The following is a 57,671-nucleotide window of genomic DNA, read 5'->3' as shown; positions in this document are numbered from 1 at the left end:
GAACATCGAAGAGCTCAACAAGAGCGATCTGGACCTTCCGGGAAGCTGAGCGCCTCATACGGGTCCGGCGTCGGCGGCCGGGGGTGCCCGGCCGCCGACGCGCGTCACCCTGGCGGGTGACGGAGTTGTCCACAGCCGGGCGGTTATCCACCAAGATCCAATAGATCTGAGCGGAGGCGTCACAGTCGGTGCCGGAGGTGGTACCGCATGAACGCCACACAGACCGGCCGGCAGGACGTCGAGGCAGCAGACACCGGCACGCACCGCCCGCACCCGAAGCGCACGCCGGGAGACGGTGGCCCGGCACCCAAGAAGGATCCGCGGAAGAAGTCGGGCCCTGATCGCCACGGCCCAGCCCGCAAGCGCGCAAGGCGGCGCGGCGATCGCCCGCCGGCGGCTCGAACGGCGCTCGCAGCCCGAACGGAACGCATGCCGGGAACGGCACGAGCACCGCAAGCGGGCTCAGCGACGTCGGCAACACCCTCTGCACCGGGGCCGAACGCCACGCGAGCGTCCGCACGGAACGCGACACGATCGTCCGCATCGGAAACCACGCAACCGCCCGCACCGACGACGCCGCGCAACGCCCTTGGCCGCTATGGCGAGGACCTTGCCACCCGGCGGCTCCTGGAAGCCGGGATGCGCATCCTCGACCGCAACTGGCGTTGCCGCGACGGAGAGATCGACATCGTCGCCGCCGACGGTGACGCCCTCGTCGTCTGCGAGGTCAAGACCCGCCGGGCAGGCTGGTACGAACACCCCATGGCGGCGGTACGGCCCGAGAAGACCGCCCGGCTGCGGCTGCTCGCCGAGCGCTGGATGGAACGGCACGGCGGCCCACCGCCCGGTGGTGTCCGCATCGACGTCATCGGCATCCTGCTCCCCGCCCGCGGCGCCCCCGTGGTCGAGCACGTACGGGGGGTGGCGTAAATGGGGTTCGCCCGCACCTGCTCCGTCGCACTGGTGGGTGTCGAAGGCGTCGTGGTCGAGGTCCAGGCCGATCTGGAGCCCGGCGTGGCCGCCTTCACCCTCGTCGGACTGCCCGACAAGAGCCTGGCCGAGTCCAGGGACCGGGTCCGCGCCGCCGTGGTCAACTCCGGTGCCGAATGGCCGCAGAAGAAGCTCACCGTCGGTCTCAGCCCGGCATCCGTCCCCAAGAGCGGCAGCGGCTTCGACCTCGCCGTGGCCTGCGCGGTCCTCGGCGCCGCCGAGCGGCTCGACCCCCGCGAGCTCACCGACCTCATGATGATCGGAGAGCTCGGCCTCGACGGCCGCGTCCGCCCCGTCCGCGGTGTGCTGCCCGCCGTCCTCGCCGCCGCCGAGGCCGGATACCGCCAGGTCGTCGTACCGGAGCAGACCGTCGCCGAAGCCTCACTCGTCCCCGGCGTCTCCGTCCTCGGCATCCGCAGCCTGCGGCAACTCATCGCCGTCCTCACCGACGAACCGGTCCCCGAAGAGGACGACCTCCTCGACACGGGCCGCCCCGACCCCCTCCTGGCCGGGCTCGTCATGCCGGGCAACGGCGTCACGGCCGGTCTGCCACCCGCCGACCACACCCCCGATCTCACCGATGTCGCGGGCCAGTACAACGCCCGCCGCGCCCTCGAAGTGGCCGCCGCCGGACGCCACCACATCTTCTTCAAGGGGCCACCGGGCGCCGGGAAAACCATGCTTGCCGAGCGCCTCCCGGGGCTGCTGCCACCCCTGGCCCCCAAGGAGTCCCTGGAGGTCACCGCCGTCCACTCGGTCGCCGGCACCCTCCCGCCGGGACAGCCGCTGGTCCACCGTCCGCCCTACTGCGCACCGCATCACTCCGCGACCATGGCCTCCCTCATCGGCGGTGGGACCGGACTGCCCCGCCCGGGGGCCGTGTCCCTGGCTCATCACGGCGTACTTTTTCTGGACGAGGCCGCAGAATGCAGCCCCCGTGTTCTGGACGCACTCCGTCAGCCACTCGAATCCGGCCACATCGTCGTGGCCCGTGCCGGCGGCATGATGCGGATGCCCGCGCGCTTCCTCCTGGCTCTCGCGGCCAACCCCTGCCCTTGCGGGCGGCACGGCACCACCGCCGGCACCTGCGAATGCCGGCCCTCCACGATCCGCCGCTACCGCGCCCGGCTCTCTGGGCCGCTCATGGACCGTGTCGACCTGCGAATCGCCGTGGAACCGATCGCCCGCTCCGAACTGGTCGCCCTCGGTCGCGGTGCCGAATCCACCGCCACCGTCGCCGACCGCGTCCGCGCCGCTCGGGAACGCGCTGCGGCCCGCTTCGCCGGCACGCCCTGGCAGACCAACAGCCAAGTACCGGGCCACGAACTGCGAACCCGCTGGCCCGTACACCCCGGTGCACTCGCGCACGCCGAACGCGACCTCGAATGCGGTCTCCTGACGGCCCGTGGTCTCGACCGCGTGCTGCGCGTCGCCTGGACCGCCGCCGACCTCGCGGGCCGCGACCGTCCGACGAAAGAGGACGTCAACTGGGCGCTGGAACTCCGCACTGGCGTACGGCGCGGGGCCGTCACGACGCGCGCGGACGCCGGCACAACGACCGGCAAGGGAGGCAGAGCGGGAGCCCCTGCCGCGGTGGGGCCGAGCATGCGCACCACTGCCGACGCACAGCCCCGGCCGGCAGCAGGAACAGCGCACAACCCGGAAGCCGAGGCGGAAGCGGAACCGGGGGCAAGGACGGAGACGACAGGGGCGGGGGAGAGCGGGATGAGGACGGGAGCGGAGAGGGCGGCGACAGCAGCGCCGAGGGCAGGGAGCCCAGCACCCAAAGCCCTGGTGGAGAGGCTCAGGAAGGCACAGGATTCCCGCCCGAGGGTCGCTCTCGTCCGCCCGGTGGACGATCGGGAGGAGCGGTGAACGCCCTCGACGAATGGGGCTTCGCCACGGACGAAGAGGGACGGGAGCCGAATCGGGCACCGAAGCCCGAGGCGGCGTCCGGGCCGGAGCCGGAATGCGGACCGGAGCCGGGAGTCGGGGCGCCACCCACCGAGCGGTGCCCCACTCATACCCTCCTGACGCAGCCCAACCGCGCCCCCGGCGCCCCCAGCAAGCCACCACGCGCAACGACCGTCGCGCCCCGAAAACACGCCGCCACCAGAGCGAAACCCACAGCCCAGGAGAGCTACGAACCGCTGCGAGCCGCCCGCGCCGCCCTCACCCGGATCCTCGAACCCGGTGACGAAACGGCCGGCCGCTGGCTGCGCGAGTCGGGCCCCGTGGCCCTCTGGCACGCACTCTCCCAAGACGACGCACCCCCGCCCCTCGGCGCCAGCCCGACCAAGTTCGCCGGCCTCCGCTTACGTGCCGCACGGGCCCGCCCCGCTCTCGACCTCGCCGCCGTCGCCGCACTCGGCGGCCGCTTCGTCTGCCCGGGCGACGAGGAATGGCCCAGCCAACTGGACGACCTCGGCGACGCCCGCCCCATCGGCCTCTGGGTACGCGGCGCAGCCAACCTGCGGATCTGGGCACTCCGCTCGGTCGCCGTCGTCGGGGCGCGAGCCTGCACCGACTACGGTGCCCACCTCGCCGCCACCCTCGGGGCAGGGCTCGCCGAACGCGGCTGGACCGTGGTCTCCGGAGCGGCCTACGGCATCGACGGCGCGGCCCATCGTGGCGCGCTCGCCGCGAACGGCCCGACCGTCGCCGTGCTCGCCTCCGGAATCGACCACCCCTATCCGCGCGGACACACCGAGTTGATCGACCGGATCGCCGAACAGGGGCTGGTCGTAGCCGAGTTGCCGCCGGGAGACCACCCCACCCGGAGCCGCTTCATCCAGCGCAACCGCGTCATCGCCGCACTCACCCGGGGGACGGTCGTCGTGGAGGCCGAACTCCGCAGCGGGTCACTGGTCACCGCCCGGCGAGCGCAGACCCTCGGACGCTTCACGATGGGCATGCCGGGCCCGATCACCAGCGGACTCTCCGCAGGAGTGCACCAACTCCTGCGCGGCGAGGCGGCGGTGGTCACCGACGCCGACGAGGTCGTCGAACTCGTCGGCAGCATCGGCGAGCTCGCCCCCGAGCGCCGCGGCCCGACCTTCGCCCGCGATCTGCTGGACCCGGTCGCCCTCCGCGTACTCGAAGCGCTTCCCGCGCGCGGTGGCGCGGATGTCGCCCATCTTGCCCGGGAGTCGGGCACGCCCCGCGATCTCGCTCAGGGCAAGCTCTTTGAGCTCCACTCCCTCGGATTCGTTCAAAGGTGCGGTGAGCGCTGGGAGTTGGTGCGAGGTGCCCACTCGACCGAAGGTTCCCGGCGAGGCGGTACTTGACCTGGCGCGAACGGGTGAAAGGGTGAGGGGAATGACCGCAGAATCCAGATTTGCTGTGCTTCGTGGTGTGTGGCCGGCCAGTTGGGCGCCCGCGGCGCGGCACGGCGCACGCACAGGTTCCCGGCCGTCGCGGCACCCCAACGTCCGCGCCGCCCTCCAGGGGCGCGTTCCCGGCGTATTCGGCTCCGGCGCACCTTCAGGGTGCCGCCGAGCCGCACGAAGTAACCCTGGGGTGCGGGCAGCGGAACGTATCTGCGCACACCCAACCGACCTTCCTCGCACACCGCAACGCCACGGTCACGCTACGCTCACAACAGTTCACGCCACATACACCCATCCATCCCCGTCTCGGCAGAACGGCTCAAGGCGACGAATGCCCCAGCACACCTCCGGGTCTGACCGCGCGGCAGCATCACCTGCCGCGCGCGGCAGCGTGCGCCCCGCCCCGCCCACCTCGCTCGACGAGCTGTGGCGCTCCTACAAGGCGTCAGGCGACGGACGCCTGCGGGAACAGCTGATCCTGCACTACTCGCCGCTGGTCAAATATGTCGCCGGCCGCGTCAGTGTCGGACTGCCACCCAACGTCGAGCAGGCCGACTTCGTCTCCTCAGGGGTCTTCGGACTGATCGACGCCATCGAGAAGTTCGAGCCCGAACGTTCCATCAAGTTCGAGACGTACGCCATCACCCGCATCCGCGGCGCGATGATCGACGAACTGCGCGCCCTGGACTGGATCCCACGATCCGTACGCCAGAAGGCCCGGGCCGTGGAACGCGCCTACGCCACCCTCGAAGCGCAGCTCCGCCGCACCCCGACCGAGGCGGAGGTCGCCGGCGAGATGGGCATCCCGCTGGAAGAGCTCCATGGCGTCTTCAGCCAGCTGTCCCTGGCCAACGTCGTGGCATTGGAAGAACTCCTCCACGTCGGCGGCGAAGGCGGCGAACGCCTCAGCCTGATGGACACCCTGGAGGACACCGCCGCCGAGAACCCTGTGGAGATCGCCGAGGACCGCGAACTGCGGCGACTGCTGGCCCGCGCCATCAACACCCTGCCCGACCGCGAGAAGACCGTGGTCACCCTCTACTACTACGAGGGCCTAACCCTCGCCGAGATCGGCAATGTCCTCGGCGTCACCGAGAGCAGGGTCAGCCAGATCCACACCAAGTCCGTGCTTCAGCTCCGCGCGAAGCTGGCGGACGTCGGGCGGTGAGAAGCGGTGCACGTCGGGGACGGCGGGTCGGACAGGCGGCAACCGGCCGTAGAGGCCGCATGGGTGCGCGGATTCGCAGGCTCGCGGAAGCTTCGGCTTGCTGGGGCGAGAGGTCGTGGGCCGGCTCAAGGGCGCGGCGTGACACGATGCTTCGGACTACGCAGTAAGGCCAGGCACACGCGGGTTGGTCGCCACGGCGCCGCCTTGGTGCCGTCTTCCTCTTTCTCGTCCGAGGTCGCCATCCCGGCCAGGCATGGCGGGCTGTCCCGGACGGATTCCTGCCGCCGTGATCCGCATCGCAGCGATCCGTGTCGTGATGCGGAGTGCCGCGACGGGGACGCCATCCGTAAAGTGGTGGCGTGCCCAGGATTCGAGCGGCCTCGGTGGCCGAGCACCGGACGATGCAACGTGGCGCCCTCTTGGACGCCGCCCGCACCTTGCTGTCCGAAGGCGGAACGGAGGCGCTGACCTTCCCCGCCCTCGCCGAGCGCACGGGACTCGCGCGCTCTTCCGTGTACGAGTACTTCCGCTCCCGGGCGGCCGTCGTCGAAGAACTGTGCGCCGTCGACTTCCCCGTGTGGGCCGCAGAGGTCGAGTCGGCGATGGAGCGTGCCGGGACCCCCGAGGCGAAGGTCGAGGCGTATGTGCGCCAGCAGCTGGCGCTGGTCGGTGACCGTCGCCACCGTGCTGTCGTCGCCATCTCCGCGGGGGAACTCGACGCCGGCGCCCGGGAGAAGATCCGGGCGGCGCACGGTGGCCTGATCACCATGATCGTCGAGGCGCTTGCTGCCCTTGGGCACACGCAGCCCCGCCTGGCCGCGATGCTGCTCCAGGGTGTTGTCGACGCCGCGGTCCGCCGCATCGAACTCGGCGCCGCGGAAAACCCGGAAGAGATCACAGAGGCAGCGGTGGCGATGGCCCTCAGCGGGGTGCGTGGCTGAATTCCGGTGTTGCGTGGGGGTGTTTTGGCGGGGCGGTGAGGTTTTCGCCGGGGGTGGGGCTCGGCTCCGGAGTGGCTCCTGAGCTCTGCTCCCTCTCTTCCCCCCCGGGGGCCCCGTCCCCACCCCGCCCACCCCCCCACCCCCGCCCACCTCCTCCGCCGCCACCGTCCTCAGCCAGGTCGTTCGCCCGCAGCCCGCAGCCCGCAGCCCGCAGCCCGCAGCCCGCAGCCCGCAGCCCGCAGCCCGCAGCCCGCAGCCCGCAGCCCGCAGCCGCGCATCGGGCTGGCGCTGCTGCGTCATCGCGAGGGCAGAGTCAACGGGCCCAACTGAGCCGTACCGATTGGCTGTACTGGTCAACGCACATCGTGTCGGCCTTGCCTCACGCCTCCTTCACGTGCGTTCCGTCACCTGCGTTTCGCTCTTCACGGCTTCGGCCGGTCAGCCCGCCGGCTCGCCGTAGCGGGCCCGACTTCTGCTCCTCGTTCCCAGTCCACACGCGCGGCGGCGCCTGCCGCTTGGGTCGTTCGTTCCTATCTCTCTGAGGCTCGGCGGAGGCGTCCCAGTGACCACAGTGCGGCGATGGCGAGAGCGAGTGCGCCGAGCAGAGCCGCGCCAGTAGAGCCCGCTGGTGCGCCTGCTCCTTCACGAGCTGCGGGTGCCGATCGTTCACGATGTGGATGGGGCTGTCCGGGTTCTGGTACGCCGTCGGGTTCGGGGATGCCGAAGACCGGCAGCAGACGTGACGGTCCGCCGTGGAGTAGGGCCGGGGGCAGCAACGAGAGCGGGTTCAGGTATGTCGTGCCGCGCAGCAGGCCCCAGTGGAGGCACGGGGCACGGCAGTGGTACGGGCCGTGGCCCAATTCGCCGACGGGCTGGCCGGCGGTGACCTGCTGGCCCTTGTGGGCAGTGGCGTGGACCGGTTCGTACGTGGTGCGTAAGGGCGGATGGCCGGATTCGGACAGCTCGATGGTGAGGACGCCGCGGCCGGCGACGGTGCCGGCGAACGTGATCTGTCCGGGCGCGGCGGCCTTGACGACGGCGCCGTCGGGTGCCGCCAGGTCAACTCCTCTGTGTCCAGCCGCCCAGGGTGTCAGGGGTGGTTCCCAGCCGCGCAGCACCATGGGCGGCGCACCGCTGGCGCCGTCGACCGGCCAGGAACGGTCCGTCGTCGGACCCGTCGGTCGAGCGGTCGGATCGGCCTCCGCCAGTGAGGCCACCGCACCAGTTATCGGGGGCGCCGCACCGGCCGCGCCTGGCGTGCCGGCCACCCCTGCCGTCGACGCAACGCACAGAGAGCACAGCAGGGGCAGAGCGCGCTGGGCGAGTGGTCGGCGCGAGCGCTGTCTACCGTCTCGGGGGGTTCGGGGTCTGGACCGTTCCTGCCCGCGCGCCGGCCGGCTCGGGACAGGTGGCTGGGATCGATCTTGAGTCGAGGTGGGCGCCGAATCTGAAGCCGCTCCGGGAGGCGGAGCGGACCTGGGCGTCAGAGCCCGCGCCGGAGCTGAAGCGCGATCCGGCGTCGGGGCGGAGGGGCGGGGCAGTGCCGCCCCGGTGCGGGGTGGAGGTTCCGCAGGCGCGGCCTCCTCGGGTGTGTCCGTTGCCGTCGGCGTCTCTGCTGCGGACGGTCCGTGGTGGCCCGAAGGGGGTGTGTGGTGGTCCGGGGGCTGTAGGTGGCCGGGGTCCTGGCGGTTGGGGCGGTGGCGAAGGGTGCCGTGTGCCGTGCGTTGCCTTCGTGCGAGGTGGCGCTTTCGTGTCGGGCCGGGGCGTTGTGCAGGCGTCACGGTGCGTTGTGGGGTCGGTGGGCGCGGGGTGTGGGGGCGCCGCTTGGCGGGGCCGGTGAGTCGTCGCATGCCTTGACGATGGCGGAGGCGCGGCCGGCGCGCGGATCTTGGTCAAAAGCTGTGGACGACGGGCCGCTTGTGGATAACGGCGTCACCCTGCACGGGTGCGAAATGGTGCGTGTCGCCCGGCGCATCGCCCGTCCCGTACACTTCTGATGGCGATCCGGGTCACCGGGTCGACTTCGCACGCCCCGCCGCCAGTGCAGCAGTCCCATTCGGGCAGCACGTCGGCCGCGCTCCTCGGTCCTCGGAAGGTTCCCTCCGGTTCCTCCCCAGGCAGGCGCGTCGGGGCGTCAGGCACTGCGATCAACCGGTCGTGGTGGAACCGAGAAAACAAGGAGTACGGCCATGGCCGTCGTCACGATGCGGGAGCTGCTGGAGAGCGGCGTCCACTTCGGTCACCAGACCCGCCGTTGGAACCCGAAGATGAAGCGTTTCATCTTCACCGAGCGCAACGGCATCTACATCATCGACCTGCTCCAGTCGCTGTCGTACATCGACCGCGCCTACGAGTTCGTCAAGGAGACCGTCGCGCACGGCGGCTCGGTCATGTTCGTCGGCACGAAGAAGCAGGCCCAGGAGGCCATTGCCGAGCAGGCGACCCGCGTGGGCATGCCCTACGTGAACCAGCGCTGGCTCGGCGGCATGCTGACCAACTTCTCCACCGTCTACAAGCGTCTGCAGCGCCTCAAGGAGCTCGAGCAGATCGACTTCGAGGACGTGGCCGCCTCCGGCCTCACCAAGAAGGAGCTCCTGGTCCTCTCCCGCGAGAAGGCCAAGCTGGAGAAGACCCTCGGTGGTATCCGCGAGATGCAGAAGGTGCCCAGCGCCGTCTGGATCGTGGACACCAAGAAGGAGCACATCGCCGTCGGCGAGGCGCGGAAGCTCAACATCCCGGTTGTCGCGATCCTCGACACCAACTGCGACCCGGACGAGGTCGACTACAAGATCCCGGGTAACGACGACGCGATCCGCTCCGTCACCCTGCTCACCCGTGTGATCGCCGACGCCGTCGCCGAGGGCCTCATCGCCCGCTCCGGCGCCGCGACCGGCGACCAGAAGCCGGGCGAGAAGGCCGGCGAGCCGCTGGCCGAGTGGGAGCGCGACCTGCTCGAAGGCGACAAGAAGGCTGACGAGGAGGCCCCCAAGGCCGAGGCGCCGGCCGCCGAGGCTCCGGCCGCCGAGGCTGAGAAGCCGGCCGAGCAGGGCTGACCTCAGAACCGGTCGGTGACGGCGGGGGAGGGCGCTGGCAGCGCCACCCCCGCCGTCCACCCGTAGATCTTTCGACTTTCGCGATTCCGAGAAGAGATTCACAGACCATGGCGAACTACACCGCCGCTGACGTCAAGAAGCTCCGCGAGCTCACCGGCGCCGGCATGATGGACTGCAAGAAGGCCCTGGAAGAGGCCGAGGGCAACGTCGACAAGGCCGTCGAGGTCCTGCGCGTCAAGGGTCAGAAGGGCGTCGCCAAGCGCGAGGGCCGCTCCGCCGAGAACGGCGCTGTGGTCTCCCTGATCGCCGACGACAACGCCTCCGGCCTGATCCTCGAGCTGAAGTGCGAGACGGACTTCGTCGCCAAGGGCGAGAAGTTCCAGGCCGTCGCCAACGCCCTCGCCGCGCACGTCGCCAAGACCAACCCGGCCGACATCGAGGCCCTGCTCGCCTCCGAGATCGAGGCCGGCAAGACCGTCCAGGCGTACGTCGACGAGGCCAACGCCAACCTCGGCGAGAAGATCGTCCTGGACCGCTTCGCGCAGTTCTCCGACGGCTACGTGACGGCGTACATGCACCGCACCATGCCTGACCTGCCGCCGCAGATCGGTGTCCTCGTCGAGCTCGACAAGGAGAACACCGAGGTCGCCAAGGGCATCGCGCAGCACATCGCCGCGTTCGCCCCGAAGTACCTCTCCAAGGAGGACGTCCCGGCCGAGGTCGTCGAGGCCGAGCGTCGCGTCGCCGAGGAGACCACCCGCGCCGAGGGCAAGCCCGAGGCTGCGCTGCCGAAGATCGTCGAGGGTCGCCTCAACGGCTTCTTCAAGGACGCGACGCTGCTCGGCCAGCCGTACGCGCTCGACAACAAGAAGTCCGTGGAGAAGGTCCTCCAGGAGGCCGGTGTCACCCTGAAGCGCTTCTCGCGCATCAAGGTCGGCATCTGAGCCTGCCGCGAAGGCAGCGAATGACCTACGGCCCCGCTAGGGTCGTACGCAGTCGGCCGCTCATCGGTCGGCCGCAGATGTGACGAGGAGGCCATTGCCGGACAGGGATCTGACCCAGACCCACGGCAATGGCCTTCTTCGTATGTGCACGAGGAGAGCTCAATGAATCACGGTGCCGACGGCGCAGACACACACAAAGCCGGCAAGGGCGGAAGGCGACGCTTCCTGCTGAAGCTGTCGGGTGAGGCGTTCGCCGGCGGCGGCGGACTCGGTGTCGACCCCGATGTCGTGCACGCCATTGCCCGCGAGATCGGCGCGGTGGTCCGTGACGGCTACGAGATCGCCATCGTGATCGGCGGCGGCAACTTCTTCCGCGGCGCCGAACTCCAGCAGCGCGGCATGGACCGGGCCCGCTCCGACTACATGGGCATGCTCGGCACCGTCATGAACTGCCTGGCCCTCCAGGACTTCCTGGAGAAGGAGGGCATCGACTCCCGCGTCCAGACCGCCATCACCATGGGCCAGGTCGCGGAGCCGTACATCCCGCTCCGCGCGGTGCGCCACCTGGAGAAGGGCCGGGTCGTCATCTTCGGCGCCGGTATGGGCATGCCGTACTTCTCCACCGACACCACCGCCGCCCAGCGTGCCCTGGAGATCGACGCCGAGGCCATGCTGATGGGCAAGAACGGCGTGGACGGGGTCTACGACTCCGACCCGAAGCAGAACCCGGACGCGGTCAAGTTCGACGCCCTCGAATACGGCGAGGTCATCACCCGGGATCTGAAGGTCGCCGACGCCACCGCCATCACGCTGTGCCGGGACAACAAGCTCCCGATCCTCGTGTTCGAACTGCTCGCCGAGGGGAACATCGCGCGTGCGGTGAAGGGTGAGAAGATCGGCACGCTCGTCAGCGATCAGAACACCCGGGCCTGACGGCCTCAACTGCCGTGATTCCGTACGGGCGTCGGCCCGTAGGGGCGGCAACCCCCGGTCGTGGGAAGACCTCGGTACGGGGATGGACAACCGCCTGCCGGTCGGACACCGTGCAGGAGAAGACGCGCGGCAGGGGCGAGGCTCTGCTTCTTACCGAAAAGACCAGGAGCAAGTGGTGATCGAAGAGATCCTCCTCGAGGCCGAGGAGAAGATGGAGAAGGCCGTCGTGGTCGCCAAGGAGGACTTCGCCGCGATCCGCACCGGGCGTGCGCACCCGGCGATGTTCAACAAGATCGTGGCGGACTACTACGGTGCCATGACGCCCATCAACCAGCTGGCGTCGTTCTCGGTGCCGGAACCGCGGATGGCCGTGGTGACCCCGTTCGACAAGAGCGCGCTGCGCAACATCGAGCAGGCGATCCGCGACTCGGACCTCGGCGTCAACCCGAGCAACGACGGCAACATCATCCGTGTGACGTTCCCGGAGCTCACCGAGGAGCGCCGTCGCGAGTTCATCAAGGTCGCCAAGAACAAGGCCGAGGACTCCAAGATCTCGATCCGCAGCGTGCGGCGCAAGGCCAAGGAGTCGCTCGACAAGCTCGTCAAGGACAAGGAGTCCGGCGAGGACGAGGTCCGCCGGGCCGAGAAGGAGCTCGACGACATCACCGCGAAGTACGTCGCGCAGGTGGACGAGCTCCTCAAGCACAAGGAATCCGAGCTCCTAGAGGTCTGATGAACGAGTCATCCTGGGGGACCCCGCCCGCCGCCGGCCGGTGGGGACCGCCCGATCACGGATCGGCCGCCTCGCTGCGCGGGGCGGCGCCCCCCGTCCCGGCGGGTCCCGTCCACGACACGGTCGGCGCGGCGCAGACTCGGCCGATGCCCATCGTGCCCGCGCCGGGCGGACACCAGGACGACCATCGGGACTTCCGGGATGACCAGGCAAACCTGGACGACCGGGGGGCTGCTCGCCTGAGCGGCCCCCTGTTCCGCGACGACAGGCCGCAGGAGCCCATGCCCACCTCGCTCCCCGGGTCCGACAGCGACCCAGTGAAACCGCAGAAGAAGAGCGCGGGGCGCAACCTGCGCGCCGCCATAGGGGTCGGCGTCGGACTCGGCGCGGTCATCCTCGCCTCGCTCTTCGTCTACAAGCCGGTGTTCATCGGCGTCATAGCGCTCGCCGTCGTCGTAGGCCTGTGGGAACTGACCTCGCGGCTGGCGGAGCGCAAGGACATCCGGGTGCCGCTGGTGCCGCTCGCGGTCGGCGGCACCGCCATGGTGATCGCCGGATACGTGCGCGGCGCCGAGGGGGCGTGGGTGGCGATGGCGCTCACCGCGCTCGCCGTCCTGGTCTGGCGGATGACGGAGGCGCCCCAGAACTACCTCCGGGACGTCACCGCCGGAGTCTTCGCGACGTTCTACGTCCCGTTCCTGGCGACGTTCGTGGCCCTGATGCTGGCGGCCGCGGACGACGGGCCGCAGCGGGTGCTGACATTCCTGCTGCTGACGGTCGTCAGCGACACCGGCGCCTACGCGGTCGGCTGGCGCTTCGGGAAGAAGAAGCTCGCGCCGCGGATCAGCCCGGGCAAGACCCGCGAGGGACTCGTCGGCGCGGTGCTCTTCGCGATGGTGGCGGGCGCGCTGTGCATGGAGTTCCTGATCAAGGGGGGCGCCTGGTGGGAGGGGTTGCTGCTCGGCCTGGCGGTCGCGGTCAGTGCCACCCTCGGCGACCTCGGCGAATCCATGATCAAGCGGGACCTCGGCATCAAGGACATGGGCACCCTGCTGCCCGGCCACGGCGGCATCATGGACCGGCTGGACTCCCTGCTGCCGACCGCCCCGGTGGTCTGGCTGCTGTTCGTGATCTTCGTGGGATCCGGCTGAGCGCCGCCGGTTACCCTTGAGGGCGCGCTGCTCGTTCGCGGCGCGCCCTTTCCGTCTCCGCGACCGCGGGGGCGATCCGTGAGGTCCCCTGGTTCCGGCCCCGTCCGGCCCCTGGCTCCGCGTCGGCGGAAGCCGCCCGGCCTCGTCGCACAGAGGAGTTTGCACCCATGGCACGCCCGGCCCCGGGAGAACTGACGTTTGTCGCCCCCCGCGGCGCCAAGAAGCCCCCTCGGCACCTCGCCGACCTCGACCCGGCCGAGCGCCGCGAGGCGGTGGCCGCGATCGGCGAGAAGCCGTTCCGCGCCAAGCAGCTGTCGCAGCACTACTTCGCCCGCTACGCGCACGACCCGGCGCAGTGGACCGACATCCCCGCGGCGGCGCGCGAGAAGCTGGCCGCCGAGCTGCTCCCTGACCTGATGTCGGTGGTGCGGCACATCTCGTGCGACGACGACACCACCCGCAAGACCCTGTGGCGGCTGCACGACGGCACCCTCGTCGAGTCGGTGCTGATGCGCTACCCGGACCGGGTCACCATGTGCATCTCCTCGCAGGCCGGCTGCGGGATGAACTGCCCGTTCTGCGCCACCGGCCAGGCCGGTCTGGACCGCAACCTCTCCACCGCCGAGATCGTGCACCAGATCGTCGACGGGATGCGGGCGCTGCGCGACGGCGAGGTGCCCGGGGGCCCGGCGCGACTGTCCAACATCGTCTTCATGGGCATGGGCGAGCCGCTCGCCAACTACAAGCGGGTGGTCGGCGCCATCCGGCGGCTGACCGATCCCGAGCCGGACGGGCTGGGCCTCTCCCAGCGCGGGATCACCGTCTCCACCGTCGGGCTGGTCCCGGCGATCCTGCGGTTCGCCGACGAGGGCTTCAAGTGCCGGCTCGCGGTGTCGCTGCACGCGCCGGACGACGAACTGCGAGACACCCTCGTACCGGTGAACACCCGCTGGAAGGTCCGCGAAGTGCTGGACGCGGCCTGGGAGTACGCCGAGAAGTCCGGCCGCCGGGTCTCGATCGAGTACGCCCTGATCCGCGACATCAACGACCAGGCGTGGCGCGGTGATCTGCTGGGACGCCTGCTCAAGGGCAAGCGGGTCCATGTCAACCTCATTCCGCTGAATCCGACGCCGGGTTCGAAGTGGACGGCCTCGCGGCCCGAGGACGAGCGGGCGTTCGTACGGGCCATCGAGGCACACGGTGTGCCCGTGACCGTCCGGGACACCCGCGGCCAGGAGATCGACGGCGCCTGCGGTCAGCTCGCGGCCTCCGAGCGCTGAGCGCCCGCTGGTACGGTGGCGTGGAATAAACGCACATTCATTCCGACAGGGGAGCGCCACAGCGCTGAGAGTGCGGTCACGTCGTAGCCCTACGGCGCCCGCAGACCCTTGAACCTCGCCCGGGTCATTCCGGGTAGGAAGTTCGGTCGTCACTCATGCTGTTGCGCCCCGCCCATCGCCCGTTGCCGAACGTCACCGACGCAGTGCGCAGCGGACATCGGGCGGGGCCGCGTCTCTTCCTGGCCAGCCAGGAGGAAATCAGTGAGCACCACCAGCAGGATCACCGCGGCAGCGCTCGCTGCCGCGGCCGGCATCACCGCACTCGCCGGGTGCGGCAGCTCGGGCAGCGGCGGCAGCGCGGACGCCAAGACCGTCACGCTCGTCAGCCATGACTCGTTCAACGCCTCCAAAACCGTTCTGGCCGCCTTCGAGAAGGAGACCGGCTACAAGGTCAAGGTGCTCAGGGGCGGGGACGCCGGCAAGGCCGTCAACCAGGCGATCCTGTCCAAGGACAACCCGCAGGGCGACGTCTTCTTCGGCATAGACAACACCCTGCTCTCGCGCGGCCTGAACGCCGGCATCTTCACCCCCTACAAGGCCCAGGGACTGGACGACGTCCCGGCCGACCTCCAACTCGACAAGGACGCCCACCGCGTCACACCCCTCGACTACGGCGACATCTGCGTCAACTACGACCGCGCCTACTTCACCGAGCACCAGCTCGCGCCGCCGCAGACCTTCGACGACCTGCTCAAGCCGCAGTACAAGAACCTGCTGGTCACCGAGAACTCCGCCACCTCCTCTCCGGGGCTCGCCTTCCAGCTCGGCACCATCGCCGCCCACGGCGAGGCCGGCTGGCCGGACTACTGGAAGAAGCTCAAGGCCAACGGCGTCGAGGTCGTGGACAGTTGGGAGCAGGCGTACAACGAGCGCTTCTCGGGCTCCGCGGCCGGCAAGGGCAAGGGGGACAAGCCGCTGGTGGTCTCCTACGCCTCCAGTCCGCCCGCCGAGGTGATGGGCAAGAAGCCCGCGCCCAAGGAGGCCCCGACCGGTGTCGCGACCGGCACCTGCTTCCGGCAGATCGAATTCGGCGGTCTGCTCAAGGGCGCCAAGAACGAGAAGGGCGGCAAGGCACTGCTCGACTTCCTCCTGTCGAAGAAGTTCCAGGAGGACATGCCGCTGCAGATGTTCGTCAACCCGGCGCGCAAGGACGCCAAGGTGCCGGAACTGTTCACCCACTACGGCACCGCGATCGACAAGCCGGCGACGCTCGCACCGGCGACGATCACGCAGAACCGCGAACAGTGGATCAAGCAGTGGTCCTCGCTCGTTCTGAAGTAGCCCGCACCCGCCTCAGGAGGCCCGCGCGCGCAACGGCGGTGCGGCTCGGCCTGATGGCCGTGCCGCTCGCCTTCTTCGCGGCGTTCTTCGCCTATCCGGTCGTCGCGATCGTCGGGCGCGGGCTGAAGGACGGCGGGCAGTGGCAACTCGGGCGGTTCGGTGCGGTCCTCAGTGATCCGGACGTCCTCCACGTGCTGTGGTTCACCGTGTGGCAGGCCGCCGCCTCGACCGTGCTGACACTGCTCGTCGCGCTGCCCGGCGCGTATGTCTTCGCCCGCTTCGACTTCCCCGGAAAGCAGGTGCTGCGGGCGGTGGTGGCGGTGCCGTTCGTCCTGCCCACCGTCGTCGTCGGCTCGGCCTTCCTGGCCCTCGTGGGCCGGGGCGGACTGCTGGACGACCTGTGGGGCGTGCGGCTTGACACCTCGGTGTGGGCGATCCTGCTGGCGCACGTCTTCTTCAACTACGCCGTCGTCGTCCGCACCGTCGGTGGGCTCTGGGCCCAACTCGACCCGCGGCAGGAAGAGGCGGCCCGGGTCCTGGGAGCGGGGCGGTTCGCGGCCTGGCGGAGGGTGACACTGCCCGCGCTGGGACCTGCCGTGGCCGCCGCGGCGCTGATGGTGTTCCTCTTCACCTTCACCTCCTTCGGAGTCGTGCAGATCCTGGGCGGGCCCACGTTCTCCACGCTGGAGGTGGAGATCTACCGGCAGACCGCCGACTTCCTCGATCTGCCCACCGCCGCCGTACTGACCGTGATCCAGTTCGCTGCCGTACTGGGCCTGTTGGGACTGCACGCCTGGACCGTGCGGCGCCGCGAATCGACCCTGCGGCTCGTCGACGCCTCCCGGACCGCACGCCGACCGCACGGCCGTGGCCAATGGGCGCTGCTGTGGGGCACGCTCGCCGTCATCGTAGTGCTGCTCGTCCTGCCCCTGGCCGTGCTCGTCGAGCGGTCCTTCGCCGGGCCGCACGGCTTCGGCCTGGTCTTCTACGAGACGCTGCACTCCGCCGCGGCAGCCGACACCACCTTCGCCGTCGCCCCCCTCGACGCCCTCTGGAACTCCCTCGCCTACGGCGCCGCGGCCACCGCGATCGCCCTGCTGATCGGCGGACTGGCGGCGGCCGCCCTCACCCGGGCGCGGCCGGTGCCCGGCCCGTCGGGGCGCACACCGCTGATCACCCGGCTCCTGCGCGGCTTCGACGCGCTGCTGATGCTGCCTCTCGGCGTCTCCGCCGTGACCGTCGGCTTCGGTTTCCTGATCACCCTCGACAAGCCGCCGCTGGACCTGCGGGAGTCGTGGTGGCTGGTGCCGCTCGCGCAGGCCCTGGTGGGCGCGCCGTTCGTGGTCCGTACGATGCTGCCCGTCCTGCGGGCGGTCGACGGCCGGCTGCGGGAGGCCGCGGCCGTCCTCGGCGCCTCGCCCTGGCGGGTCTGGCGCGAGGTGGACCTGCCGATGGTGCGGCGTGCCCTGCTCATCGCGGCGGGCTTCGCCTTCGCCGTCTCGCTCGGTGAATTCGGTGCGACCGTGTTCCTCGCACGGCCGGACCAGCCGACCCTGCCGGTGGCCGTGGCGCGGCTGCTGGGCCGCGCGGGGGAGTACAACTACGGCCAGGCGATGGCCCTGTCGACCATGCTGATGGTGGTGTGCGCGGGTGCCCTGCTGGTCCTGGAACGCATCCGTCCCCTGCCCCGAACCGGCTCGGCCGGCGGCACGCCCATCGACCACTCCGGGGAGTTCTAGATGACCGCCCAGACCGGGGCCACGACACCGAAGATGCTGCGGCTGGACGGTGTCACCGTCCGCTTCGGCACACCTGGCGCGCCCCCCGCCCTCGATGCGGTCGACCTCGACGTCGCGGCGCACGAAACCGTCTGCGTCCTGGGCCCCAGCGGCAGCGGCAAGTCCACCCTGCTGCGGGTGGTGGCCGGGCTGCAGCACACCGACGAGGGCGCCGTGCTGCTGGACGGACGCGACCAGGCGGGGGTGCCCACGCACCGGCGTGGCGTCGGGCTGATGTTCCAGGACCACCAGCTCTTTCCGCAGCGTGATGTCGCGGGGAACGTGGCCTTCGGGCTGCGGATGCGGGGCTCCTCCCGCACCGAGCAGGAGCGCACCGTCGCCGAACTGCTGGAACTCGTCGGCCTGCCCGGGGCGCAGCGCAGGGCCGTGGCCTCGCTGTCCGGCGGTGAGCAGCAGCGGGTCGCACTGGCCCGTGCGCTCGCCCCGCGCCCGCAGCTGTTGATGCTCGACGAGCCGCTCGGACAGCTCGACCGGGGGCTGCGCGAGCGGCTGATCGTCGAACTGCGGCGACTTTTCCGCGAGTTGGGGACGACGGTGCTCGCCGTCACCCACGACCAGGGCGAGGCGTTCGCGCTCGCCGACCGGGTCGTGGTGATGCGGGACGGCCGGATAGCCCAGAGCGGCACCCCCTTGGACGTCTGGCAGCGGCCCGCCAACGCCTTCGTCGCCCGCTTCCTCGGCTTCGACAACGTGGTCGAGGCGACCGTGCAGGGCGAGGTCGCCGCCACCCCCTGGGGCAAGGTGCCCGTCCCGGAGGGGACGTCGGACGGCCCCTGCCGCCTGCTCGTCCGCCCGGCCGGCGTCCGGCTGACCTCTCCGGCGGACGGGCTGCCCTGTACGGTCGCGGCTCGTACCTTCCGCGGCACGCATGTGGCGCTGCTGCTCCAGCCGGCGGGCGCACCGCAGATAGAGGCGGCCTGCCCACTGAGCGAGGCGCCGGAGACGGGAGACCGGGTGGGGATCTCCTTCGCCGCCGAGGACGTGGTGGTGCTGGACTCCGCGGACGAATAGCCGTGCCACGTAACGCTGTTGTGCCATGGATCGCTCCTGTCGGACCGGGTGCCACTGGGCCCTGTCGTCACACTCCCGTCTGCCGGGCGGTGTCCGGCACGCACTCCGCCCGGCCTGCCCTTCGGGCAGACGACAGGACCTAGGTGCGCTGGGGAGGGTCGGGGCGACGGCCCTGCGGGACGACCAGCCCCAGTTCGTAGGCGAGGATCACCGCCTGGGCGCGGTCGCGCAGGCCCATCTTTGCGAAGAGCCGGTTGATGTGGGTCTTGACGGTGTGGTCGGTGATCGTCAGCCGCGCGGCGATCTCCGCGTTCGACATGCCCTGGGCGATGTGGATGAGCACCTCCACTTCGCGGCCGGTCAGTTCCTGCACCGTGCGCACGGGAAGCGGAGCCGACCGTTGCCTGACGAACTCTCCGATCAGCCGCTTGGTCAGTTCGGGCGCCAGCAGCGCATTGCCTTCCGCCACCACCCTGACCGCATGCAGGAGTTCGGGGAACGTCGTGTCCTTGAGCAGAAACCCGCTGGCCCCGGCCGCGAGCGCGTCATACACGTATTCGTCGAGGCCGAACGTCGTCAGCATCAGTGCCTTGGTGGCGCCACCGGATGCCTGAGTGATCTCGCGTGCGGCCTCGATGCCGTTCTTGTGGGGCATCCGGATGTCCAGCAGAGCGAGGTCGGGACGCTGCTCCGCGGCGACCCGGACCGCCTGGACGCCGTCCTCCGCCTCGCCCACCACCTCGATGTCGTCCTGAGTGCCGAGGAGGTTGACGAATCCGGTGCGGACGATGGCCTGGTCGTCGGCCACGATTGCTCTGATCACCACGGGATTTCCGCCTCTACGAGAAAGCCGCCGTCCGGGCCGGGTCCGGCGGTCAGCGTCCCGCCGAGCAGCGCTGTCCGCTCCTGCATCCCGGCCAGGCCGTGGCCGCTGTGCACCGCGCCGGGCGGGCCCGGCCCGTCGTCCGCGATCCGGACCGCCAGCCGATCGGGCTGGTAGCCGATCTCCACGAGCGCATGGGCGCCCGGGGCATGCCGGCGCACGTTGGTCAGCCCCTCCTGCACGATGCGGTACGCGGACAACTCGCAGGACGTGGGCAGTTCGACCCGGTCGCCACTGATCCGCAGCTCCACCTCACCCCCCACCGACCGGTGCTGCGCTATCAGATCACCGAGGGCGTCCAGAGTCGGCTGCGGTGCCGTGCCGGCGTGGTCCCCGGGGCCCGTGCGCAGCACTCTCAGCAACCGGTGCAGCTCCGCCATCGACGCGCGGGCGGACGCAGCGATCTGCTGAAAGCCCTGGCGGGCCTGCGGCGACAGATCCGGTGTGGTGTAGGTCGCGCTCTCCGCCTGCACCGCGATCACCGAGACCGAGTGCGCCACGACATCGTGCAACTCGCGGGCGATCGCTGCCCGTTCGGCCTCCGCGGCCTGCCGTCGCTCCATCACGAGGACCCGGGCCTGTGCGGCGGCCCGCTCGCGCTGTGTCTCCTCGCGCGCGCGTACCGCGTCGCCCATCGACACCGCGGCCAGGATCGCCACGGTCAGGACGAACCACTCGGCGAGCAGGTCGAGGGAGTACAACCGCGGATGCCAGGATGCGATGTGCCAGGCGTTCACGGCCAGGGAAAGCACCGAACCGCCGCCGACGAGCAACGCCGGATGCGCGACGCGGTGACGTCCGAGGGCGTAGCACGCCAGGAGTCCGCTGACGGCCGCCGCGATATAGAGGTCCGATCCGGCCGCGAAGCTCACCAGCACCGCGACGGCCGACACTGCCGCCGAGGCCGGGTGCGCACGACGCCACGACAGCGCCGCCGTGGACAACAGCACGCCGACCGCGATCACTGCCGAGTGCCGCGGCACGACCACGAGTTCCACAGCCGCGAACGCGGTGAGTGCCGCGCCGGAGAGCCAGGGATAGAAGGGTGACGCGATCCACGCGCTCAGCCGCTGCCGGAGAGAAGTGCTCATGCCGATATCTTTTCGGCTCGCGGTGGTGGGTGGCGTCGCCGCACGGGTTGAACCCTGGCGGTCATGTCATGCCACGGGTTGACGTCGAAGTTCGGTTGCTCGTTTGACGCTCCGCGCCACGGCCGTCCATAGCCTCGTGATCAAGGCGAGGACGGGAGCGTCATGAAGAATCAACTCACCTGCAAAACAAAGGACTTGGAGCCTCGTGGCGGGCCGGCGGGGGAGCCGAGCGCGTCGCGACGCGAGGGCGGCGTGCACCGCGGACGCAGGAACCACGAGGTCTGGGTATGGAGCGTCTGCGCGGTCGCCGCGGCCGGCCTCGGGCTCCTCACCACCCTTCCCCCGCACCGTACATGGGGCCTCTTCGCGGCGACCGGATACGGCTGCGCGGCAGTGGCAGCCGCGCTGCGGGCAAGAGGTCGGCTCACACACCGCGTCCCCACTGCCATCGCCGAACTGCCCGCGATACTGGCCGTGGTGGGCGCCGTGGTCCTGCCGCTGCTGCTTCTCGTGCTGACCGACAGTGCACAGCTTGAGGTCGCGGTCGTCGAGCGCTCGGGTGACCTCCTGCTGAGCTCCGGCAGCCCCTACATACCCACACCCGCCACGGTCCCGGACTTCAACCCGTACCTGCCCGGCATGGCGGTATTCGGGCTGCCGCACGCGATGTTCGGTGACGGACCGCTGACGGACGCACGATGGTGGATGGCCGGCGTCTTCCTCCTGACGATGGCCGGCGCGGCGACCACGCTCGTCCGCCGAGCGCGGACCGAGCACGATCACCGTCCCGGGCGCCGCACCGTTTCCCCTCGCCATACCGCCCGCATACTGCTGTGGCTCGCCGCCTGTCCGCTGGTGGCCCTGCCGCTGGCCGTCGGTGGGATCGACCTCCCCGTGATCGGCCTGATGTGCTGGGGCCTGGCCACGGCCGGAGGGGGCAAGCCGGGGCGTGCGGGGCTGCTGCTCGGCGCCGCGGCGGCGCTGAAGTGGACTGCCTGGCCCGCTGTGCCCGTCGCCCTTGTGCTGCTGGCCGCGCGGCATGGCCGCCGCCGGGCTCTCAGCTGCGCCGCGGCGATCACGATAACGGTGGCGGCAGCGGTGGTCCCCTTCCTGATCACCTCTCCCGGCGCCTTCGTCGAGAACGTCCTGGCGTTCCCGCTGGGGCTGGGGGCGACGGCATCCCCTGCCGAAAGCCCGCTGCCCGGGCATCTCCTGGCCGCCTACGTCCCCGGGGGGACGCTGATCGCGATGGTGCTGCTGGCGGTTGCCGCCGTAGGTACCGCCGTCTCGCTGCTGATACGCCCTCCGCGGACGGTGCGGACGGCAGCCGACCGACTGGCCCTCGGCCTTGCACTGGCCATGGCCCTGATGCCGGCCACCCGCTTCGGGTACCTCGTCTACCCCGCGGTGCTTTGGGCGTGGCCGCGCCTGGCCCGGACCGTGACGAGATCACGTGCGGCGGTGTACCGCCGGACCCCGCCGCGGCCTCACTGAGGAAGCTCGTACACAGAGGGAGGACGTATGCAGAGCAGGCAGCGTGGGGACGCAGGCAGAACAATTACGTACGCGTCGCCCCACCTCAGAGAAAGGAGGCGGCGGCCCCCACTCAGACCTCTCCGCCGAGGAACCGGCAGGGCTGCCAGCCGCGGAGACGGGACTGAGCGAAGGCCCTCCGATGACGGCGGTCCGGCCTCACGACTCAGCGCGACGCGAGCCCTCCGCCGGCGGACCCACAGTCGTAACCCTCGCGAAACCGTCCGATCCCGTCGAGCCGGGTGCCTGGTCCGGGACGCCTCCCTGCCTTGTCCTGGACGCCCCTTCGGCATCCGGCTCGTGACCCGCACCCGTTTCCTGCTCCGCACCCGATTCCGGGGCCGAGTCCGATTCCGGGGCCGATTCCGGTTCGCCGAACCAGGCGACCGCCACGGCTCCGGCCACCGCCACCATGAAGCCGAGGATCGCCATCCAGGCGAAGCCCGGACGGGAGGAGTCGCCCAGCCACAGCACCCCGAGGATTCCGGGCACAACGGTTTCCCCCACCACCAGCGCCGCTGTGGCGCCGTTCACCGAACCGATCTGCAGGGCGACGGTGTGGAGGTACATCCCGCCGATGCCCGCAACCAGGATCGCGTAGAGCGCAGGATCGCCGAGAAGGGACGGCAGATGGAACGGATCGACACCGTTCAGCACGCGCACGCCGACGCCGAGCGCGCCGAAGCCAAGGCCGGACAGCAGACCCGCGAGGATCGCAGCCCGCCCGCCGAGCAGACGCACGAGCAGAGTGCCTCCGCCGATGATCACGATCGTGGCGATCAGGAGCCACCAGTGGGTGCCGATCGGCGTATGACCGCTGCCCTCCGGCCCGGCGGCGGTGGCCAGCAGCACCAGCGCCGAGCAGACCACGCCGATGGAGACCCATTCGGGACGGGTGAGCCGGATGTTCAGGAGCTTGATGCTCAGCACGGCCGTGACCACGAGGTTCGCGCTGATCACGGTCTGCGAGAGGAACAGCGGCAGCAGCCGCGCGGCGAGCGCGCCCAGCCCGAAGCCAACGAAGTCCAGCACGGTGCCGACCATGAATTCCCAGGTCACCGCGGCCTTGGCGGTCGAGGACAGGCTTGGGCCGCCATGTTGGGTGAGGCCGCTGCTGGAAGCCTTCGCCGCCTCCTGGCGTGCGGACTTGCGCGAGCCCACCGCCTGGAGGACCGAACCCGTGCCGTAGCAGGCGGATGCCGCTGTGGCCGTCAGAAGGCCGATGATCACCGAGAGCTCCGTTCGCGCGCTGCATTACCTTTTCATTACCTGGCCTGGCAGACGCGCTTTTCGGGACATGAGTTGCCTCGACGGGCAAAAAGTTCGTTCGCTGTCGGCGCTCCGAGGCGCAAGGGAGTCCGCGGCGGCCGGGGCCGACGGAGAGTCCGCTGTCGGCACCCCCGGGGGCTCGGTTGGCTCGGTCGCCTGTGGGGCGTCGAGCGCGGGCCGGCCGATGCGCGGCGATGTCCGCGGTCGCGGGGCGTCACCGTGCGAAGAGCCTTTCCACACTGCCGACGAACGAGTTCACGAACCGTTGCCGGGGCCTGCGGCCTCGCCGGTGAGATGGGCCAGTGCCTCGGGGACGGCGTCCACGGAATCGACCAGAGTGATCTTGCCCGCCATCGGGTGGCCGGCGGCAAGGGTCCGGAGAAGCGGCCAAGCCGGCAGCGTCTCGGTCCAGTGCCGGTGGTTCACCAGCACCATGGGCGTCGGGTCGCCCTGCGGCCGGTAGTAGTTCAAGGTCGCCGCGTCGAAGACCTCCTGCACGGTCCCGGCGGCACCGGGCAGGAACACCACTCCGGCGTTCGCCCGGGCCAGCAGGCCCTCCTCGCGCAGCGCGTTGACGAAGTACTTCGCAATATGGGTTGCGAAGGCGTTCGGCGGCTCGTGTCCGTAGAACCAGGTGGGCATGGCGACCGACGGTCCGCCGCCGGGCCGGCTCCGGAGCACGTCGAAGGCGGCGCGCGCCCATTCCGTGACCGAGGGGCTGAAGTGCGGTGCTGTGGAGAGGAGTTCCAGCGCCTCGTCGAGCACGGTGTCGTCGTACGGCGCGGTGTAGGCCCCGAGGTTCGCCGCTTCCATCGCGCCGGGGCCGCCGCCGGTCGCGACGGTCAGGCCGTCGCGGCTGAGACGACGCCCGAGCCTGGCCGCGCCCGCGTAGGCGTCGGAACCACGTGCCTGTGCGTGCCCGCCGAGGATGCCCACCACGTGCGCACCGGCGAGGTGTTCGTCCAGGGCGTCCGAGACCGCGTCGTCGTGGATGCTCCGCAGCATGCCGGCGACGACATCGTCGGCCGCCTTGGTCTCCTGGAACCAGCGATAGGTAAGAGCGTCCGGGGTGGCGTCGTAACCGGCTTCGAGCAGCCCCGAGAAGAGTTCGTCCGAGGTGTACAGGGCGCGGTGATACGGGTCGAACGGCAGGCCCGGCACCGGCGGGAAGACCAGGGCGCCTCCGGCGCGCACCTTCGCGGCGGCGTCCGGTTCCATCACGCAGCCCAGGAAGACGGAATCGGTGGCGTCCGTGGCGAGCAGGGCGAACGTACGGGTCGTCAGGTCGAGGGACTGGAGGCGGTATCCGGCGAGGCTGCCGGTCGTCGCGACGCGGTCGAACTCCGCGAGCGAGCTGATCTCATGGCGGTGTTCGCGGTGTTCGCGGGGGCCGAAGGGGGTTGGGGGCTCTGCGTTCGGCTGCACATCCGCCATGTTAGGGCTGCCCGGACGTCGCACCAGGGGCCGAGCGGGCCGACTTCGGTGGTGGCGTCGAGAGCGATGGGCAGTGCGGTGTTCTCCGCCGGGCGCGGCTCGTTCTGCGGCTCGCCGCCCTCATCGGTGTCCACGCCGTGGACGCTGCGCCGGTGGTCGAGGCGCGAGCCCCGGCGGGTCGGGCCGGACGGCTCCAGCCGGAAGACCGGTTGGCTCACCGCCCTCGGGCGCGAGGCCGCGAGGCGAACGCCCCTATGCGGAAAGGGACTTCGGGGCAGCTCACCCTCGGCTCGCAGTCCTCTCGGCGGCACCCTGTCGAAACGAGCCCCACCGCGGCGCCACCCCTGCCTCGCCCTGCCGCTCCCCGGCTCAGTGCACCAGCGGCCGTGCGGCCATCTCGGCGACGGTCCAGGTCAGGGGGCCGAGGATGAGGAGCAGGGCCAGGGTGCGCAGGGCCGTGGCGCGGCGGAGGACGGCGGACGAGGCGCCGAGTCGACGGAGGGCCGCCGTGGTGCGGGCGCGGGCCGTCCGGGATTCCGATGCGGCGCTGAGGGCGCTGACGCCGACGCAGGCCAGGACGATCGCCGCGCCGATCGCGGTGAAGGGACCGAGCGGACGGGAGGGAGCGGCTCCGTACACCGCGGCGGCGGCATACGCGCCGGAGGCGACCGCGCAGAGGACACCGATCGGGCGGCCCAGCCGGCGGGCCTCCTCCTGGAGGACGCGGCCGGACAGCAGCCGCAGAGCGCCGGGCCGGCCCGCGCACAGCAGCTGTCCGGACAGATACACCAGGCCGGGGCCGGCCAGTACGAGGCCCAGGGCGGCGAGGGCCCAGCCGACCAGGAGGCCGGGCGGGCTGCCGATCAGCCGGCCGGGGAGGGGGAGCAGCCCGCCGGGGGAGTCGGCGGCGGGGCTGGTGTACGCCTCGATGGCCAGGCCGGCCGCGGTCAGGGCGATGCCCCACGGGAGGCCGGAGGGACCTTCGGTGGCGGAGGGCGGCGCGGTGTCGACGGTGCCCGGTTCGGTGCGAGGGCGGAGCGCGAAGGCGGTGGCCGCGGCGGCAGTCAGCGGGACGACCGCCAGCAGCATGAGCGCGCCGACCAGCGGCACCGGGTGGCCGGCACCGAGCAGGCCGGTGCCGCCGGGCCGGGAGCCGCCGAGCACGGCGCCGCCGCCGAGGTCGCCGCGGAGGGCGAGGAAGACGACGAGGGAGAGGAGAGCGCCGAGGACGCAGGAGAGTGCCGTGGAGGCGGTGGCGAGCAGGGTGAGGCGGAACGGGCCCAGGCCGGCGGCGGTCATACCGCGTTGAAGACGGGCGGCCGGGTCGGTACGGGCGACGGCCACCGCGAGCTGCGCGGTGGCCGCGAGCGGGGCCGCGCACCACAGGAGCCGGACCGCGGAGTCGCCGGCCGTGTCGGGGTGCGCGGCGGCGTGGCCCAGGGCGCCCAGCACGAGGAAGCCGGTGCCGGCCGCGGCGGCGACGACGAAGAGGCGGCGCAGCAGGACGAGGGGGTGAGCGCCGCGGGCTAGACGGAGAGCGAGCACGCTGCCCTGCTTTCCTTGTCGGAGGTGCCGGCGGTCTCGGGGACGGCGCCGGAGCGGCGGCCGTCGAAGAGGGCGATGGTCCGGTCGGCGAGTGCGGCGACCTGGGGTTCGTAGGTCGTCAGGACCACGGTGATGTCGTGTGAGCGGGCCGCTGCGGCCAGGGTGCGCAGCACCTGCGTGCCGTCGGCGCTGTGCAGCGGTGCGGTGGGCTCGTCGGCGAAGAGCACCCGGGGGGCGGCGGCCAGGGCGCGGGCGACGGCGACGCGTTGGCGCTGGGACTGGTCGAGCCGGGCGGGGCGGTGGCGGGCGCACATGCCGACGTCGAGGCGTTCCAGCCACTCGATGGCGGTGTGCTTGGCCGCGCGGTGGCCGGTGCCGCGCAACAGCAGCGGGAGGGCGGCGTTCTCCCAGGCGGTGAGTTCGGGGACGAGGTGGGGTTCGGTGTCGATCCAGCCGAAGCGGTCCAGACGCAGTCGTTCACGGCTGGGGGAGGAGAGGGTGTGGACGGGCGCGCTGTTGAACCAGATCTCGCCCTCGGTGGGGAGGAGTTGTCCGGAAAGGCATTTGAGGAGCGTGGTCTTGCCGCTGCCCCGGGGGCCGGTGACGGCGAGGATCTCGCCCTCGCGGACGCCGAGTGAGACCCCGGTGAGGGCGGCGGTGGCGCCGTACATGTGGTGCAGGCCGCGGGCCCAGAGAACGTCGTTGTCAGGCGGGGCCACCATCTGCACACCTCTCGCTTGTTCGCTGGTCGTTCCGCCGGCCGGGGGAACGAACACGGAGGGTATCGGTCACCAGCACGGTAAGGAATCGGGTCCCCGGTCATTTGTGGCTCGGCAGCCACAGCGGCCCAGATTCACTCGCATGGGTGGGGCGAGCGAATCCGGGCCGCTGGATGTTCAGTTGTCCGTCGGTGCACCAGGAGGTGGCGCGATGATCAGAGCTTGGTCCACGCCTCGGTGAGGACGGAGCGCAGGATCTGCTCGATCTCGTCGAAGACCGGCTGGTCGGCGATCAGCGGCGGGGCCAGCTGGATGACCGGGTCGCCGCGGTCGTCGGCCCGGCAGTAGAGGCCGTTGTCGTAGAGCGCCTTGGAGAGGAAGCCGTAGAGGACGCGCTCGGTCTCCTCCTCGTTGAAGGACTCCTTGGTGGTCTTGTCCTTGACCAGTTCGATGCCGTAGAAGAAGCCGTTGCCGCGGACGTCGCCGACGATCGGCAGGTCGTGCAGCTTCTGGAGGGTGCGCAGGAAGTTGCCCTCGTTGTCGAGGACGTGCTGGTTGAGGCCCTCGCGCTCGAAGATGTCGAAGTTCGACAGCGCCACGGCCGAGGAGACCGGGTGGCCGCCGAAGGTGTAGCCGTGCAGGAAGGTGTTGTCGCCCTTGTAGAACGGCTCGGCGAGGCGGTCGGAGATGATGCAGGCGCCGATCGGGGAGTAGCCCGAGGTCATGCCCTTGGCGCAGGTGATCATGTCCGGGACGTAGTCGAACTTGTCGCAGGCGAACATCGTGCCGAGGCGGCCGAAGGCGCAGATGACCTCGTCGGAGACGAGCAGCACGTCGTACTGGTCGCAGATCTCGCGGACCCGCTGGAAGTAGCCGGGGGGCGGCGGGAAGCAGCCGCCGGCGTTCTGCACCGGCTCCAGGAAGACCGCGGCGACGGTCTCCGGGCCCTCGAAGAGGATCTGCTGCTCGATCTGGTCGGCGGCCCAGCGGCCGAACGCCTCGGGGTCGTCGCCGTGGATCGGGGCGCGGTAGATGTTGGTGTTCGGCACCTTGTGCGCGCCGGGGACCAGCGGCTCGAAGGGGGCCTTCAGGCCCGGCAGACCGGTGATCGACAGGGCGCCCTGCGGGGTGCCGTGGTAGGCGACCGCGCGGGATATGACCTTGTGCTTCATCGGCTTGCCGGTGAGCTTGAAGTACTGCTTGGCGAGCTTCCAGGCGGTCTCGACGGCCTCACCGCCGCCGGTGGTGAAGAAGACCTTGTTGAGGTCGCCCGGGGCGTAGTGCGCCAGGCGCTCGGCCAGCTCCACGGCCTTGGGGTGCGCGTAGGACCACACCGGGAAGAAGGCCAGCTCCTGGGCCTGCTTGGAGGCGGCCTCGGCGAGCTCGGTCCGGCCGTGGCCGGCGTTGACCACGAAGAGGCCGGCGAGGCCGTCGATGTAGCGCTTGCCCTTGTCGTCGTAGATGTTGGTGCCCTCACCGCGCACGATCGTGGGCACGGGGGCGTTCTCGTACGACGACATGCGGGTGAAGTGCATCCACAGGTGGTCGTACGCCGTCTTGGAGAGGTCGGCGCTCATTGCTATCTCGTTCCCCAGGTGTAGGTCTGCTTCCGGAGCTTGAGGTACACGAAGCTCTCGGTGGATCGGACGCCGGGAAGCGTGCGGATCCGTTTGTTGATCACTTCGAGAAGGTGGTCGTCGTCCTCGCAGACGATCTCGATGATGAGATCGAAGGAACCTGCCGTCATGACGACGTACTCGACTTCTTCCATGGTCGTCAGGGCGTCGGCCACGGGATCGAGGTCACCCTCGACGTTGATGCCGACCATTGCCTGCCGTCGGAAACCGACCGTGAGGGGATCGGTGACCGCGACGATCTGCATCACGCCTTGGTCGAGCAGCTTCTGTACGCGTTGGCGTACCGCCGCCTCGGACAGGCCGACGGCCTTGCCGATCGCGGCGTACGGACGGCGCCCATCCTCCTGGAGCTGCTCGATGATCGCCAGGGAGACGGAGTCGATCGACGGAGTGCCGGTTCTGTCATGACTGTTACGAGGAGACGCCACGTCCCTCACTGTGCACGAGGTTCGACGGTATGGCAACCCTGAATCAATGAAATCAGTTGTCTCACGACGTCTATTTAACTGATTCCGTTGTTCGAAGGGTGTGGGTGTGTTGAAAACGTGGTAACCGCGGATAGTCTGGGATCACAACCACCGGACATCTGACATTGAAGGGGGCGCACAGTGACCACCGCACTGCGTCGTCTGCGCAACTACATCGACGGGGAGTTCCGGGACGCCGCCGACGGGCGGACCACGGAGGTGGTCAACCCGGCGACGGGCGAGGCGTACGCCACGGCCCCGCTCTCCGGCTCCGCGGACGTGGACGCCGCCATGGCGGCCGCCGAGGCCGCGTTCCCCGCCTGGCGCGACCTGATCCCCGCCGAGCGCCAGAAGGTCCTGCTCAAGGTCGCCGACCGCTTCGAGGAGCGCGCCGAGGAGCTGATCGCCGCCGAGTCCGAGAACTGCGGCAAGCCGATCGCCCTGGTCCGTTCCGAGGAGATCCCGCCGATGGTGGACCAGATCCGCTTCTTCGCGGGTGCCGCTCGGATGCTGGAGGGCCGCTCGGCCGGCGAGTACATGGACGGCTTCACCTCGATCATCCGCCGGGAGCCGGTGGGCGTCTGCGCCCAGGTCGCGCCGTGGAACTACCCGATGATGATGGCCGTGTGGAAGTTCGCCCCGGCGCTCGCCGCGGGCAACACCGTGGTCCTCAAGCCGTCCGACACCACCCCCGCCTCGACGGTGCTGATCGCCGACATCATCGGCAGCGTCCTGGACGAACTCGGCCACCCCCGCGGCGTGTTCAACGTCGTCTGCGGCGACCGGGAGACCGGCCGCCTGATGGTCGAGCACAAGGTCCCGGCGATGGCGTCGATCACCGGCTCGGTGCGCGCCGGCATGCAGGTGGCCGAGTCCGCTTCCAAGGACCTCAAGCGGGTCCACCTGGAGCTCGGCGGCAAGGCGCCGGTCGTGGTCTTCGAGGACACCGACATCCCCAAGGCCGTCGAGGACATCGCCACGGCCGGTTACTTCAACGCCGGCCAGGACTGCACGGCCGCCACCCGGGTGCTCGTCCAGGAGTCCATCCACGACGAGTTCGTCGCCGCGCTCGCCAAGGCCGCGGCGGAGACCAAGACCGGTGCGGTCGACGACGAGGACGTGCTCTACGGCCCGCTGAACAACGCGGGCCAGCTGGCGCAGGTCAAGGGCTTCATCGAGCGGCTGCCCGCGCACGCCAAGATCGAGGCCGGCGGCGAACAGGTCGGCGACAAGGGCTACTTCTTCGCCCCGACCGTCGTCTCGGGCCTGAAGCAGGACGACGAGATCGTCCAGCACGAGGTCTTCGGCCCGGTCATCACCGTCCAGTCCTTCGCCGACGAGAAGCAGGCGGTGGAGTGGGCCAACGGCGTCGAGTACGCCCTGGCGTCCTCGGTGTGGACCAAGGACCACGCCCGTGCGATGCGGATGTCCAAGGTCCTCGACTTCGGCTGCGTGTGGATCAACACCCACATCCCGCTGGTCGCCGAGATGCCGCACGGCGGCTTCAAGAAGTCCGGCTACGGCAAGGACCTGTCCGCCTACGGCTTCGACGACTACACCCGGATCAAGCACGTGATGACCTCGCTGGACGGCTGAACCGGCCGGCCCTGCAAGGGGATTCCCACCGTCGAGCGGCACGGAACGCTCGACACACCGTCGCGGGCGGAGGCCCGGCAGTGGACGCTCTGTCTCTTGCCGCCTCCGCCCGCGGCACGTGAGAGTGCTCGCCATGGTTGATCTTTCGCGGCGTTCGCTGCTTCGGGGCATGGGCGGAATCGGCGTGACCGGGGCGCTGGCCGCCCTGACGGGATGCGGGGTGCCGCCGGCCTACGTCAGGGCCGCCGAGCGCGAGGCCCCCGACCGCTCCGCCCGCGACCGCACCCTGGTCTTCGCCAACTGGCCGCTCTACATCGACGTCGACGACCACGACAAGCAGCGCCGCCCCACGCTGGACGCGTTCCAGAAGCGCACCGGGATCTCCGTGACGTACACCGAGGAGATCAACGACAACGACGAGTTCTTCGGGAAGATCAGTCCCGCGCTGATGAACCACCAGCCCACCGGGCGCGATCTCGTCGTCATCAGTGACTGGATGTGCGCCCGGTACGTCCGGCTGGGCTGGGTCGAGACGATGGACCGCACCGCCCAGCCGAACGTCGCCCGGTACCTCGATCCGCTGCTGCGCACCCCGCACTTCGACCCCGGTCGGATGCACTCGGTGCCCTGGCAGTCCGGCATCACCGGCATCGCCTACAACCGCAGGAAGCTCGGCCGGGAGATCAAGCACACCTCCGACCTGTGGAAGGACGACCTGCGCGGCCGGGTCACCCTGCTGTCCGGGCTCGACGAGGCGTTCGCCATGCTGCTCCAGGGCAACGGGGCCGACATCACCCGCTGGACCGCCGACGACTTCCACCGCATGATCGACCAGGTGGGCGGCCTGGTCCGCAAGGGCCACATCCGCCGGTTCACCGGCAACGACTACATCAAGGACCTGGACTCCGGCGATGTGCTCGCCGCGCAGGCGTACTCCGGCGACGTCATCCAACTCCAGGCGGACAACCCGGACATCGCGTTCGTGGTCCCCGAAGAGGGCGCCGAGCTGTGGGCGGAGAGCATGATGATCCCCAACCTCGCGGCCCACAAGCGGAACGCCGAGCGGCTGATCGACTACTACTACCAGCCGGAGGTCGCGGCCGAACTCGCCGCCTGGGTCAACTACGTCTGCCCGGTGCCGGCCGCGCGCGAGGTGCTCGCCTCGTCCAAGGACAAGGAGCGGGCGCAACTCGCGGCGGACCCGCTGATCTTCCCCGACGCGGAGCTGCGCAAGCGGCTGGCCATCGCGCGGGACATCACGCCCAAGGAGCGGACCGAGTTCGCCAAGCGGTGGAACGGGATCGTGGGGTTGTAGCCGCCGCGGGCGACGGCGGGGACTGCGGCTGCGGCGCACCACCCCCGGGCGGCGTGGTGCGCGGCATCGCCGCGGCGGCGGCCGCCACGGTCGGTGGCGCACGGTGTGGCGCGGCGGCTGGTCACGGCGTAACGGGCCGATGCGCCACGGCCGTTCCGCCGGTGCGGCCGCCGGGCGGGCGGGCGGCCGTACGCGGCGCCGGCCGGGCGGTCAGCCGCGCCACCCCGCCGCGTAGGCGTCGATCTCGGCCGACAGGCGGGCCTTGGCGGCGTCGTCCATGAACGAGGCGGTGACCGCGTTCTTGGCGAGGGCGGCGAGGCCGGTGGTGTCCAGCTCCAACAGGCGGGCGGCGATGGCGTATTCGGTGTTCAGATCGGTGCCGAACATCGGGGGGTCGTCGCTGTTGATGGTGACCAGGACGCCGGCGTCGACCATCTGCTTCAGCGGGTGCTCGGCCAGGGTGGGCACCGCCCGGGTGGCGACGTTGGACGTCGGGCAGACCTCCAACGGGATGCGGTGCTCGGCGAGATGGGCCAGCAGCGCGGGGTCCTGGACGGCGCTGGTGCCGTGGCCGATCCGCTCGGCGCGCAGCGCGGTCAGGGCGTCCCAGACGGTGCCGGGGCCGGTGGTCTCGCCGGCGTGCGGGACGGAGTGCAGCCCGATGGCCAGGGCCCGGTCGAAGTACGGCTTGAACTGGGGCCGGGGGACGCCGATCTCGGGGCCGCCGAGGCCGAACGAGACCAGGCCCTCGGGCTGCAGCGCGCAGGCGATCCGGGTGGTCTCCTCGGCGGACTCCAGCCCCGCTTCACCGGGGATGTCGAAGCACCAGCGCAGCACCACGCCCAGCTCCGACTCGGCCGCCTTCCGGGCGTCCTCGATGGCCTCGACGTAGGCGACGTCGGGGATGCCGCGGCGGGTCGAGCTGAAGGGCGTGAGGGTCAGCTCGGCGTAGCGGATCTGCTGGCGGGCCATGTCGCGGGCGATCTCGTACGTCAGCAGGCGGATGTCCTCGGCGTCGCGGATCAGGTCCACGACGGAGAGGTAGACGTCGATGAAGTGGGCGAAGTCGCGGAAGGTGAAGTAGTCGGCGAGCGCCTCGGGGTCGCGGGGCACGGCGGAGTCCGGATACCGGGCGGCCAGCTCGGCGACGATCCGCGGGGAGGCCGAGCCGACGTGGTGGACGTGCAGCTCGGCCTTGGGCAGGCCGGCGATGAAGGCGTCGAGGTCGGACAACGTTCCTCCTGGTGAGGTGCGCGGGACGGTCGGGGCGGTCCGGCCATCGTAGGACGGGGGCGGGGCGGCCCCGGGGCCGCCCGGAGGCGGGGTGCGGGGCCGGGCGGTCAGCCGGGGTCGGCGCCGGTGCCGGCCAGCTGCTGCCGGGCCGCCATGAGGGCGAAGCCCAGGAGATTCAGCCCGCGCCAGCGGGACGGGTCGGCGGCGCGGTCGTCGTCGGCGGCCAGCCCGATGCCCCATATCCGGTCCAGCGGGCTGGCCTCCACCAGGACGCGGGAGCCGGTGCCCAGCAGGAACGCGCGCAGCTGCGGGTGCCGGCCGAACTTGTGCCGGCTGCCCTCGACGACCAGGGCGAAGCGGTGCCGCCGCCAGACCTCCTCGTCGAAGCCGCGGACCGTCCGCCCGGCGTCCTTGGCCTGCTGGGGGTGCACCGCGGCGAGCGCCCGCCGCTCCGCGGCCGCGTCGTCGAACAGCCGGGCCTTGCCGGCCATCATCCAGTGCTCGGCGGTGGCGTACCGGACGCCGTCGACGGTGAAGGGGGCCGGCCACCACTGGCTGAAGCAGCTCGCGCCGATACCGCCGCCGCGGGGCGGGCGATGGCCCCAGAAATGGACGTACTCCAGGCGCCGGCCGGAGGCGGTCAGCGCGGTCAACTCCTCGACCGAGCGCGGTCCGTCCGCGGCGGGCCCGGCGGTGATTCCCGGAGCCGTCCCCGGGCCGTTGTGCATCATGCCGGGATTCTGTCAGTGGGCACTGACAACGTGTCGGGGTTTTTCGCTACGGAATTCGCAGAATTCGTCGCGTAACCAAAAGGCAACAACGGAATCACTTGTTGGTCGACTGCTGCTCTGTCAGGATCGGCCATCGATTCCGGAAAGAGCTACGCCTGGCAGTGCCGCTGAGCGGCCCCGGCGCCGGCGGAGGAGAGCACCATGGACCAGCGATTCGATGCGACCGAGCGATTCGCCGAGGGGGCGCAATTCATCGCCGGGAGCCTGCAGAACGGCACATCCGGCCGCACCCAGGACGTCGTCGACCCGGCCACCGGCGAGACCGTCCTGCGGTACGAACTCGCCGGCACCGCCGATGTGGACACCGCGGTGGCGGCCGCCGCGCGGGCCTTTCCCGGCTGGGCGCGGGCCACCCCCGGCGAGCGGTCCGACACCCTGCACCGCTTCGCGGCGGCGCTCGCCGAGGACGCCGCGGAGCTGGCCGCCGCCGAATCCCTGAACTGCGGAAAGCCGATCAAGCTCAGCACGGAGTTCGACGTGCCGGGCACCATCGACAACGCCGCGTTCTTCGCCGGCGCCGCCCGCCATCTGGAGGGCAAGGCGGCCGGCGAATACAGCGGCGACCACACCTCGGTGATCCGCCGGGAACCGATCGGCGTGGTCGGCTCCATCGCGCCCTGGAACTATCCGCTCCAGATGGCCGCCTGGAAGGTGCTGCCGGCCATCGCCGCGGGCAACACCATCGTCCTCAAGCCCGCCGAGATCACCCCGCTGACCTCACTGCTCTTCGCACGGGCCGCACAGCGCGCCGGGCTGCCCGACGGCGTGCTCAACATCGTCTCCGGCGCCGGCCGGGACGCCGGTGAGCGCCTGGTCGGCCACCCCGACGTCGCCATGACCTCCTTCACCGGTTCCACCGCCGTCGGCAAGCGGGTCGCCGAGCTCGCCACCGGGACCGTCAAGCGGATCCACCTCGAACTCGGCGGCAAGGCCCCGTTCGTGGTCTTCGACGACGCCGATCTGGAGGCCGCCGTCCACGGCGCGGTCGCCGGCGCCCTCATCAACACCGGCCAGGACTGCACCGCCGCCACCCGCGCCTACGTCCAACGGCCGCTCTACGACGCGTTCGTCAGCGGCGTGGCCGACCTGATGGCGACCGTGCGGCTGGGCGACCCGTTCGGCCCGTCCACCGACCTCGGACCGCTGATCTCGCACGCCCAGCGGGACCGGGTGGCCGCCTTCGTCGAGCGGGCCCGCGGCTACGCCACCGTCGTCACCGGCGGCGCGGCCCCCCAGGGCCAGCTGGCCAAGGGCGCGTACTACCTGCCCACGCTGATCACCGGGGCCGCGCAGGACAGCGAGGTCGTCCAGTCCGAGATCTTCGGCCCGGTGCTGGTCGTGCTGCCCTTCGACAGCGACGACGAGGGCCTGGCGCTCGCCAACGACACCCCCTACGGGCTGGCCGCCTCCGCCTGGAGCCGGGACGTCTACCGCACCGGCCGGGCCACCCGCGAGATCAACGCCGGCTGCGTCTGGGTCAACGACCACATCCCGATCCTCAGCGAGATGCCGCACGGCGGCGCCAAGGCGTCCGGCTTCGGCAAGGACATGTCGGCGTACTCCTTCGAGGAGTACACGCAGGTCAAGCACGTGATGTACGACAACACCGGGGTGGCCAGGAAGGACTGGCACCGGACGATCTTCGGGGACCGTGCCTGACCCGCGCTCCCGGGGCGCCCCGCGGCGGGGCGCCCCACCGCCCGCGGCCGGGGCCGCGCCCCACCGCCACCACCGGCCGCACGCCGGGCACTCCCCCTGGAAAGGCCATGCCCATGGAGCACCACGAGCAGCCCGCACCGCCGGCGCCCCTCTCCACGGCCGAGCTCACCGCCCTGCGCCGCAGCCTGACCGGCGGCCGGCTCGCGATGACCCGCCGCTCGCTGCTGCGCGCCGGCGGCGCCCTGGCCGCCGCGGCCGGGGGCACCGCCGCGCTGTCGGCCTGCGGGATCGCCCCGGCCGGGCGCACCGACGCCGCGCTGACCGCGGACCACTCCGCGGCGGAGCGGCGCCTGCACTTCTCCAACTGGACGCAGTACATGGACACCAGCGACGACGGCAGACGCCACCCGACGCTGGACGCCTTCCAGCGGCGCACCGGCATCACCGTCTCGTACACCGAGGACATCAACGACAACGACGAGTTCTTCGGCAAGATCCAGGGGCAGCTCACCAACGGGCAGGACACCGGCCGCGACCTGATCGTGCTCACCGACTGGATGTGCGCCCGGATGATCTCGCTCGGCTGGATCCAGCCGCTCGACGCGGACCGGCTGCCGCACGCCCGCGCCCACCTCGCCGCCCAGTTCCGCAACCCCACCTGGGACCCGGGCCGCAGGCACTCCTACGTCTGGCAGAGCATCCCCGCGCTCATCGCGTACAACGTCCGGGCCACCGGCGGCCGGACCGTCGACTCGATCGGCCAGCTCCTGGAGGACCCCCGCCTCAAGGGGCGGGTCGGCTTCCTCTCCGAGATGCGCGACACCGTCGGGCTGACCCTGCTCGACATGGGCAGACGGCCCGAGGACGTCACCGCCGACGACTTCGACGCCGCCCTCGCCCGGCTCCAGAAGGGCGTCGACACCCGGCAGATCCGCCGCTTCACCGGCAACGACTACACCACCGACCTCGTCAAGGGCGACCTCGCCGCGTGCGTCGCCTGGGCCGGCGACGTCGTCCAACTCCAGAGCGACAACCCCGACATCCGCTACGCCGTCCCCAAAGCCGGCTACATGACGTCGACCGACAACCTGATGGTGCCCAGCAAGGCCCGCCACAAGGGCAACGCGGAACGGCTCATCGACTACTTCTACGAGCCGAAGGTGGCGGCCCGGCTCGCCGCGTACGTCAACTACGCCTGCCCCGTCGACGGGGTGCGCGCCGAACTCGCCAGGATCGACCGCACGTTGGCGGCGAACCCGCTGATCCTGCCGGACGAGGAGATGACCGCCCGGTCCCACTCCTTCCGTGCGCTGACCCCTGCGGAGAACAGGGTGTTCAACCAGAAGTTCGCCGATCTCACCGGCGCCTGAGCCGGCCCCTTCGGCGCCCGGCCCGCACGCCGGGGCCGGCCGGGCCGCACTTCCCCCTTACGACCCACGGGACGACCCACATGACCAGTACCGCGACCCCGCAGAGCAGCGGCGGCGACGTCCGCCTGCACCGGATCAGCAAGACCTACGGTTCCTTCACCGCCGTCCATCCGCTCGACCTCACCATCCCCGCCGGGTCGTTCTTCGCGCTGCTGGGTGCCTCCGGCTGCGGCAAGACCACCACCCTGCGCATGATCGCCGGCCTGGAGGAGCCCACCACCGGGACCGTCGAACTCTCCGGCCAGGACGTCACCGCCCTGCCGCCCTACAAGCGCCAGGTCAACACCGTCTTCCAGAACTACGCGCTCTTCCCGCATCTGGACATCTACGAGAACGTCGCCTTCGGACTGCGCCGCCGCGGCATCAAGTCCGTCAAGAAGCAGGTCGAGGAGATGCTCGACCTGGTCCAGCTCGGCCCGATGGCGCGGCGCAAGCCGCAGCAGCTCTCCGGCGGCCAGCAGCAGCGGGTCGCGGTCGCCCGCGCGCTGATCAACCACCCGGAGGTGCTGCTGCTGGACGAGCCGCTGGGCGCCCTGGACCTCAAGCTGCGCCGCCAGATGCAGCTGGAGCTCAAGCGCATCCAGACCGAGGTCGGCATCACCTTCGTGCACGTCACCCACGACCAGGAGGAGGCCATGACGATGGCCGACACCGTGGCCGTGATGAACGGCGGCCGGGTCGAACAGCTCGGCGCCCCCGCGGAGTTGTACGAGAACCCCGCCACCACCTTCGTCGCCAACTTCCTGGGCACCTCCAACCTCATCGCGGCCGAGGTCGCCGAGGCCGGCGGCGCGGAACTCGTCCTCAAGGCCGGCGGCGCCACCCTCCACCTGCCCGCGCGCCGGTGCGGCACCCCGGCCCGCGCGGGCGGGAAGGTGCTGGCCGGCATCCGCCCCGAGAAGGTCGCGCTGGCGCACTCCGACGCCGCCGGCTCGGTCCCTGAGGGCCACAACCGGCTGACCGGCCGGGTCAGGGACGCCAGCTTCATCGGCGTCTCCACCCAGTACGTCGTCGACGTCCCCGGAGTCGGCGAACTGGCCGTCTACGAGCAGAACATCGAGCGGGATGGCCGCCTGGTCCCCGGCGCCGACGTCGTCCTGCACTGGAATCCGGACCACACCTTCGGACTCGATGCCGACCAGGACATCGACGCCGGCGCGGACCTCGACGAGGAGGCCGCATGACCGCCACCGCCGCCCCCGCGCCACCGCAGGAGCAGGACGGGGACGAGGCGCCGCCGCTACGGAAGTCCCCGGTCCGCAAGCGGCTGGTCCCCTACTGGCTGCTGCTGCCCGGCATCCTCTGGCTGCTGGTCTTCTTCGCCGCCCCGCTGGTCTACCAGGCGTCGACCTCGCTCCAGACCGGCTCCCTCGAAGAGGGCTTCAAGCTCACCTGGCACTTCGTCACCTACTGGGACGCGCTGGCTGAATACTGGCCGCAGTTCGTGCGCTCGGTCGGCTACGCGGCGGTCGCCACCGCGCTCTGCCTGCTGCTGGGCTACCCGCTGGCGTATCTGATCGCCTTCAAGGCGGGCCGCTGGCGGAACGTCGTGATGATCCTGGTCATCGCCCCGTTCTTCACCAGCTTCCTGATCCGGACGCTGGCCTGGAAGACGATCCTGGCCGACGGCGGCCCGGTGGTCGGCGCGCTCAACGCGCTGCACGTCCTGGACGTCACCAACGCCCTGGGCCTCACCGAAGGACACCGGGTGCTGGCCACCCCGCTGGCCGTGGTCTGCGGTCTGACCTACAACTTCCTGCCGTTCATGGTCCTGCCGCTGTACACCTCGCTGGAGCGGATCGACCCGCGGCTGCACGAGGCCGCCGGCGACCTCTACGCCCGCCCGGTCACCACCTTCCGCCGGGTCACCTTCCCGCTGTCCATGCCCGGTGTCGTCGCCGGCACCCTGCTGACCTTCATCCCGGCCGCCGGCGACTACATCAACGCCGAACTGCTGGGCTCCACCGACCAGAAGATGATCGGCAACGTCATCCAGTCGCAGTTCCTGCGGGTCCTGGACTACCCGACCGCCGCCGCGCTCTCCTTCATCCTCATGGCGGCCATCCTCGCCATGGTCACGTTCTACATCCGCAAGTCCGGGACGGAGGACCTGGTCTGATGGCGGCCACCGACACCACCGCGCAGCACGCCCCCGCGACCCCGTCCGCCGCCCCGCCGCCCCGGCGCGGCTCCGGCCCGGGCCTGCGCTGGCTGCGCCGCAACCTCGTCACCCTGGCGGGACTGGCCACACTGGCCTACCTGATCCTGCCCAACGTCGTGGTGATGGTCTTCTCCTTCAACAAGCCCAACGGCCGCTTCAACTACCAGTGGACGCGGTTCTCCACCGACGCCTGGACCGACCCGTGCGGTGTCGCCGGCCTGTGCGGCTCGCTCGGGCTGAGCCTGGAGATAGCCCTCTGGGCCACCGTCGGCGCGACCGCCCTCGGCACCATGATCGCGTTCGCGCTGGCCCGCTACCGCTTCCGGACCCGGGCCGCCGTCAGCACCCTGATCTTCCTGCCGATGGCGATGCCCGAGGTCGTCATGGCCGCCTCGCTGGCCACCCTCTTCCTCAACATGGGCATCCAGTTCGGCTTCTGGACGATCCTCATCGCGCACATCATGTTCTGCCTGAGCTTCGTCGTCACCGCCGTCAAGGCCCGCGTGATGAGCATGGACCCGCGGCTGGAACAGGCCGCCCAGGACCTCTACGCCACCCCCGTGCAGACCTTCCTGCGGGTGACGCTGCCGATCGCCGCGCCCGGCATCGCGGCCGGCGCCCTGCTCTCCTTCGCGCTCTCCTTCGACGACTTCATCATCACCAACTTCAACGCCGGCTCCACCGTGACCTTTCCCATGTTCGTCTGGGGATCCGCACAGCGGGGCACACCCGTTCAAATCAATGTCATCGGTACGGCGATGTTCCTGATCGCCGTCGTCTGCGTGCTCGCCGGCCAACTGGCCGGGAACCGACGCAAACGCAGCAAACGCAGCTAGAGGAGCTGAGAACCATGGCACGAGCTGCCATGTCGAAGTCCCCCGTCCACGCGCTGGCCGACGCCGCCCGCACGCCGTTCTGGCTTGCGGACCCGGCCCGGCCGGCCGCCGAACCCGCCCTCGTCGGCGACGAGCACTGCGATCTGCTGGTGGTCGGCGGCGGCTACTGCGGACTGTGGACCGCGCTGATCGCCAAGGAGCGCGACCCACAACGCGATGTCGTCCTCATCGAGGGCCAGGAGGTCGGCTGGGCCGCCTCCGGCCGCAACGGCGGCTTCTGCGCCGCCTCCCTCACCCACGGCCTGGGCAACGGACTGGCCCGCTGGCCCGGCGAACTGGCCACGCTGGAGGAGCTGGGCGCCCGCAACCTCGACGCCATCGAGGACGCCGTCGCCCGCCACGGCATCGACTGCGACTTCGAGCGCACCGGTGAGATCGACGTGGCCACCGCCCCGCACCAGGTCGCCGAACTCCGCGAACTGGCCGATCAGGCCGCACAACTGGGCCTGGCCGGACAGGAGTTCCTCGACCGGGACGCGGTGCGCGCCGAGGTCGACTCGCCCACCTTCCTGGCCGGCCTGTGGGACCGCACCGGCGTCGCCATGGTGCACCCGGCCAAGCTCGCCTGGGGCCTGAAGCGGGCCGCGCTGTCCCTGGGCGTGCGCATCTACGAGCACACGCCCGGCACCCACCTCTCCTCGCGCGGCCCGGGCGTCGCGGTCCGCACCCCCTACGGCCGGGTCTTCGCCCAGCACACGGCGCTGGCCACCAACGCCTTCCCCTCGCCGGTCAAACGGCTCCGCCCGTACATCGCGCCGGTCTACGACTACGCCCTGATGACCGAGCCGCTCACCCAGGAGCAGCTCGCCGCCATCGGCTGGAAGAACCGTCCCGGCCTCAGCGACAGCGCCAACCACTTCCACTACTTCCGCATCACCGCCGACCACCGCATCCTGTGGGGCGGCTACGACATCGTCTACCGCTACGGCGGCGGCGTCCGGGCCGAGTACGACCACCACCCGGACACCTACCGCAAGCTCGCGCAGCACTTCTTCACCTGCTTCCCGCAGTTGGAGGGCCTCCGCTTCACCCACACCTGGGGCGGCGCGATCGACACCTGCTCCCGTTTCTCCGCCTTCTTCGGCACCGCCCACGGCGGCCGGGCGGCCTATGCGCTCGGCTTCACCGGGCTCGGCGTCGGCGCCACCCGCTTCGGCGCGGAGGTGATGCTGGACCTGCTGGCGGGGGAGCGCACCGAGCGGACCGAGCTGGAGATGGTGCGGACCAAACCGCTGCCGTTCCCGCCCGAGCCGGTGCGCTCGCTGGGCATCGGCATCACCCAGTGGTCGATGACCCGCGCCGACGAGAACGGCGGCCGGCGCAACCTGTGGCTCAAGGCCATGGACGCGATGGGGCTGGGTTTCGACAGCTGACCGGCGCCACTCCTGGGCCCGTTCGGGGCGGGCGGTCCGCGCGGCCGCCCGCCCCTTTCGCGAGGACACCCGCCCACGTGCGGAAATTCTTTCGCCGACCCGTGTAAGGATCACTCGGCACCCCCTTCTCCCCTGGGTGACACGGCCCGCCCGGGGCCGGGAAGGGGAGGGGACGATGACCGCAACGGGGGCCGACGCCGCAGTGGACTGGCTGGTGTCGGCCGCACCGGACCCCGATGCCTGCCGCCGCGCATGGGAGCGCAACCCGCTCGGGGTGACGCTCCTGGAGGCCGGCCGGCTCTGGGACGTCCTGATAGTCGAGGGACCGCTGGGCCGTCCGGCGCTGGAGGCGCTGGCTCGGAGCCGGGAGCGCACCGGGCCGGTGCTGTCCGACTTCCGGGGCGCCCGCACGGGCTTCCTCGTCCCGCCGGGGACCACCGCCGGCTGGCTGGGCACCGGGGTCCGCGGTGCCGGGCCCGGCACCTGGATCGTGGTGCCCTACCCCGGCCGGGCCACCGGCGGGGTGCGCTGGCTGGTCCCGCCGGACGGCACCGGGACGCTCACCGACCCCGTCGCACTGGAGCTCGCGCTGCACGCGGCGGTGGCGGCCCGCGCCCGGGAATGGTGAGTGAACCGGCCCGGACCGCAGCATTCCGGGCAGCCGAACAGTCCGGACGCGTACGGTGTTAGTGAGGTGTTAGCGGATCAACAGTGACCCTCGGCAGATTGGTGTGTGCGAACGGAACACCGCACCACGCACCTGACTACCAGGGGGACACCATGTCGCACCGCACCATGCTCCGCCACGGCCGCAACGCTGCCGTCGCCGGTCTGCTCGCCGCCGCCGCGTTCGGCCTCACCGCCTGCGGCCCCGAGGGCACCGACGCCGCCCCGGCCGGATCCGCCACCACCGCGGAGTCCGCCGCCCAGGGCAGCACCGGCTCCCAGGGCTCCGACGCCGCCACCGGCGGAGCGGGCAGCGCCGCCACCAAGTCCGCGCGCGACACCGCCGGCACCGCCCACGCCGGGAACATCGGCCGGAACGGCAACGGCGGCAACGAGGTCGGCCGCTGCACCACCGACGGCCTCCAGGCCGGCTGGGGCTCGGACGGCGGCGGTGTGCCGGACATGAAGAGCGACGAGCAGCAGGTCGCCGCGGTGTGGCTGAAGAACATCAGCGGCGCCCCCTGCCGCATCTCCGGTTTCCCGGGCGTCCAGATCCAGGGCTCCCACGGCAACTGGGACCTGCCCCGCTCCTCGAAGACGCCGCAGCCGGTGGTGCTGAAGCCGAACGCGCACACCTCGTTCCTCATCACCCTGCTGCCCAGCACCCGCGCCGACGACCAGAAGGTCGAGCCGGGCATGGTGCTGATCACCCCGCCGAACGAGAAGAAGCACTTCCAGCTCCAGTGGCCCTTCGGCGGCGCCATCCTGGACCAGTCCGGCGCCACCCACCCCGGCACCTACGTCAACCCGATCAACGTCCAGTGAACAGCCGCCGGATGCCGGACGCCGGCCGCTGACGGGCCTCCAGGCCAGGGCGGTTGCCGCAGGCCGGACTGACGGGGCGGCACCTGCGCCGCCCTGCCCCGGACGCCGGGTCACACTGCGACAGGGCACGTCCCCTCACGGCACGGTGCGTCACCTCACGGCATGTCAGGGCGGTCCGTCGGCTCCGGATCCCCGCCGCCGGTCCGCATGCCCCACCGTTCGCACACCACGCACCACAGGGGCAGCAGCACACCCGCCAGGCACCAGCCGCCGAGGACGTCCAGCGGCCAGTGGTACCCCTGGCGCACCAGGCCCAGCCCGACGCCCACATTGAGCAGCCCGGCCCCCGCCGCGACCACCCGCGCGGCGGGGGCCGCGGCCGTGCCCCGCCGCCGCACCGTCCGCCGCCCGTGCCGGACCGCGTACGCCCGGATCAGCAACAGCGCCACCAACCCGTAGGCGACGGCCGCCGTCGCGCCGTGCCCCGAGGGAAAGAACCCCTCGTGCACACCGGCCATCCGGGGCGGCCCCGGCCGGTCCAGCCACACCTTGAACGGGACGACCAGCGCGGGCACGGCGGCGAGCGTCCCCAGCGCGGCGACCGGCGGCAGCCACGCCCGGACCCCGTCACCCGGCCCGTCCGTACCGCCGGGCCCGTCGCCCGTTCCGCGCCGCAGCCGCCACCACACCCACCCCGCCACCGCGACCAACACCGGTAGCGCCACGACCGTGTTGCCGAGATCGGCGAAGAACTGGGCGAGCGGCCCCGGAACGCCGCCGGCCGCCACCTCGCGGCCCAGCCGCTCGTCGAACCCGCGCACCGCTCCGCGGACCGTCACCTGCCAACCGGCCCACCCGAAGACCAGCGCACTGCACAGCACGACCGGCCCGTACCGCCGGCACGCCCGCGCACCGGCCGGCCCACCGCGGCCGCGGTCGCCACCGAGCCGCCCGAAGAACCGCCCCCTCACCCGCACCACCCCTCCAGGCGCCTCACACGCCCCCACTCGCACACCATCAGCGTTCACACCGTCAACGATCACGTCGTCAACGGTCAACGCCATCAACGCTCGTGCTGCCGACGGTCACGCCGTCACATGACAAAAGTGCGGCCGCTCCGGAACAGGGGGGTGGTTCCGGAGCGGCCGCATGGACCGGTGTCCCGCGCGCCCCGGGGGGTCTGGGGCGGGCGGACATCCGATCGGTGAGGATTCCCGGAGCCCCTCGTGCCAGGGATTCCGGTGGTGTGCGCGAGGGCACGGCCAGGCCGAAGCGGGGGTTGCGTCGACCGGGCAATCGCCCGCAGTCCCCTGCGGGCGGGGTGTTTCTCTCAACTGCCGAAACGGTACGGCACCCGGAGTGCGCCCCGTAAGCCGCATCACGCGCCCGCCATTGCCCCCGCACATCTTCTTCACGCGCCCCCACCGCACCCCTCGCTCCGCCACCCCCGGGGAAGCGAACGGGGTGCGGCCCGGAACACGGCCCCGCCGTGCCCCGGGCCGCACCCGGAAGGTCCCGCTCGACCGCCGCATCGCGCGCGCCGACCGACTCGGCCCGTGCCGACGGCCGGCGCGGGCCGGAAGGTCAGAGCGCGCCGAACGCGCCCTCAAGGATGTCCAGGCCCTCGTTCAGCAGGTCCTCGCCGATGACCAGCGGCGGCAGGAAGCGCAGCACGTTGCCGAACGTGCCGGTGGTCAGCACCAGCAGGCCCTCCTGGTGGCACGCCTTGGCGATCGCGCCGGTGGCCTCCGGGTTCGGGTCCTTGGAACCGGACTTGACCAGCTCGATCGCGATCATCGCGCCGCGGCCGCGGACCTCGCCGATGATGTCGAACTTCTCCTGCATCGCGGTCAGGCGGCCCTTCATGACCTCCTCGATGCGCTTGGCCTTGGCGTTGAGGTCCAGCTCGCGCATGGTCTCGATGGAGCCGACCGCGGCGGCGCAGGCCACCGGGTTGCCGCCGTAGGTGCCGCCCAGGCCGCCGGCGTGCGCGGCGTCCATGATCTCGGCGCGGCCGGTCACCGCCGCCAGCGGCAGACCGCCCGCGATGCCCTTCGCCGTCGTGATCAGGTCGGGCACGACGCCCTCGTCCTCACACGCGAACCACTGGCCCGTGCGGCAGAAGCCCGACTGGATCTCGTCCGCGACGAAGACGATGCCGTTCTCCTTCGCGAAGTTCGCGACGGCGGGCAGGAAGCCCTTGGCCGGCTCGATGAAACCGCCCTCGCCGAGCACCGGCTCGATGATGATCGCGGCGACGTTCTCCGCGCCGATCTGCTTGGTGATCTGCGTGATGACCTGCTCGGCGGCCTCCTGCGCGCAGTTCTCCGGACCGGTCAGCCAGCGGTAGGGGTAGGCCACCGGCACGCGGTAGACCTCGGGCGCGAACGGGCCGAAGCCGTGCTTGTACGGCATGTTCTTCGCGGTCAGCGCCATCGTCAGGTTCGTCCGGCCGTGGTAGCCGTGGTCGAAGACGACGACCGCCTGGCGCTTGGTGTACGCCCGGGCGATCTTGACGGCGTTCTCGACGGCCTCCGCACCGGAGTTGAACAGCGCCGACTTCTTCGCGTGGTCACCCGGCGTCAGCTCCGCCAGCAGCTCGCAGACCTCGACGTACGACTCGTACGGCGTGACCATCGCGCAGGTGTGGGTGAAGTCGGCGAGCTGCGCGGTGGCCCGGCGGACCACGGCCTCCGCGCTGTTGCCGACCGAGGTCACCGCGATACCGGAGCCGAAGTCGATCAGGGAGTTGCCGTCCACGTCCTCCAGGACACCGCCGCCCGCGCGCTTGACGAAGACGGGCAGCACGGCGCCGACACCGGCGGCCACGGTGTTCTGCTTACGGGCCCACAGCTCCTGGGACTTGGGGCCGGGGATCGCGGTGACGACGCGACGCTCCTGGGGGAGGGCGGGGCCTCCGGACAGTTCGGTCATGGCAGTCTCCTGGGGGGTGGAACACGGACGTACAGGGGTGTTGTTCCCGCAGGTTAGGGGCGGTGGGGCGAGTCTGGCATGTTCCGTTCGGGAGAAGTGCGCGTGTTGCGTTGTCCGCACCGGACATAGCCACGGGCCGCGGCCAGTAAATTGAGCGGCGGCACGCCCACCGACGGCGCGCCAGCGCGGGCACGACAACGGCAGGCCGGCACACCGCCGAGACAGGCCACGTCTCAAGGGGGACAAGGGGCACCGGATGGACACCGAGGGCACGCAGGACGCACAGCACACCGCCGCACCTCCGCCGTCCGGGGAGCGGCGTCCCGACCCCACGGTGCCGCGCCCGGCCGCACCGCTCACCCCGCCGCGGCCCACCGCGCCGCCCCTCACCCCGACCGCCGGTCCGGGCGGCCCGCAGCCGCCGCTGCTGAACTGGCTGCGCACCGCACGCCCGGCCGCCGCGCCCGGCATCTGGACCTACGGGCACCGGCCGCGCGCCAAGGAGGAGCCCCAACGCATCCCCCTGCGGCAGCTGATCAGCGGAGCGGTGATCGCGCTCCTGTGCGGCTGGCTGCTGTGGTCCCTGCTGTCGAACGGGTACCTCGGCAGCTACTGGCTCTGGCCGCTGCTGCTGCTCACCCCGGACTCCTGGCGGTCGGCCGGCGGCGACAAGATGGCCTTCGTCTGGGCCACGTACGTCTACTACGGGCTGGTGCTGGCGCTCCTGGCCGGCTTCTTCGGCCGCCTCGGCCGCTGGCCGGAGCTCGCCCGCCGGATCCTGGGCCCCGTCCTCCGCCGCCTCCGCGCCCGCACCCCCGCCCCCAAGCCCGAGCCCGCCACCGACCCCGCGCAGTGGCCCGAACTCCGCGCCCAGGGCGCCCCGGACGCCGCCGACCGGCTCGCCGCCGATGCCCGCGCCGGCGCGATGAACGACGTGGACGTGGCCCGGATCGGGCGTGCCTGGCGTTCGGTGCGCTCCGGGCGGAACTCCTCGGCCTCCTTCACCGACGCCGTCCTGCGGCACGGTGCCGCCGCCTGCGCCCACCCCTCCGGTCAGCGCGACCTGGCAGGCCGCAGTGCGCAGCACGATCTGCTCGCCCACCAGGTCCGGATCGGCACCGCCGCCGACCACCCGCGCAATCCGTACCAGCACCGGGGCAGCGGCTGCGCGCTGGAACCCCGGGTGCTGGGCACCTCCCTGCTGGCCGTCGGGCCCGCGGGCAGCGGCAAGACCACCCGGCTGGTGCGCCCGGTGGTGGAGGCGATGTGCCTGCAGGCGCTGGCCGGTCAGTGCGCGGTCGTGGCCGTCGGCCCGGCCGGCTCGGCCCTCGGCCCCGACGAGGCCTTCGACGTGGTGGTCCGCATCGGCCGCCCCGACCCGGAGTGCGACCTGGACCTCTACGGCGGCACCACCGACCCCGACGAGGCGGCCGGGATACTCGCCGAGGCGCTCGTCGGCGACCTCGCCGAACAGCTCCCCGGCGGCGACAGCCGGCGCGCGGCGACCGCCCTGGCCCAGCTGCTCGGCCCCTTCCGCGCCGCCCACGACCGCTTCCCGACCGTCCCCGAGCTGCGAGAGCTGCTGGACGGCGCACCGCAGGCGGTCGCCGCGCTGCGCACCGCCCTGGAGGCGAGCGGCGACGTCACCCTGCTGCGCGAACTCGACGCCCGCGCCCGCCAGTCGGAGCGCCCCGGCGACGTCGCTCTCCTCCTCGCCGACCGGATCGCGCTCCTGGACCGCCCCGCCTTCGCCGCCTTCTTCGACCCCACGGGAGCCACCCGCCAGGTCTCGCTGCGCTCCCTGGACCACCCCCTCCGGGTCCGCATCGAGCTTCCCGAACGGGGGCACGCCGAGGCGTCCCGGATCCTCGCCCGGCTGGTCCTGGCGCAGTTCACCGAGTGCGCGGTGGCGCGCACCGACCGCTCGCTGTTCGCCTGCCTGGTCCTCGACGAGGCGGCGCACACCATCACCGCTGAGGCGCTGCGGGGCCTCCAGCGGCTGCGTTCGGCCAACGCCGGCGCCGTGCTGACCCTGCGCTCCCTGGACGACGTCCCCGAGGCGCTGCGCAGCGCGCTGCTCGGCGCGGTCGGCTGCCGGATGGCGTTCGCGGGCGTCACGCCCTGGGACGGGGCGCCGTTCGCCGAGGTGTGGGGCAAGGAATGGGTGGAGACCCGTGATGTGACGGACCGTCAAATCATCGCGCACGGCGCCGGGATGAAGGCGTTCCACCTCGTCCGCCAGCTGGTCACGGGCAAGGCCGCCACCTCCAAGGCCGTCACCGTCCGCACCGTCGAACGCGAACGCTGGTCCGCCTCCGACCTCGCGAACGCGCTCCCGGCCGGCCATGCCGTGCTGTCGGTGGCCACGGTCGACGGCGAGCACGCCCCGCCCGTCCTCGTCGACCTCCGCTCCTAGCGACCGCACCGACCTGTCGGACGGCCTCCGGCAGCCACCGCCGACGGCTCACCTCCGCGCTTGGACGCGCCCGGAGGTGAGCCGTACACCTCGGTGGCACAGTCTCCGGCCGAGGTGGAGGAGCCCCACCGCCCCCGCCCGACCATTGCCCAACCCCGGCCAGTGTCCCCAAACCCTCCGTTGAGGCAGAATCGACACCAGCCGTTCATACAGGGCGGCGCACACGCCCGCCGTTGATGCGGGCGGCGCAGACGATCGGTGGAGTCGGCAGGGGGAGGCCGGCTGGAGTATTCGGCCGCCGGTCGTGGTCGTGCCGTCCGCCGGAGCCCTCGAAGGTCCCATGCCGCACACCCTCGCCTCCCTGGTCAACCACACCGCGCTCAAGCTGGAGGTGCTCGCGGGCGAGGGCCGGCTGGACGTCCCGGTGCGCTGGGCGCACTCCAGCGAGCTGATCGATCCGGTGCCCTATATGGAAGGCGGCGAGCTGCTGCTGATCACCGCGCTGAAGCTGGACGCGGAGGATCCGGAGACGGCGGACCGCTATGTGCGGCGGGTCGCCGAGGCCGGCGTGGTCGGGCTGGGGTTCGCGGTCGGGGTGAACTACGAAGAGGTGCCCGAGGCGCTGGTCGACGCGGCCCGGCGGCACCGCCTGCCGCTGCTCGCGGTGCCCCGCCGCACGCCGTTCATCGCGATCAGCAAGGCGGTGTCGGCGGCCGTCGCGGCCGACCAGTACCGCGCGGTGACCGCCGGCTTCGAGGCGCAGCGGGAACTGACCCGGGCCGCGCTCGGCGCCGAGGGGCCGACCGAGCTGCTGGCCCGGCTCGCGGCGTACCTGAACGGCTGGGCGGCGCTCTACGACGCGTCGGGAGCGGTGGTGGCGGCCGCCCCCGAGTGGGCGGCGCGGCGGGCGGCCCGGCTCGCCGAGGACGTGGCGCGGCTGCGGGAGCGGCCCGCGCCCGCCAGCTCCGTCATCAGCGACGCCGAGGGCGACGACCGGGTGGAGCTGCAGTCGCTGGGCACCGGGCGGCGGTCCCGGGGGGTGCTCGCCGTGGGCACCGGGGCGTCGCTCGGCACCGCCGAGCGGTACGCGGTGCACTCGGCCGTCGCGCTGCTGACCCTGACCACCGAGCGGTCCCGGGCGCTCCAGGAGGCCGAGCTGCGGCTGGGCGCCGCGGTGTTGAAGATGCTGCTGGCCGGCGAGCCGGACCACGCCCGGGCGGTCTCCGGGCGGCTCTACGGGGGGCTGCTGGACGCCCCGTTCCGGATGGTGGTGGCCGAGCCGGTGCCCGCCGACGACCAGCCGTCCTCCTCCGCGCTCTCGGCTTCTCCCCCGAGCTCTCAGCTCGGTGCGGGCAGGGGGCAGCCCTCCGCGCAGGGGAGAGCCTCATCGGACGCGGGCACCGTGTCCGTTCTGGAGGCGCTCGCCGACGCCATGGAGTCCGCCGCCGTCCGCACCGGCGAGGCGGTGCTCGCGGTGCCGGACGGCGGCCGGCTGATCGTGCTGGTCGCGGACGGCGGCGCGGCCGCGGACGCCTGCACCGCGTTCGCCGCGGCGGTCGAGGCCCGCCTCGGTACGCAGCCGCGGCCGCGCGGCCGGTCCGCCCGGTCCGGCGCCCGCCGGGAGCGGCCCGAGGGGCTGGCCATCGGCCTCTCCGCACCCACCGGCCCGATGGGCGCCGCCCACGCCTACCGGCAGGCCGAACAGGCCCTCTCCGTCGCCCGCCGCCGCGGCCGCGCCCTGGTGGAACACGAGGACGTGGCGGCCGGCTCGGTGCTCCCGCTGCTCGCCGACGACGCGGTACTGGCCTTCGCCGACGGGCTGTTGCGGGCGCTGCGCGAGCACGACGCCACCGGGCGCGGCGACTTGGTGGCGTCCCTGCGCGCCTGGCTGGCCCGGCACGGCCAGTGGGACGCGGCCGCCGCGGACCTCGGCGTCCACCGCCACACCCTGCGCTACCGGATGCGGCGGGTGGAGGAGATCCTGGGCCGCTCGCTGGACGACCCGGACGTGCGGATGGAGCTGTGGCTGGCGTTGAAGGCGACGTCGGCGCAGACGGGGGAGTAGGGGGAGCAGGGGGGCCAGGGGCGCGTGGGGAGGGCCCCGATACGGGGGCGTTGGACCCGGCCGCTTCGGTACGACGGGACGGCAACGCTCCCCGCGGACGCCCCGCCCCCACCCTCTGCGGACTCCATCACGGAGAGACGGCCCGGCGGATTACGCCGCTTCGGACAAGCGTCAGGAGGCCGCCGCACCCCTACGGTGGGCAGCAGAGTCCTACGCCAAGCCGCTCCCTGAGCTGCGCGCGCACCACCCACGACCACTGAAGGGCCGGGATCCACTGTGCCGAACTCTGCTGCAGCCCCCACCGCCTTCTGGCTCGCCGGCCGTGAGGCCACCGGCGAGGCCACCTTCGACGTCACCTCCCCCTGGGACGGACGTCTCGTCGGCACGGTCAGCGTCCCCACCGAGGCCCAGGTCGAGGAGGCCGTCGCCGCCTCCGTAGCGGTCCAGGACGAGCTGGCCGCGACCCCCGCCCACGTGCGCGCCGCCGCCCTCGACCACGTGGTGCGCGGGCTGCTGGAGCGCACCGAGGAGATCGCCCGGCTGATCTCCGCGGAGAACGGCAAGCCCATGAAGTGGGCGCGCGGCGAGGTCGGCCGGGCCGTCTCCGTGTTCCGCTTCGCGGCCGAGGAGGCCCGCCGCTTCAACGGCGGCGAGGGGCAGCGCCTGGACACCGACGCGGGCGGCACCGGCCGGCTCGCGCTGACCCGCCGCTTCCCCCGCGGCACCGTCCTGGGCATCGCGCCGTTCAACTTCCCGCTGAACCTCTGCGCCCACAAGATCGCCCCGGCCATCGCCGCCGGCGTCCCGATCCTCCTCAAGCCGGCCCCGGCCACCCCGCTGTCCGGCCTGATCCTCGGCGAACTGCTGGCCGGCACCGACCTGCCCGCCGGCTCCTGGTCGATCCTCCCGGTCCCCAACGACCGCATGGAGGCGCTGGTCCAGGACGAGCGGCTGCCGGTCATCTCCTTCACCGGCTCCGACAAGGTCGGCTACGCCATCCTCGACTCGGTGCCGCGCAAGCACTGCACCCTGGAGCTCGGCGGCAACGGCGCGGCAGTCGTGCTGCCCGACTGGTCTTCGGAGCAGGACCTGGACTGGGCGGCCCAGCGCATCGCCACCTTCTCCAACTACCAGGGCGGCCAGTCCTGCATCTCCGTCCAGCGGGTCATCGCCGACGCCTCGGTCTACGACCGGCTGGTCCCCAAGGTCGTCGCCGCCGTCGAGGCCCAGGTCACCGGTGACCCGTCGGACGACGCCACCGAAGTCGGCCCGCTGGTCAGCGAGGACGCCGCCAAGCGCGTGGAGTCCTGGGTCGAGGACGCCGTCGAGCGCGGCGCCAAGCTGCTCACCGGCGGCAAGCGCGACGGCGCCGCCTACGCGCCGACCGTGCTGGAGGACGTGCCGGCCGGCGCGATCCTCGCCACCGAGGAGGTCTTCGGCCCGGTCCTCAGCCTCCAGAAGGTCGACGGCGTCGACGCGGCGTTCGCAGCTGTCAACGACTCCAAGTTCGGCCTCCAGGCAGGGGTGTTCACCCACGACACCCAGACCGCCTTCCGCGCCCACCGGGCGCTGGAGGTCGGCGGTGTGGTCATCGGCGACGTGCCGTCCTTCCGCGCCGACCAGATGCCCTACGGCGGCGTCAAGCAGTCCGGTGTCGGCCGCGAGGGCGTCCGCTTCGCCATGGAGGACTACACCTACGAGCGGGTGCTGATCCTCACCGGACTGGACCTGTAAGCCGCGGCACCTTCCCGGGAGCGGGCGGGCCGGACCGCCGGCCCGCTCCGCACCCCCTCCGGTCCGGGCCTGGCCCGGTGGACAGCAACGGTCTTCCCTTGGGCCGTACCTCCCGCCAGGCCCCGGTCGGCGCATCCGCCCGCGCCGGCCTCCCTCCGCGCGGCGCGCTCCGGCACCCTGTTTCCGGAGCGCGCCGCGTCCCCCTTTTTCCCCGGCACTGCCCCCTCGCCAGGCCGGGCCCACCACGCTACGGCCCCGCTCCGTCCCGGTTCCTCCTGACCGCGACGGATGCGGGGCCGGGCCGCGCGGGGTGGAACCGCCGCGCGCGTACAACCAGCGCGGTATGCCGCACCCCCCCAAAGGCCGGCTTGAGAAGCCCCGCGGCCGTCCGTTCCGGCCGCGCCGGGGCCCGCCCGCGGGCTCCGCTCCGCTGGTGCAACTCGCATATATCGGGTACTTGTCACAAGTAGCACTGCCCGGCGGCAGACCTGCCCGCCGACGGCACTCCCGATCCGCGGCGAGGTGAGTTTCCCGATGACCGCTCCGTCCATCCGCAACGTTTCCGAGCGCGAAGCCCGCCAGGTCGCCGAGGCGGCCCGTGAGCAGGACTGGCACAAGCCCAGCTTCGCCAAGGAGCTGTTCCTGGGGCGCTTCCGGCTCGACCTCATCCATCCGCACCCCACCCCCTCGGTGGACGACGTCCGGCGCGGCGAGAAGTTCCTCGCCACGCTGCGGGAGTTCTGCGAGACGGAGATCGACGGCGCCCGGATCGAACGGGAGGGCCGGATCCCGGACGAGACCGTCCGCGGCCTGAAGGAACTGGGCGCCCTGGGCATGAAGATCGACCCGAAGTACGGCGGCCTCGGACTCACCCAGGTCTACTACAACCGCGCCCTCGCCCTCGTCGGCTCGGCCAGCCCCGCGATCGGCGCACTGCTCTCCGCGCATCAGTCGATCGGCGTACCGCAGCCGTTGAAGCTCTTCGGCTCCCAGGAGCAGAAAGAGGCGTTCCTGCCGCGGCTGGCCCGCACGGACATCTCGGCGTTCCTGCTCACCGAGCCCGACGTGGGCTCGGACCCGGCCCGGCTGGCGACCGAGGCCGTCCCGGACGGCGAGGACTACGTCCTGGACGGCGTGAAGCTGTGGACCACCAACGGCGTGGTCGCCGACCTGCTGGTGGTGATGGCCCGGGTGCCGGCCTCCGAGGGCCACAAGGGCGGCATCACCGCCTTCGTCGTCGAGGCCGACGCGCCCGGCATCACCGTCGAGAACCGCAACGCCTTCATGGGCCTGCGCGGCCTGGAGAACGGCGTCACCCGCTTCCACCGGGTGCGGGTCCCGGCCGCCAACCGCATCGGCCCCGAGGGCGCCGGCCTGAAGATCGCCCTGACCACGCTCAACACCGGCCGGCTCTCGCTGCCCGCGATGTGCGCCGGCACCGGCAAGTGGTGCCTGAAGATCGCCCGCGAGTGGTCCGGCGCCCGCGAGCAGTGGGGCCGCCCGATCGCCGAGCACGAGGCGGTCGGCGCCAAGATCGCCTTCATCGCCGCCACCACCTTCGCCCTGGAGGCGGTCGTCGACCTCTCCTCCCAGATGGCCGACGAGAACCGCAACGACATCCGCATCGAGGCCGCCCTCGCCAAGCTCTACGGCTCCGAGATGGGCTGGCGGATGGCCGACGAACTGGTCCAGATCCGCGGCGGCCGCGGCTTCGAGACCGCCGACTCGCTCGCCGCCCGCGGCGAACGCGCCGTCCCCGCCGAGCAGATGCTGCGCGATATGCGCATCAACCGGATCTTCGAGGGCTCCACGGAGATCATGCACCTGCTGATCGCCCGCGAGGCCGTCGACGCCCACCTCTCCGTCGCCGGCGACCTCATCGACCCCGACAAGACCCTGGCCGACAAGGGCAGGGCGGCCGCCAGGGCCGGCGGCTTCTACGCCCGCTGGCTGCCCAAGCTCGTCGCCGGACCCGGCCAACTCCCGCGTACCTACGCGGAGTTCGGCGAACTGGCGGGCCATCTGCGGTACGTCGAGCGGACCTCGCGCAAGCTCGCCCGGTCCACCTTCTACGCGATGTCCCGCTGGCAGGGGAAGATGGAGACCAAGCAGGGCTTCCTCGGCCGGATCGTCGACATCGGCGCCGAACTCTTCGCGATGAGCGCGGCCTGCGTACGGGCCGAGCACCTGCGGCTCACCGGCGACCACGGCCCAGAGGCCCACCAGCTCGCCGACGCCTTCTGCCGCCAGGCACGGATCCGCGTCGAGGAACTGTTCCACCGGCTGTGGACCAACACCGACACCCTGGACCGCAAGGTCGTCTCCGGCGTCCTCGGCGGCCGCTACACCTGGCTGGAGGAGGGCGTCGTCGATCCCAGCGGCGACGGCGCCTGGATCGCCGACGCCACCCCCGGCCGGACCGCCAAGGACAACGCCCGCCGCCCCTTCGTCTAGACCCTGTCGTCACACTCCCGTCTGCCGGGTGGCGCCCGGCCCGCCCTTTGGGCGGACGACGGGAGTTTCACGGCAGGACCTGGACCCGCACCGACCTCGTACGGGCGGCCCGCGCGTCGCCCGTACGGGGTGCGGACGCCCTCGGTGGCCGGGGCACCGTGCCGACCGGCCACAATGGACCACATGACGGACTCCCTCGCCCATCCGCACCTGCGCTTCGAGCCGGCCACCGGTGATCCGGCCGATCCCCGGGACATCGTGATCCTCGGCTCGACCGGTTCGATCGGCACCCAGGCCATCGACATCGTGCTGCGCAACCCCGGACGGTTCCGGGTCACCGCGCTCGCCGCGTCCGGCGGCCGGATCGAGCTGCTCGCCGAGCAGGCGCACCAGCTGCGGGTCGCCGCGGTGGCGGTGGCGCGCGAGGAGAAGGCGCCCGCGCTCCGCGAGGCGCTGGCCGCGCGCTACGGCGCGGGCGAGCCGCTGCCGGAGATCCTCGCCGGCCCCGACGCCGCCACCGAACTCGCCGCCTCGCCCTGCCACACCGTCCTCAACGGCATCACCGGCTCCATCGGTCTGGCCCCCACCCTCGCCGCCCTGAAGGCCGGCCGGGTGCTGGCCCTGGCCAACAAGGAGTCGCTGATCGTCGGCGGGCCCCTGGTCAAGGCCGTCGCCAGGCCCGGCCAGATCATCCCCGTGGACTCCGAGCACTCCGCGCTCTTCCAGGCACTGGCCGGCGGCAGCCGCGCCGAGGTCCGCAAGCTGGTGGTCACCGCCTCCGGCGGCCCGTTCCGCGGCCGCACCCGGCGCGAGCTGGCCGGCGTCACGCCCGAACAGGCCCTGGCCCACCCCACCTGGTCCATGGGCCCGGTCGTCACCATCAACTCCTCGACCCTGGTCAACAAGGGCCTGGAGGTCATCGAGGCGCACCTGCTCTTCGACGTCCCCTTCGACCGCATCGAGGTCGTCGTCCACCCGCAGTCCTACGTCCACTCGATGGTGGAGTTCACCGACGGCTCCACCCTCGCCCAGGCCAGCCCGCCCGACATGCGGATGCCGATCGCACTGGGTCTGGGCTGGCCCGAGCGGGTCCCCGACGCCGCCCCCGGCATCGACTGGAACACGGCCCGGACCTGGGAGTTCTTCCCGCTCGACGAGGAGGCCTTCCCCTCCGTGCCGCTGGCCTGCCGGGTCGGCGAACTGGGCGGCACTGCGCCCGCCGTCTTCAACGCCGCCAACGAGGAGTGCGTCGAGGCGTTCCTCACCGGCGGGCTGCCGTTCACAGGGATTGTGGATACCGTCGCGGCAGTGGTCGACGAAGGGCTGGCATCCGCAGTGGTGACGAAGCAGACCCAGGACGGCGGTGGAACCTCCCTCACCGTCGCAGACGTCCTGCAGGCCGAGACCTGGGCGCGCGCCCGCGCCCGCGAACTGGCCGCCACGGCGGCACGCACTCCCTCGGAGGTCCGCGCATGACGACCTGGATGACCATTCTCGGCATAGTCGTCTTCGTCGTCGGCCTGCTGTTCTCCATTGCCTGGCACGAACTCGGCCACCTCACCACGGCCAAGATGTTCGGTATCCGCGTGCCGCAGTACATGGTGGGCTTCGGGCCGACGCTCTTCTCCCGGAAGAAGGGCGACACCGAGTACGGCATCAAGGCGATCCCGCTGGGCGGCTACATCCGGATGATCGGCATGTTCCCGCCCGGTGACGACGGGAAGCTGCAGGCCCGGTCGACGTCCCCGTTCCGCGGCATGATCGAGGACGCCCGCTCCGCGGCGTTCGAGGAGCTCCAGCCCGGCGACGAGCACCGGCTCTTCTACACCCGCAAGCCCTGGAAGCGCGTCGTCGTGATGTTCGCCGGGCCGTTCATGAACCTGGTCCTGGCCGTGGTGATCTTCATGAGCGTGCTGATGGGCTTCGGCATCAACTCCCAGACCACCCAGGTCAGTTCGGTCTCGGACTGCGTCATCTCGGCCTCCGCCGGGACCGACAAGTGCCCCGCCGGCGCCAAGGACTCCCCGGCCAAGGCGGCCGGCCTGCGCGCCGGCGACAAGATCGTCGCCTTCAACGGCCACCCCGTCCCCGACTGGGGCACCCTCCAGGAGCAGATCCGCCGGACCACCGGCCCGGCGACCCTGGTCGTCGAGCGGCACGGCGCCAGGACGACCCTGCACGCCGACCTCATCGAGAACAAGGTCGCCAAGACCGACGGGCGCGGCGGCTACGTCCCCGGCGAGTACGTCACCGCCGGCTTCCTCGGCTTCACCCCGGCCAGCGGCATCGTCCAGCAGACCTTCGGGCAGTCCGTCGACCGCATGGGCAACATGGTCGGCCAGGGCGTGGAATCCCTGGTCCGCGTCCCCGGCAAGGTCCCCGACCTGTGGAACGCGGCCTTCAACGGCGCCGAGCGCAAGCAGGACTCGCCGATGGGCGTGGTCGGCGCGGCCCGGGTCGGCGGCGAGGTCTTCTCCCTGCACATCCCGCCGGAGCAGCGGGTGGCGACCATGCTCTTCCTGGTCGCCGGCTTCAACCTCTCGCTGTTCCTGTTCAACATGCTGCCGCTGCTGCCGCTGGACGGCGGGCACATCGCCGGCGCCCTGTGGGAGTCGCTGCGCCGCGTCTTCGCCAAGGTCGTCCGGCGCCCCGACCCCGGACCCTTCGACGTCGCCAAGCTGATGCCGGTGGCCTACGTCGTCGCCGGGATCTTCCTCTGCTTCACCCTGCTGGTGCTGGTCGCCGACGTGGTGAACCCGGTGAAGCTGACATAGCGCCAGACACCGCCGGCCGGGCACGCTGCGACCGTATGGGCGTGCCCGGCCGCCCCCTTCGGTGGGGCCCACGGGTTCGATGTGCCTCCGGCGTTGCG

General features: G+C 71.6%; 43 protein-coding genes, 2 pseudogenes and 1 riboswitch (1 of these 46 only partly in view). Of the genes and pseudogenes, 32 read left to right on the top strand and 13 right to left on the bottom strand.

Features of this window, described 5'->3' with window-relative positions:
• The 6 genes and pseudogenes from ACIQE0_RS17690 to ACIQE0_RS17665 form a co-directional block, all read left to right on the top strand.
• A protein-coding gene (locus ACIQE0_RS17690; protein WP_003980220.1) for a DUF2469 domain-containing protein crosses the window boundary here: on the top strand, positions 1–49 show its end. Its footprint begins 260 nt before the window's first position; 49 of the gene's 309 nt are visible here — the last part of the coding sequence; its start codon lies beyond the left edge, outside the window; its stop codon occupies positions 47–49.
• Between the two features lie 530 nt (positions 50–579).
• Positions 580–930, top strand: a pseudogene (locus ACIQE0_RS17685) (YraN family protein); the annotation flags it as partial.
• Positions 931–2,538, top strand: a pseudogene (locus ACIQE0_RS17680) (YifB family Mg chelatase-like AAA ATPase); the annotation flags it as partial.
• A gap of 602 nt (positions 2,539–3,140) precedes the next feature.
• Positions 3,141–4,277, top strand: a complete 1,137-nt coding sequence (dprA, locus tag ACIQE0_RS17675; RefSeq protein WP_402333264.1) for a DNA-processing protein DprA — start codon at positions 3,141–3,143, stop codon at positions 4,275–4,277.
• A gap of 373 nt (positions 4,278–4,650) precedes the next feature.
• The gene (whiG, locus tag ACIQE0_RS17670; RefSeq protein ID WP_384098726.1) at positions 4,651–5,487 is read left to right on the top strand and encodes an RNA polymerase sigma factor WhiG; all 837 of its coding nucleotides are present in this window, start codon (positions 4,651–4,653) and stop codon (positions 5,485–5,487) included.
• Positions 5,488–5,888: 401 nt separating this feature from the next.
• A complete protein-coding gene (locus ACIQE0_RS17665; protein ID WP_366330764.1) occupies positions 5,889–6,428 on the top strand; it encodes a helix-turn-helix domain-containing protein in 540 nt (179 codons plus the stop codon).
• A gap of 530 nt (positions 6,429–6,958) precedes the next feature.
• Here the strand turns inward: ACIQE0_RS17665 and ACIQE0_RS17660 are convergent.
• Positions 6,959–7,549, bottom strand: a complete 591-nt coding sequence (locus ACIQE0_RS17660; protein WP_402333260.1) for a peptidoglycan DD-metalloendopeptidase family protein — start codon at positions 7,547–7,549, stop codon at positions 6,959–6,961.
• A 1,068-nt stretch (positions 7,550–8,617) separates the two neighbouring features.
• Between ACIQE0_RS17660 and rpsB the strand changes: the two genes are divergently transcribed.
• The 9 genes from rpsB (at position 8,618) to ACIQE0_RS17615 (ending at position 18,673) form a co-directional block, all read left to right on the top strand.
• Positions 8,618–9,481 (top strand): 30S ribosomal protein S2, encoded by an 864-nt coding sequence (gene rpsB / locus ACIQE0_RS17655; RefSeq protein WP_366337566.1) that lies wholly within the window; start codon positions 8,618–8,620, stop codon positions 9,479–9,481.
• 107 nt (positions 9,482–9,588) lie between these two features.
• Entirely contained in the window at positions 9,589–10,425 is an 837-nt protein-coding gene (gene tsf / locus ACIQE0_RS17650) for a translation elongation factor Ts (RefSeq protein WP_366337564.1), read from the top strand.
• A 162-nt stretch (positions 10,426–10,587) separates the two neighbouring features.
• Positions 10,588–11,358 carry a UMP kinase gene (pyrH, locus tag ACIQE0_RS17645; RefSeq protein WP_366337562.1) on the top strand — a complete coding sequence of 257 codons (771 nt, stop codon included), beginning with the start codon at positions 10,588–10,590 and terminating at the stop codon, positions 11,356–11,358.
• Positions 11,359–11,533: 175 nt separating this feature from the next.
• Entirely contained in the window at positions 11,534–12,091 is a 558-nt protein-coding gene (frr, locus tag ACIQE0_RS17640; RefSeq protein WP_366337560.1) for a ribosome recycling factor, read from the top strand.
• On the top strand, positions 12,091–13,242 hold the full coding sequence (locus ACIQE0_RS17635) for a phosphatidate cytidylyltransferase (protein WP_402332956.1): 1,152 nt from the start codon (positions 12,091–12,093) through the stop codon (positions 13,240–13,242). The genes frr and ACIQE0_RS17635 overlap by 1 nt, the downstream gene beginning before the upstream one ends.
• A gap of 167 nt (positions 13,243–13,409) precedes the next feature.
• Positions 13,410–14,522, top strand: coding sequence for a 23S rRNA (adenine(2503)-C(2))-methyltransferase RlmN (rlmN, locus tag ACIQE0_RS17630; protein WP_366337557.1), 1,113 nt, complete (start codon positions 13,410–13,412; stop codon positions 14,520–14,522).
• Positions 14,523–14,559: 37 nt separating this feature from the next.
• Positions 14,560–14,680, top strand: a riboswitch (TPP riboswitch).
• Positions 14,681–14,783: 103 nt separating this feature from the next.
• Positions 14,784–15,863 (top strand): thiamine ABC transporter substrate binding subunit, encoded by a 1,080-nt coding sequence (locus ACIQE0_RS17625; RefSeq protein WP_402332952.1) that lies wholly within the window; start codon positions 14,784–14,786, stop codon positions 15,861–15,863.
• Between the two features lie 38 nt (positions 15,864–15,901).
• Positions 15,902–17,602, top strand: coding sequence for an ABC transporter permease (locus ACIQE0_RS17620; RefSeq protein WP_402332950.1), 1,701 nt, complete (start codon positions 15,902–15,904; stop codon positions 17,600–17,602).
• Positions 17,603–18,673 carry an ABC transporter ATP-binding protein gene (locus ACIQE0_RS17615; protein ID WP_402332947.1) on the top strand — a complete coding sequence of 357 codons (1,071 nt, stop codon included), beginning with the start codon at positions 17,603–17,605 and terminating at the stop codon, positions 18,671–18,673.
• Positions 18,674–18,812: 139 nt separating this feature from the next.
• On the opposite strand, the gene ACIQE0_RS17610 is transcribed toward ACIQE0_RS17615, so the two are convergent.
• Together ACIQE0_RS17610 and ACIQE0_RS17605 are read right to left on the bottom strand one after the other, a co-directional pair.
• Positions 18,813–19,499, bottom strand: a complete 687-nt coding sequence (locus ACIQE0_RS17610; RefSeq protein ID WP_366337550.1) for a response regulator transcription factor — start codon at positions 19,497–19,499, stop codon at positions 18,813–18,815.
• On the bottom strand, positions 19,493–20,647 hold the full coding sequence (locus ACIQE0_RS17605; RefSeq protein WP_402332944.1) for a sensor histidine kinase: 1,155 nt from the start codon (positions 20,645–20,647) through the stop codon (positions 19,493–19,495). The genes ACIQE0_RS17610 and ACIQE0_RS17605 overlap by 7 nt, the downstream gene beginning before the upstream one ends.
• A gap of 162 nt (positions 20,648–20,809) precedes the next feature.
• On the opposite strand from ACIQE0_RS17605, the gene ACIQE0_RS17600 reads away from it, so the two are divergent.
• The gene (locus ACIQE0_RS17600) at positions 20,810–22,141 is read left to right on the top strand and encodes a glycosyltransferase 87 family protein (protein WP_402332941.1); all 1,332 of its coding nucleotides are present in this window, start codon (positions 20,810–20,812) and stop codon (positions 22,139–22,141) included.
• Between the two features lie 198 nt (positions 22,142–22,339).
• Here ACIQE0_RS17600 and ACIQE0_RS17595 read toward each other — a convergent pair whose 3' ends face one another.
• From ACIQE0_RS17595 to ACIQE0_RS17570, 6 genes are all read right to left on the bottom strand, one after another.
• Positions 22,340–23,410: a hypothetical protein gene (locus ACIQE0_RS17595; RefSeq protein ID WP_366337544.1), complete on the bottom strand. Its 1,071-nt coding sequence runs from the start codon at positions 23,408–23,410 to the stop codon at positions 22,340–22,342.
• 294 nt (positions 23,411–23,704) lie between these two features.
• Positions 23,705–24,883, bottom strand: coding sequence for an LOG family protein (locus tag ACIQE0_RS17590; RefSeq protein ID WP_402332938.1), 1,179 nt, complete (start codon positions 24,881–24,883; stop codon positions 23,705–23,707).
• A gap of 369 nt (positions 24,884–25,252) precedes the next feature.
• Positions 25,253–26,428: a hypothetical protein gene (locus ACIQE0_RS17585; RefSeq protein WP_402332935.1), complete on the bottom strand. Its 1,176-nt coding sequence runs from the start codon at positions 26,426–26,428 to the stop codon at positions 25,253–25,255.
• Complete coding sequence (locus tag ACIQE0_RS17580; RefSeq protein WP_402332932.1) at positions 26,410–27,150, bottom strand: ABC transporter ATP-binding protein; 741 nt, start codon at positions 27,148–27,150, stop codon at positions 26,410–26,412. The genes ACIQE0_RS17585 and ACIQE0_RS17580 overlap by 19 nt, the downstream gene beginning before the upstream one ends.
• A 212-nt stretch (positions 27,151–27,362) precedes the next feature.
• On the bottom strand, positions 27,363–28,724 hold the full coding sequence (locus tag ACIQE0_RS17575) for an aspartate aminotransferase family protein (RefSeq protein WP_366337538.1): 1,362 nt from the start codon (positions 28,722–28,724) through the stop codon (positions 27,363–27,365).
• A 2-nt stretch (positions 28,725–28,726) separates the two neighbouring features.
• The gene (locus ACIQE0_RS17570) at positions 28,727–29,221 is read right to left on the bottom strand and encodes an Lrp/AsnC family transcriptional regulator (protein ID WP_384098693.1); all 495 of its coding nucleotides are present in this window, start codon (positions 29,219–29,221) and stop codon (positions 28,727–28,729) included.
• A 171-nt stretch (positions 29,222–29,392) separates the two neighbouring features.
• Here ACIQE0_RS17570 and ACIQE0_RS17565 point away from each other — a divergent pair, with 171 nt between their 5' ends.
• Positions 29,393–30,847 carry a gamma-aminobutyraldehyde dehydrogenase gene (locus tag ACIQE0_RS17565; protein ID WP_402332928.1) on the top strand — a complete coding sequence of 485 codons (1,455 nt, stop codon included), beginning with the start codon at positions 29,393–29,395 and terminating at the stop codon, positions 30,845–30,847.
• Between the two features lie 133 nt (positions 30,848–30,980).
• On the top strand, positions 30,981–32,162 hold the full coding sequence (locus tag ACIQE0_RS17560; protein ID WP_366337533.1) for a spermidine/putrescine ABC transporter substrate-binding protein: 1,182 nt from the start codon (positions 30,981–30,983) through the stop codon (positions 32,160–32,162).
• A gap of 210 nt (positions 32,163–32,372) precedes the next feature.
• On the opposite strand, the gene ACIQE0_RS17555 is transcribed toward ACIQE0_RS17560, so the two are convergent.
• Both ACIQE0_RS17555 and ACIQE0_RS17550 read right to left on the bottom strand, forming a co-directional pair.
• Positions 32,373–33,395 (bottom strand): adenosine deaminase, encoded by a 1,023-nt coding sequence (locus tag ACIQE0_RS17555; protein WP_366337531.1) that lies wholly within the window; start codon positions 33,393–33,395, stop codon positions 32,373–32,375.
• A gap of 107 nt (positions 33,396–33,502) precedes the next feature.
• Entirely contained in the window at positions 33,503–34,126 is a 624-nt protein-coding gene (locus ACIQE0_RS17550; protein ID WP_402332925.1) for an NADAR family protein, read from the bottom strand.
• Positions 34,127–34,327: 201 nt separating this feature from the next.
• On the opposite strand from ACIQE0_RS17550, the gene ACIQE0_RS17545 reads away from it, so the two are divergent.
• From ACIQE0_RS17545 to ACIQE0_RS17510, 8 genes are all read left to right on the top strand, one after another.
• The gene (locus tag ACIQE0_RS17545) at positions 34,328–35,845 is read left to right on the top strand and encodes a gamma-aminobutyraldehyde dehydrogenase (RefSeq protein WP_402332922.1); all 1,518 of its coding nucleotides are present in this window, start codon (positions 34,328–34,330) and stop codon (positions 35,843–35,845) included.
• Between the two features lie 113 nt (positions 35,846–35,958).
• Positions 35,959–37,215 (top strand): spermidine/putrescine ABC transporter substrate-binding protein, encoded by a 1,257-nt coding sequence (locus ACIQE0_RS17540; RefSeq protein WP_366337568.1) that lies wholly within the window; start codon positions 35,959–35,961, stop codon positions 37,213–37,215.
• An 80-nt stretch (positions 37,216–37,295) separates the two neighbouring features.
• Complete coding sequence (locus ACIQE0_RS17535; protein WP_402332919.1) at positions 37,296–38,459, top strand: ABC transporter ATP-binding protein; 1,164 nt, start codon at positions 37,296–37,298, stop codon at positions 38,457–38,459.
• Positions 38,456–39,394 (top strand): ABC transporter permease, encoded by a 939-nt coding sequence (locus tag ACIQE0_RS17530; RefSeq protein WP_366337523.1) that lies wholly within the window; start codon positions 38,456–38,458, stop codon positions 39,392–39,394. Before ACIQE0_RS17535 ends, ACIQE0_RS17530 begins: the two co-directional genes overlap by 4 nt.
• On the top strand, positions 39,394–40,272 hold the full coding sequence (locus tag ACIQE0_RS17525; RefSeq protein WP_366337521.1) for an ABC transporter permease: 879 nt from the start codon (positions 39,394–39,396) through the stop codon (positions 40,270–40,272). Before ACIQE0_RS17530 ends, ACIQE0_RS17525 begins: the two co-directional genes overlap by 1 nt.
• A gap of 14 nt (positions 40,273–40,286) precedes the next feature.
• Positions 40,287–41,705: an NAD(P)/FAD-dependent oxidoreductase gene (locus ACIQE0_RS17520; RefSeq protein ID WP_402332915.1), complete on the top strand. Its 1,419-nt coding sequence runs from the start codon at positions 40,287–40,289 to the stop codon at positions 41,703–41,705.
• Between the two features lie 175 nt (positions 41,706–41,880).
• The gene (locus tag ACIQE0_RS17515; RefSeq protein WP_366337517.1) at positions 41,881–42,333 is read left to right on the top strand and encodes a bifunctional DNA primase/polymerase; all 453 of its coding nucleotides are present in this window, start codon (positions 41,881–41,883) and stop codon (positions 42,331–42,333) included.
• Positions 42,334–42,485: 152 nt separating this feature from the next.
• Positions 42,486–43,196, top strand: a complete 711-nt coding sequence (locus ACIQE0_RS17510) for a DUF4232 domain-containing protein (RefSeq protein ID WP_366337515.1) — start codon at positions 42,486–42,488, stop codon at positions 43,194–43,196.
• Between the two features lie 155 nt (positions 43,197–43,351).
• Here ACIQE0_RS17510 and ACIQE0_RS17505 read toward each other — a convergent pair whose 3' ends face one another.
• Together ACIQE0_RS17505 and gabT are read right to left on the bottom strand one after the other, a co-directional pair.
• Complete coding sequence (locus tag ACIQE0_RS17505; protein WP_402332911.1) at positions 43,352–44,173, bottom strand: phosphatase PAP2 family protein; 822 nt, start codon at positions 44,171–44,173, stop codon at positions 43,352–43,354.
• 607 nt (positions 44,174–44,780) lie between these two features.
• Complete coding sequence (gene gabT, locus ACIQE0_RS17500) at positions 44,781–46,130, bottom strand: 4-aminobutyrate--2-oxoglutarate transaminase (protein ID WP_366337511.1); 1,350 nt, start codon at positions 46,128–46,130, stop codon at positions 44,781–44,783.
• Between the two features lie 256 nt (positions 46,131–46,386).
• Between gabT and ACIQE0_RS17495 the strand changes: the two genes are divergently transcribed.
• The 6 genes from ACIQE0_RS17495 to ACIQE0_RS17470 all read left to right on the top strand — a co-directional run bounded on the left by ACIQE0_RS17495 (position 46,387) and on the right by ACIQE0_RS17470 (position 57,573).
• Positions 46,387–48,546, top strand: coding sequence for an ATP-binding protein (locus tag ACIQE0_RS17495; RefSeq protein WP_402332909.1), 2,160 nt, complete (start codon positions 46,387–46,389; stop codon positions 48,544–48,546).
• Between the two features lie 340 nt (positions 48,547–48,886).
• Positions 48,887–50,611 carry a PucR family transcriptional regulator gene (locus ACIQE0_RS17490; protein ID WP_402332906.1) on the top strand — a complete coding sequence of 575 codons (1,725 nt, stop codon included), beginning with the start codon at positions 48,887–48,889 and terminating at the stop codon, positions 50,609–50,611.
• A 276-nt stretch (positions 50,612–50,887) separates the two neighbouring features.
• Positions 50,888–52,345, top strand: coding sequence for an aldehyde dehydrogenase family protein (locus tag ACIQE0_RS17485; protein ID WP_366337505.1), 1,458 nt, complete (start codon positions 50,888–50,890; stop codon positions 52,343–52,345).
• Between the two features lie 534 nt (positions 52,346–52,879).
• Positions 52,880–54,799 (top strand): acyl-CoA dehydrogenase family protein, encoded by a 1,920-nt coding sequence (locus ACIQE0_RS17480; protein WP_366337503.1) that lies wholly within the window; start codon positions 52,880–52,882, stop codon positions 54,797–54,799.
• A 183-nt stretch (positions 54,800–54,982) separates the two neighbouring features.
• Positions 54,983–56,275 (top strand): 1-deoxy-D-xylulose-5-phosphate reductoisomerase, encoded by a 1,293-nt coding sequence (gene dxr, locus ACIQE0_RS17475; RefSeq protein WP_402332902.1) that lies wholly within the window; start codon positions 54,983–54,985, stop codon positions 56,273–56,275.
• Entirely contained in the window at positions 56,272–57,573 is a 1,302-nt protein-coding gene (locus ACIQE0_RS17470) for a M50 family metallopeptidase (RefSeq protein ID WP_402332899.1), read from the top strand. Before dxr ends, ACIQE0_RS17470 begins: the two co-directional genes overlap by 4 nt.
• Positions 57,574–57,671 lie beyond the last annotated feature (98 nt).

Source organism: Streptomyces sp. NPDC093097, assembly GCF_044754325.1.
In the GTDB taxonomy this organism is placed as follows: domain Bacteria; phylum Actinomycetota; class Actinomycetes; order Streptomycetales; family Streptomycetaceae; genus Streptomyces.
This window is presented reverse-complemented; position numbering and strand designations above follow the sequence as displayed.

What these genes read in the sequence shown, in the direction of transcription:
- rlmN (WP_366337557.1), top strand. Translation starts at nt 13,410, where the DNA reads ATGGCACGCCCGGCCCCGGGAGAACTGACGTTTGTCGCCCCCCGCGGC.
- ACIQE0_RS17560 (WP_366337533.1), top strand. Translation starts at nt 30,981, where the DNA reads ATGGTTGATCTTTCGCGGCGTTCGCTGCTTCGGGGCATGGGCGGAATC.
- ACIQE0_RS17510 (WP_366337515.1), top strand. Translation starts at nt 42,486, where the DNA reads ATGTCGCACCGCACCATGCTCCGCCACGGCCGCAACGCTGCCGTCGCC.
- ACIQE0_RS17660 (WP_402333260.1), bottom strand. Translation starts at nt 7,549, where the DNA reads ATGGTGCTGCGCGGCTGGGAACCACCCCTGACACCCTGGGCGGCTGGA.
- ACIQE0_RS17480 (WP_366337503.1), top strand. Translation starts at nt 52,880, where the DNA reads ATGACCGCTCCGTCCATCCGCAACGTTTCCGAGCGCGAAGCCCGCCAG.
- rpsB (WP_366337566.1), top strand. Translation starts at nt 8,618, where the DNA reads ATGGCCGTCGTCACGATGCGGGAGCTGCTGGAGAGCGGCGTCCACTTC.
- tsf (WP_366337564.1), top strand. Translation starts at nt 9,589, where the DNA reads ATGGCGAACTACACCGCCGCTGACGTCAAGAAGCTCCGCGAGCTCACC.
- whiG (WP_384098726.1), top strand. Translation starts at nt 4,651, where the DNA reads ATGCCCCAGCACACCTCCGGGTCTGACCGCGCGGCAGCATCACCTGCC.
- pyrH (WP_366337562.1), top strand. Translation starts at nt 10,588, where the DNA reads ATGAATCACGGTGCCGACGGCGCAGACACACACAAAGCCGGCAAGGGC.
- ACIQE0_RS17615 (WP_402332947.1), top strand. Translation starts at nt 17,603, where the DNA reads ATGACCGCCCAGACCGGGGCCACGACACCGAAGATGCTGCGGCTGGAC.
- ACIQE0_RS17535 (WP_402332919.1), top strand. Translation starts at nt 37,296, where the DNA reads ATGACCAGTACCGCGACCCCGCAGAGCAGCGGCGGCGACGTCCGCCTG.
- ACIQE0_RS17490 (WP_402332906.1), top strand. Translation starts at nt 48,887, where the DNA reads ATGCCGCACACCCTCGCCTCCCTGGTCAACCACACCGCGCTCAAGCTG.
- ACIQE0_RS17665 (WP_366330764.1), top strand. Translation starts at nt 5,889, where the DNA reads ATGCAACGTGGCGCCCTCTTGGACGCCGCCCGCACCTTGCTGTCCGAA.
- ACIQE0_RS17545 (WP_402332922.1), top strand. Translation starts at nt 34,328, where the DNA reads ATGGACCAGCGATTCGATGCGACCGAGCGATTCGCCGAGGGGGCGCAA.
- ACIQE0_RS17495 (WP_402332909.1), top strand. Translation starts at nt 46,387, where the DNA reads ATGGACACCGAGGGCACGCAGGACGCACAGCACACCGCCGCACCTCCG.
- ACIQE0_RS17530 (WP_366337523.1), top strand. Translation starts at nt 38,456, where the DNA reads ATGACCGCCACCGCCGCCCCCGCGCCACCGCAGGAGCAGGACGGGGAC.
- ACIQE0_RS17605 (WP_402332944.1), bottom strand. Translation starts at nt 20,647, where the DNA reads ATGAGCACTTCTCTCCGGCAGCGGCTGAGCGCGTGGATCGCGTCACCC.
- ACIQE0_RS17515 (WP_366337517.1), top strand. Translation starts at nt 41,881, where the DNA reads ATGACCGCAACGGGGGCCGACGCCGCAGTGGACTGGCTGGTGTCGGCC.
- ACIQE0_RS17580 (WP_402332932.1), bottom strand. Translation starts at nt 27,150, where the DNA reads ATGGTGGCCCCGCCTGACAACGACGTTCTCTGGGCCCGCGGCCTGCAC.
- dxr (WP_402332902.1), top strand. Translation starts at nt 54,983, where the DNA reads ATGACGGACTCCCTCGCCCATCCGCACCTGCGCTTCGAGCCGGCCACC.
- ACIQE0_RS17600 (WP_402332941.1), top strand. Translation starts at nt 20,810, where the DNA reads ATGAAGAATCAACTCACCTGCAAAACAAAGGACTTGGAGCCTCGTGGC.
- ACIQE0_RS17575 (WP_366337538.1), bottom strand. Translation starts at nt 28,724, where the DNA reads ATGAGCGCCGACCTCTCCAAGACGGCGTACGACCACCTGTGGATGCAC.
- ACIQE0_RS17520 (WP_402332915.1), top strand. Translation starts at nt 40,287, where the DNA reads ATGGCACGAGCTGCCATGTCGAAGTCCCCCGTCCACGCGCTGGCCGAC.
- ACIQE0_RS17635 (WP_402332956.1), top strand. Translation starts at nt 12,091, where the DNA reads ATGAACGAGTCATCCTGGGGGACCCCGCCCGCCGCCGGCCGGTGGGGA.
- ACIQE0_RS17540 (WP_366337568.1), top strand. Translation starts at nt 35,959, where the DNA reads ATGGAGCACCACGAGCAGCCCGCACCGCCGGCGCCCCTCTCCACGGCC.
- ACIQE0_RS17525 (WP_366337521.1), top strand. Translation starts at nt 39,394, where the DNA reads ATGGCGGCCACCGACACCACCGCGCAGCACGCCCCCGCGACCCCGTCC.
- ACIQE0_RS17470 (WP_402332899.1), top strand. Translation starts at nt 56,272, where the DNA reads ATGACGACCTGGATGACCATTCTCGGCATAGTCGTCTTCGTCGTCGGC.
- ACIQE0_RS17590 (WP_402332938.1), bottom strand. Translation starts at nt 24,883, where the DNA reads ATGGCGGATGTGCAGCCGAACGCAGAGCCCCCAACCCCCTTCGGCCCC.
- ACIQE0_RS17550 (WP_402332925.1), bottom strand. Translation starts at nt 34,126, where the DNA reads ATGATGCACAACGGCCCGGGGACGGCTCCGGGAATCACCGCCGGGCCC.
- gabT (WP_366337511.1), bottom strand. Translation starts at nt 46,130, where the DNA reads ATGACCGAACTGTCCGGAGGCCCCGCCCTCCCCCAGGAGCGTCGCGTC.